This is a genomic window from Demequina iriomotensis (assembly GCF_000971395.1).
Classification (GTDB): domain Bacteria; phylum Actinomycetota; class Actinomycetes; order Actinomycetales; family Demequinaceae; genus Demequina; species Demequina iriomotensis.
This window is the reverse complement of record NZ_BBME01000011.1, coordinates 1-56,315: the sequence shown is the minus strand read 5'-3', so window position 1 is coordinate 56,315 and position 56,315 is coordinate 1. Positions and strand designations below refer to the sequence as shown.

51 protein-coding genes and 2 tRNA genes (1 of these 53 running past the window's edge) are annotated in these 56,315 nt (G+C 70.9%); 23 read left to right on the top strand and 30 right to left on the bottom strand.

Going from position 1 to position 56,315, the window contains the following annotated elements:
* On the bottom strand, positions 1-246 hold the beginning of the coding sequence (def, locus tag AOM09_RS05465) for a peptide deformylase (protein ID WP_062385412.1). It extends 255 nt beyond the left edge of the window; the window shows 246 of its 501 coding nt (coding positions 1-246); its start codon is at positions 244-246; the stop codon falls past the left edge of the window.
* A 45-nt stretch (positions 247-291) separates the two neighbouring features.
* On the opposite strand from def, the gene AOM09_RS05460 reads away from it, so the two are divergent.
* Both AOM09_RS05460 and AOM09_RS05455 read left to right on the top strand, forming a co-directional pair.
* Positions 292-849, top strand: coding sequence for a GNAT family N-acetyltransferase (locus AOM09_RS05460; RefSeq protein ID WP_062385409.1), 558 nt, complete (start codon positions 292-294; stop codon positions 847-849).
* 5 nt (positions 850-854) lie between these two features.
* Positions 855-1,700: an ADP-dependent NAD(P)H-hydrate dehydratase gene (locus AOM09_RS05455; protein WP_062385407.1), complete on the top strand. Its 846-nt coding sequence runs from the start codon at positions 855-857 to the stop codon at positions 1,698-1,700.
* A gap of 3 nt (positions 1,701-1,703) precedes the next feature.
* Here the strand turns inward: AOM09_RS05455 and AOM09_RS05450 are convergent, their stop codons facing one another.
* From AOM09_RS05450 to AOM09_RS05440, 3 genes are read right to left on the bottom strand one after another with little or no spacing between them, the layout of a single operon-like run.
* Positions 1,704-2,279, bottom strand: a complete 576-nt coding sequence (locus AOM09_RS05450) for a hypothetical protein (protein WP_062385405.1) — start codon at positions 2,277-2,279, stop codon at positions 1,704-1,706.
* Positions 2,280-2,305: 26 nt separating this feature from the next.
* Positions 2,306-2,605, bottom strand: a complete 300-nt coding sequence (locus AOM09_RS05445; protein WP_062385403.1) for a DUF1905 domain-containing protein — start codon at positions 2,603-2,605, stop codon at positions 2,306-2,308.
* Complete coding sequence (locus tag AOM09_RS05440; RefSeq protein ID WP_062385401.1) at positions 2,602-3,093, bottom strand: gluconokinase; 492 nt, start codon at positions 3,091-3,093, stop codon at positions 2,602-2,604. Before AOM09_RS05440 ends, AOM09_RS05445 begins: the two co-directional genes overlap by 4 nt.
* Before the next feature lie 174 nt (positions 3,094-3,267).
* Here AOM09_RS05440 and AOM09_RS05435 point away from each other — a divergent pair, with 174 nt between their 5' ends.
* The 5 genes from AOM09_RS05435 to AOM09_RS05415 all read left to right on the top strand — a co-directional run bounded on the left by AOM09_RS05435 (position 3,268) and on the right by AOM09_RS05415 (position 9,529).
* Positions 3,268-4,968: a hypothetical protein gene (locus AOM09_RS05435; RefSeq protein ID WP_062385398.1), complete on the top strand. Its 1,701-nt coding sequence runs from the start codon at positions 3,268-3,270 to the stop codon at positions 4,966-4,968.
* 119 nt (positions 4,969-5,087) lie between these two features.
* On the top strand, positions 5,088-5,675 hold the full coding sequence (locus AOM09_RS05430; protein ID WP_062385396.1) for a 2-oxoacid:acceptor oxidoreductase family protein: 588 nt from the start codon (positions 5,088-5,090) through the stop codon (positions 5,673-5,675).
* Positions 5,668-6,897: a pyruvate ferredoxin oxidoreductase gene (locus AOM09_RS05425; protein ID WP_062385394.1), complete on the top strand. Its 1,230-nt coding sequence runs from the start codon at positions 5,668-5,670 to the stop codon at positions 6,895-6,897. The genes AOM09_RS05430 and AOM09_RS05425 overlap by 8 nt, the downstream gene beginning before the upstream one ends.
* Positions 6,894-7,886: a thiamine pyrophosphate-dependent enzyme gene (locus AOM09_RS05420; protein ID WP_062385392.1), complete on the top strand. Its 993-nt coding sequence runs from the start codon at positions 6,894-6,896 to the stop codon at positions 7,884-7,886. Before AOM09_RS05425 ends, AOM09_RS05420 begins: the two co-directional genes overlap by 4 nt.
* Entirely contained in the window at positions 7,886-9,529 is a 1,644-nt protein-coding gene (locus AOM09_RS05415; RefSeq protein WP_062385389.1) for an NAD(P)-binding protein, read from the top strand. The genes AOM09_RS05420 and AOM09_RS05415 overlap by 1 nt, the downstream gene beginning before the upstream one ends.
* A 101-nt stretch (positions 9,530-9,630) precedes the next feature.
* Here AOM09_RS05415 and AOM09_RS05410 read toward each other — a convergent pair whose 3' ends face one another.
* Positions 9,631-9,834 (bottom strand): cold-shock protein, encoded by a 204-nt coding sequence (locus AOM09_RS05410; RefSeq protein WP_062385387.1) that lies wholly within the window; start codon positions 9,832-9,834, stop codon positions 9,631-9,633.
* Between the two features lie 316 nt (positions 9,835-10,150).
* Positions 10,151-10,987, bottom strand: a complete 837-nt coding sequence (locus AOM09_RS05405; protein ID WP_062385385.1) for a helix-turn-helix transcriptional regulator — start codon at positions 10,985-10,987, stop codon at positions 10,151-10,153.
* Between the two features lie 122 nt (positions 10,988-11,109).
* On the opposite strand from AOM09_RS05405, the gene AOM09_RS05400 reads away from it, so the two are divergent.
* A complete protein-coding gene (locus AOM09_RS05400; RefSeq protein WP_062385383.1) occupies positions 11,110-11,892 on the top strand; it encodes an SDR family NAD(P)-dependent oxidoreductase in 783 nt (260 codons plus the stop codon).
* 52 nt (positions 11,893-11,944) lie between these two features.
* Here AOM09_RS05400 and dinB read toward each other — a convergent pair whose 3' ends face one another.
* From dinB to AOM09_RS15340, 3 genes are all read right to left on the bottom strand, one after another.
* A complete protein-coding gene (gene dinB, locus AOM09_RS05395; protein WP_062385381.1) occupies positions 11,945-13,153 on the bottom strand; it encodes a DNA polymerase IV in 1,209 nt (402 codons plus the stop codon).
* A gap of 176 nt (positions 13,154-13,329) precedes the next feature.
* Positions 13,330-13,923 (bottom strand): GDSL-type esterase/lipase family protein, encoded by a 594-nt coding sequence (locus AOM09_RS05390; protein ID WP_062385379.1) that lies wholly within the window; start codon positions 13,921-13,923, stop codon positions 13,330-13,332.
* 18 nt (positions 13,924-13,941) lie between these two features.
* Positions 13,942-14,301 (bottom strand): ACT domain-containing protein, encoded by a 360-nt coding sequence (locus AOM09_RS15340; protein ID WP_062385376.1) that lies wholly within the window; start codon positions 14,299-14,301, stop codon positions 13,942-13,944.
* Between the two features lie 720 nt (positions 14,302-15,021).
* Here AOM09_RS15340 and AOM09_RS05380 point away from each other — a divergent pair.
* The 3 genes from AOM09_RS05380 to AOM09_RS05370 all read left to right on the top strand — a co-directional run bounded on the left by AOM09_RS05380 (position 15,022) and on the right by AOM09_RS05370 (position 20,041).
* Positions 15,022-16,338, top strand: a complete 1,317-nt coding sequence (locus AOM09_RS05380) for an MFS transporter (protein ID WP_062385374.1) — start codon at positions 15,022-15,024, stop codon at positions 16,336-16,338.
* 192 nt (positions 16,339-16,530) lie between these two features.
* On the top strand, positions 16,531-19,188 hold the full coding sequence (locus tag AOM09_RS05375) for a family 78 glycoside hydrolase catalytic domain (protein ID WP_062385371.1): 2,658 nt from the start codon (positions 16,531-16,533) through the stop codon (positions 19,186-19,188).
* Positions 19,189-19,195: 7 nt separating this feature from the next.
* On the top strand, positions 19,196-20,041 hold the full coding sequence (locus tag AOM09_RS05370) for an SDR family NAD(P)-dependent oxidoreductase (protein ID WP_082098876.1): 846 nt from the start codon (positions 19,196-19,198) through the stop codon (positions 20,039-20,041).
* A gap of 108 nt (positions 20,042-20,149) precedes the next feature.
* On the opposite strand, the gene AOM09_RS05365 is transcribed toward AOM09_RS05370, so the two are convergent.
* On the bottom strand, positions 20,150-22,390 hold the full coding sequence (locus tag AOM09_RS05365) for a glycoside hydrolase family 2 protein (RefSeq protein WP_082098875.1): 2,241 nt from the start codon (positions 22,388-22,390) through the stop codon (positions 20,150-20,152).
* Between the two features lie 138 nt (positions 22,391-22,528).
* Between AOM09_RS05365 and AOM09_RS05360 the strand changes: the two genes are divergently transcribed.
* On the top strand, positions 22,529-23,746 hold the full coding sequence (locus AOM09_RS05360) for a helix-turn-helix domain-containing protein (protein ID WP_062385366.1): 1,218 nt from the start codon (positions 22,529-22,531) through the stop codon (positions 23,744-23,746).
* Between the two features lie 42 nt (positions 23,747-23,788).
* Here AOM09_RS05360 and AOM09_RS05355 read toward each other — a convergent pair whose 3' ends face one another.
* The 14 genes from AOM09_RS05355 to eda form a co-directional block, all read right to left on the bottom strand.
* Positions 23,789-25,570 (bottom strand): family 43 glycosylhydrolase, encoded by a 1,782-nt coding sequence (locus AOM09_RS05355; RefSeq protein ID WP_062385363.1) that lies wholly within the window; start codon positions 25,568-25,570, stop codon positions 23,789-23,791.
* Positions 25,571-25,584: 14 nt separating this feature from the next.
* Positions 25,585-26,616 carry a Gfo/Idh/MocA family protein gene (locus tag AOM09_RS05350; protein WP_156162251.1) on the bottom strand — a complete coding sequence of 344 codons (1,032 nt, stop codon included), beginning with the start codon at positions 26,614-26,616 and terminating at the stop codon, positions 25,585-25,587.
* Positions 26,556-28,367, bottom strand: coding sequence for a beta-glucuronidase (gene uidA / locus AOM09_RS05345; protein ID WP_062385356.1), 1,812 nt, complete (start codon positions 28,365-28,367; stop codon positions 26,556-26,558). Before uidA ends, AOM09_RS05350 begins: the two co-directional genes overlap by 61 nt.
* Positions 28,368-28,489: 122 nt before the next feature.
* Positions 28,490-30,733 carry a glycoside hydrolase family 3 C-terminal domain-containing protein gene (locus AOM09_RS05340; RefSeq protein ID WP_062385354.1) on the bottom strand — a complete coding sequence of 748 codons (2,244 nt, stop codon included), beginning with the start codon at positions 30,731-30,733 and terminating at the stop codon, positions 28,490-28,492.
* Between the two features lie 34 nt (positions 30,734-30,767).
* Entirely contained in the window at positions 30,768-31,580 is an 813-nt protein-coding gene (locus AOM09_RS05335) for an SDR family NAD(P)-dependent oxidoreductase (protein ID WP_062385352.1), read from the bottom strand.
* 94 nt (positions 31,581-31,674) lie between these two features.
* Positions 31,675-32,895 (bottom strand): glycoside hydrolase family 1 protein, encoded by a 1,221-nt coding sequence (locus tag AOM09_RS05330; RefSeq protein WP_174452914.1) that lies wholly within the window; start codon positions 32,893-32,895, stop codon positions 31,675-31,677.
* Positions 32,896-32,983: 88 nt separating this feature from the next.
* On the bottom strand, positions 32,984-33,850 hold the full coding sequence (locus tag AOM09_RS05325; RefSeq protein WP_062385346.1) for an ATP-binding cassette domain-containing protein: 867 nt from the start codon (positions 33,848-33,850) through the stop codon (positions 32,984-32,986).
* Positions 33,847-35,643 (bottom strand): dipeptide/oligopeptide/nickel ABC transporter permease/ATP-binding protein, encoded by a 1,797-nt coding sequence (locus AOM09_RS05320; RefSeq protein WP_082098873.1) that lies wholly within the window; start codon positions 35,641-35,643, stop codon positions 33,847-33,849. The genes AOM09_RS05325 and AOM09_RS05320 overlap by 4 nt, the downstream gene beginning before the upstream one ends.
* Positions 35,643-36,584, bottom strand: a complete 942-nt coding sequence (locus AOM09_RS05315) for an ABC transporter permease (protein ID WP_062385343.1) — start codon at positions 36,582-36,584, stop codon at positions 35,643-35,645. Before AOM09_RS05315 ends, AOM09_RS05320 begins: the two co-directional genes overlap by 1 nt.
* A gap of 224 nt (positions 36,585-36,808) precedes the next feature.
* A complete protein-coding gene (locus tag AOM09_RS05310; RefSeq protein WP_062385341.1) occupies positions 36,809-38,398 on the bottom strand; it encodes an ABC transporter substrate-binding protein in 1,590 nt (529 codons plus the stop codon).
* Between the two features lie 161 nt (positions 38,399-38,559).
* Positions 38,560-40,038: a glycoside hydrolase family 43 protein gene (locus tag AOM09_RS05305; protein WP_062385338.1), complete on the bottom strand. Its 1,479-nt coding sequence runs from the start codon at positions 40,036-40,038 to the stop codon at positions 38,560-38,562.
* Positions 40,039-40,047: 9 nt separating this feature from the next.
* Positions 40,048-41,232, bottom strand: coding sequence for a mannonate dehydratase (gene uxuA, locus AOM09_RS05300; protein ID WP_062385336.1), 1,185 nt, complete (start codon positions 41,230-41,232; stop codon positions 40,048-40,050).
* Between the two features lie 69 nt (positions 41,233-41,301).
* Positions 41,302-42,405 carry a sugar kinase gene (locus AOM09_RS05295; protein ID WP_062385334.1) on the bottom strand — a complete coding sequence of 368 codons (1,104 nt, stop codon included), beginning with the start codon at positions 42,403-42,405 and terminating at the stop codon, positions 41,302-41,304.
* Positions 42,402-43,052, bottom strand: a complete 651-nt coding sequence (eda, locus tag AOM09_RS05290) for a bifunctional 4-hydroxy-2-oxoglutarate aldolase/2-dehydro-3-deoxy-phosphogluconate aldolase (RefSeq protein ID WP_062385331.1) — start codon at positions 43,050-43,052, stop codon at positions 42,402-42,404. Before eda ends, AOM09_RS05295 begins: the two co-directional genes overlap by 4 nt.
* Positions 43,053-43,264: 212 nt before the next feature.
* Between eda and AOM09_RS05285 the strand changes: the two genes are divergently transcribed.
* The 4 genes from AOM09_RS05285 to AOM09_RS05270 all read left to right on the top strand — a co-directional run bounded on the left by AOM09_RS05285 (position 43,265) and on the right by AOM09_RS05270 (position 48,035).
* Positions 43,265-44,296: a LacI family DNA-binding transcriptional regulator gene (locus AOM09_RS05285; RefSeq protein WP_062385329.1), complete on the top strand. Its 1,032-nt coding sequence runs from the start codon at positions 43,265-43,267 to the stop codon at positions 44,294-44,296.
* An 84-nt stretch (positions 44,297-44,380) separates the two neighbouring features.
* The gene (uxaC, locus tag AOM09_RS05280; protein WP_062385326.1) at positions 44,381-45,778 is read left to right on the top strand and encodes a glucuronate isomerase; all 1,398 of its coding nucleotides are present in this window, start codon (positions 44,381-44,383) and stop codon (positions 45,776-45,778) included.
* 50 nt (positions 45,779-45,828) lie between these two features.
* Positions 45,829-47,172 (top strand): mannitol dehydrogenase family protein, encoded by a 1,344-nt coding sequence (locus AOM09_RS05275; RefSeq protein ID WP_062385324.1) that lies wholly within the window; start codon positions 45,829-45,831, stop codon positions 47,170-47,172.
* Positions 47,169-48,035 (top strand): sugar phosphate isomerase/epimerase family protein, encoded by an 867-nt coding sequence (locus AOM09_RS05270; RefSeq protein ID WP_062385321.1) that lies wholly within the window; start codon positions 47,169-47,171, stop codon positions 48,033-48,035. Before AOM09_RS05275 ends, AOM09_RS05270 begins: the two co-directional genes overlap by 4 nt.
* Positions 48,036-48,140: 105 nt before the next feature.
* On the opposite strand, the gene AOM09_RS05265 is transcribed toward AOM09_RS05270, so the two are convergent.
* A tRNA-Ile gene (locus AOM09_RS05265) sits at positions 48,141-48,214 on the bottom strand.
* 147 nt (positions 48,215-48,361) lie between these two features.
* Between AOM09_RS05265 and AOM09_RS05260 the strand changes: the two genes are divergently transcribed.
* The gene (locus AOM09_RS05260; RefSeq protein ID WP_062385319.1) at positions 48,362-48,562 is read left to right on the top strand and encodes a CsbD family protein; all 201 of its coding nucleotides are present in this window, start codon (positions 48,362-48,364) and stop codon (positions 48,560-48,562) included.
* Positions 48,563-48,639: 77 nt separating this feature from the next.
* Positions 48,640-48,715, top strand: a tRNA-Asn gene (locus AOM09_RS05255).
* 66 nt (positions 48,716-48,781) lie between these two features.
* Here the strand turns inward: AOM09_RS05255 and AOM09_RS05250 are convergent.
* From AOM09_RS05250 to dnaG, 3 genes are read right to left on the bottom strand one after another with little or no spacing between them, the layout of a single operon-like run.
* Positions 48,782-49,216 (bottom strand): hypothetical protein, encoded by a 435-nt coding sequence (locus AOM09_RS05250; protein WP_062385317.1) that lies wholly within the window; start codon positions 49,214-49,216, stop codon positions 48,782-48,784.
* A 40-nt stretch (positions 49,217-49,256) separates the two neighbouring features.
* On the bottom strand, positions 49,257-49,682 hold the full coding sequence (locus AOM09_RS05245; protein ID WP_062385315.1) for a VOC family protein: 426 nt from the start codon (positions 49,680-49,682) through the stop codon (positions 49,257-49,259).
* Position 49,683: 1 nt separating this feature from the next.
* Positions 49,684-51,654, bottom strand: coding sequence for a DNA primase (dnaG, locus tag AOM09_RS05240; RefSeq protein ID WP_062385935.1), 1,971 nt, complete (start codon positions 51,652-51,654; stop codon positions 49,684-49,686).
* Positions 51,655-51,768: 114 nt separating this feature from the next.
* Here dnaG and AOM09_RS05235 point away from each other — a divergent pair, with 114 nt between their 5' ends.
* The 4 genes from AOM09_RS05235 to AOM09_RS05220 are packed head-to-tail and all read left to right on the top strand — an operon-like array spanning position 51,769 to position 54,036.
* Positions 51,769-52,224, top strand: coding sequence for a DUF6941 family protein (locus AOM09_RS05235; RefSeq protein WP_156162250.1), 456 nt, complete (start codon positions 51,769-51,771; stop codon positions 52,222-52,224).
* Complete coding sequence (locus AOM09_RS05230) at positions 52,224-52,646, top strand: hypothetical protein (protein ID WP_062385311.1); 423 nt, start codon at positions 52,224-52,226, stop codon at positions 52,644-52,646. Before AOM09_RS05235 ends, AOM09_RS05230 begins: the two co-directional genes overlap by 1 nt.
* Positions 52,643-53,050 (top strand): hypothetical protein, encoded by a 408-nt coding sequence (locus AOM09_RS05225; RefSeq protein WP_062385308.1) that lies wholly within the window; start codon positions 52,643-52,645, stop codon positions 53,048-53,050. Before AOM09_RS05230 ends, AOM09_RS05225 begins: the two co-directional genes overlap by 4 nt.
* Positions 53,047-54,036: a DUF368 domain-containing protein gene (locus AOM09_RS05220; RefSeq protein ID WP_082098870.1), complete on the top strand. Its 990-nt coding sequence runs from the start codon at positions 53,047-53,049 to the stop codon at positions 54,034-54,036. Before AOM09_RS05225 ends, AOM09_RS05220 begins: the two co-directional genes overlap by 4 nt.
* A 9-nt stretch (positions 54,037-54,045) precedes the next feature.
* On the opposite strand, the gene AOM09_RS05215 is transcribed toward AOM09_RS05220, so the two are convergent.
* On the bottom strand, positions 54,046-55,311 hold the full coding sequence (locus AOM09_RS05215; RefSeq protein ID WP_062385306.1) for a deoxyguanosinetriphosphate triphosphohydrolase: 1,266 nt from the start codon (positions 55,309-55,311) through the stop codon (positions 54,046-54,048).
* 104 nt (positions 55,312-55,415) lie between these two features.
* Entirely contained in the window at positions 55,416-55,982 is a 567-nt protein-coding gene (locus AOM09_RS05210; protein WP_062385303.1) for a dihydrofolate reductase family protein, read from the bottom strand.
* A gap of 146 nt (positions 55,983-56,128) precedes the next feature.
* On the opposite strand from AOM09_RS05210, the gene AOM09_RS05205 reads away from it, so the two are divergent.
* The coding region (locus AOM09_RS05205; RefSeq protein ID WP_156162249.1) for a hypothetical protein at positions 56,129-56,315 on the top strand (187 nt) is incomplete at its 3' end.

The window sequence follows — 56,315 nt, the reverse complement described above, 5'->3', positions numbered from 1 at the left end:
GAAGTCCTCGCTGACCTCGACGATCTCGGGGTTGAGGATGTAGCCGATGTCCCCGTCGATGTTCCACGAGAACGCCCGCAGGCTCACGCCGATCTGGTTGGCGGCCAGCCCGGCCCGACCCTCGTAGTCGACGGTCTCAAGCAGGTCCTCGACCAGCTGGCGCACCCGGTCGTCGATCTCGGAGATCGGCTCGCAGGGGGTACGGAGGACGGGGTCGCCGATGACTCGGATGTCGCGCATTGCCATGGCGCCTATCCTCCCACGCCCCGGAGGCGGGCGTATCGTCGTGACATGACGCTCGAGACCGCGAGACTCCTGCTACGTCCGTTCAGCGCCGACGATGCCGCGGACGTCCACGTCTACGCGTCCGACCCGGCGGTGTGCCGCTTCACGGACTGGGGACCGAACTCCGAGGACGACACCCGCGCGTGGATCGCGGCCGCCGTCGAGGCCGGCGTCCCCGCGCATTGGGCGATCACCTTGAGGGACGATGCGGTGGGTTCCGGCGGGCGCATCCACGCCGGCACCGTGGTGGGCGGCGTGGGCGTCTACGGAGAGGACCGCGGTCCGCTCGACGCCACACCGGGCGTGCGCGAGCTGGGCTGGGTGGTCCGCCGCGACCTGTGGGGGCGCGGAATCGCAACCGAGGCGGTGCACGCCGTGATCGAGGCGCTGCGCGAGGACGCGACCCTCGAGCAGGTGCACGCACGCTGCCGCCCCGAGCACAAGGCGTCGGCGAAGGTGATGGCGCACCTGGGCCTCGCGCTCGCGCGCCGGGTCGAGAACGACGTCCAACGCGACGGCCGGTGGATGCACTCCGACCTGTACGTGCTCACCGTCGCCCGGTGAGGACGATGCGCGCCTGGGAGCGCGACGACGTCGCCGCCGCATGGCCCGAGCCGGGCGCGGCGGACGACAAGTACTCGCGCGGCGTCGTCGGCGTGGTCGCCGGCTCCGAGGCGTACCCGGGCGCCGCGGCGCTCGTCGTCTCGGGCGCCATCCGCGCGGGCGCGGGCATGGTCCGGTACGTCGGTCCCGAGCGCGCGCAGGACCTGGTCCTCGCGCATCGTCCCGAGGCCGTGGTCCACCACCCCGTCGACGCCGCCGAGCGGCTGCCGCGCGCGCAGGCGTGGATCGTGGGACCCGGCGTCGCGGACTTCCCCGAGCAGGACGCGGCGATCGGCGCGGTGATCGCGGAGTCCGCGCCGATGGTGGTCGACGCCGGCGCGCTCGAGACGGTCGCGCGGGCGCGCGCGGCGGGAGCGCGGGCGATCGGGGCGGAGCGCGTGCTCCTCACCCCGCACGCGGGCGAGCTGGTGAGGACGCTCGCCGCTCTGCGTCACGACGTCGCTCCCGCCGATGTCGAGCGAGACCGCGTGGGGCATGCGCGCCTGCTGGCCGAGGCCGCGCGAGCGACGGTGCTGCTCAAGGGCGCGGTGACGCTCGTGGTGTCGCCCGGCGGCGGCGCGATCGAGCTGCCGCTCGCACCTCCGTGGCTCGCGACCGCCGGGGCCGGCGACGTCCTTGCGGGGATCGCCGGCACGCTGCTCGCGGCGGGCCTCACGGCCGAGGCCGCGGGCGCCAGCGCGTCGTGGGTCCACGCCCGCGCCGCCGAGCTCGCCTCGCGGGGCGGGCCGGTGGCGGCGCTCGACGTCGCATCATCGGTGCCGGCCGTCATCGCCGGGCTGCTCGCGCCGTAGGCGTCAGTCGGCGATCGCGAGCTCCGGCAGGGCGATCCAGGTGATCGCGAGCACGGCGATCGCGAGCAGCACGCACAGCACGGCGACGATCGCGAGGCCCGTCACGGCCTTCTCCGAGCCCGCCACGCGCGGCAGCAGCATCCGGGTGAGCCCGGCGACCAGCGCGCACGGCACGACCAGCGCCACCGCGACGAACACCAGGGACGCGGGCTCGCCGCTGCGCGCGACGATCACGGCCGACGGGATGAGAGACAGCGCGCCGCCCATCGCGGCGAAGGCGGCCGCGGCGCGCCGGGGCGGCGCCTCCGCGGTGCGCTCATGCAGCCAGCGGCCGACCGTGTGCGCGACGACCGCGATCCCGAGCACCACGATGAACGCCCACGCCGTCACCACGGCCGACTCGGTGCGGTCGAGCGTGGTGCGGGTCGCCGGCGACGCGTCGGTGAGCACCTCCCAGACCTGCGCGCCGAGGAACGCCGCCGCGCCTCCGATCACGGTGAACAGCGGGAGGTCGACCACGATCGCGATCCACGCGGCGACGAAGGGGTCACGCGGGGCGGGAGCGGCGGCGCGGGTCACGCGATCAGCGTCCCACGGGCGCGCGCTCATGCGAGCGGACGCACCGCGAAGGCGGCGGTCATGTCCGGCGCGAGACCCTCGGCCGTCATGACCGCGCGCTTGACGGGCAGGATGAACGTGCGCCGGGCCTTCGACGGGAAGATGCTGGTGCGCCACGTGGTCGCCCCGCACGAGACCTCGACCCGGACCGCGCCGAACCCGCGCCGCGGCCCGTGCTGCGTGTCCTCGATCTCATCGGCGACGTCGAAGGGCAGGTCGACGAACACCCAGGTCGCCTGCGTCGCCTCCCAGAGGTAGAGGGTGGCCTCGAACTCGTAGCGCGTCACCCGAGCGACGCTAGCGCCGCCTTGACGATGTCCGCCACCGGCGCGGTCGCGTCGACCCGCAGTCCCGGCTCGTCGCGCGCGAGCGGCTCGAGCGTGGCGAACTGCGACGCGACCAGGCTCGCCGGCATGAAGTGGCCGTCGCGCGCCTCGCAGCGGCGCATCGCCTCCTGCTCGGTCAACGACAGCTCGAGGAACGAGGCGCGAGGCGCCGCCGCGCGGATGCGGTCCCGGTAGGCGCGCCGCAGCGCGCTGCAGGCGACCACCACCCCTCCGGTGCCCACCGCATCGTCCACCGTCGCGCCGACCACGTCGAGCCACGGCCACCGGTCGTCGTCCCCGAGCGGGATGCCGGCGGTCATCTTCGCGACGTTGGCCGCGGGGTGCAGGGAGTCGCCATCGACGAAGGGCAGGCCCAGCGCGGCCGCGAGCGCCGCCCCCACGGTCGACTTCCCCGTCGAGGTGGGACCCATGACGACGATGCCCGGCATCGCACCTCCCTGCGTTCTCGCGTCGACCCTAGCGGGACCGTCGTGTTTCCAACACGTAAATTCTTCGCATTTCCTACATACCGCCTACGCTTGCGGGCCTAGCATCCCCCCTAGGGGATCCCGGGCGTGCCGCGTCGCGGTCCGTACCCGTGGTCAGGGGGAAAGGGTCCGCGCATGGGCTCACGTGCGTGGTTCGGGGCGGCGCGCGTCGGCGCCCGCCGCCTGGTGGCGGTGCTGCTCGCCGGGTTCGCCGCCGTCGTCGTGGTCGTCGCCTCGGCGCTTCCTGGCGCCGCCGCCGTCATGGCGGGCAAGGACGATGCGCCCGAGGAGTACCCGGCGCCTCCCCCGCCGTCCGTGCGGATCCTCTGGGCCTTCCAGCTCTCCGGGCCCGGCGGGGGCGCGCTGCTCGGCGGCGAGCTGCACCGCGGCGACGCGATCACGCTGCACGCGACCGGGCTGCCACCCGGCGGGCGCATCGCGGTCGAGCTGCACTCGACGCCGCTGCCCATGGGGTCGGGCACGGTGGATGCCACGGGCGACCTCACGGTCGTCGCGGTGGTGCCCGAGGCCGCCGAGGCGGGCGCGCACCAGGTGGTCGCGACGCTCACGGCGGACGGCTTCGAGCCCTCCACGGCGACGGCCGCCGTGACCCTCGTCGACGCGGCGCCCGCAGTGGTGCCCGTGGTGCAGCCGCTGGCGCCGGATCCGGTCGAGGAGCCGGCTGCGGAGGAGCCGCCCGCCGAGGAGTCCGAGCCCGTTGCGACCCCCGAGCCCGCGGTCGCCGTCGCAGTCGAGCCCGCCCCCGACCCGACCGACCCTGTCGCGGAGGAGCCCGTCGACGACTACCCGTGGCTCGCACCGACGATCCCGACGCTCGGCGACCTCCACATGACGCCGCTGCGGATCGCGGGCGCCGCGGCGCTCGCCTCGGCCTTCCTGCTGCTCGCGGGCATCCCGGCGGAGCTGCTCCAGTCGACGCTCACGGAGAACTACTCGCGCGCGTTCGGCTGGCTCGCCCCGCACCGCCGCGGCCGGCGGCGCAGCCGGATCGCGCGGCTGGTGACGCGACCGTGGCTCGCGTGCGGCATCACCGTCGCGCTGGCCACGCTCATCCTCGGGCTCGGTCAGACCGAGTTCCGCTTCGGTGCCGACGAGGCGATCACGTATGTGAGCCTCTGGCTGTCGCTGTCGATCCTCAACCTCGGGCTCAACGCGGGGCGGCTCGCCGCGGCGCGCGGGCGCCTGCGCGTGCCGGGGCGGCTCATGCCGCTGCCGGGCGCGCTCATCGTGGTGACCATCTCGGTGGTGATCTCGGAGACGCTGCACATCGAGCCCGCGCTGCTGTTCGGCGTGGTGGTGAGCGTCCAGTACGGCCGCGCCGTCTCGACCAGGCATGAGGGCAGGCTCGCGCTCCTCGGCGTCTCCACCGCCTTCACGCTCGGCGTCGTCTCGTGGATCCTGCTGAGCGTGCTCGAGTCCACCTTCGCCGGCTCCGACGCCCTGCTGGTCACCCTGGCCGAGGAGACCCTCGCCGGCACGGTGCTCGAGACCCTCGCCGCGATGGTGGTGGGACTCCTCCCGTTCACCTACCTCGACGGCAAGGCGATCCACGACTGGAGCCGGCGCGTGTGGGCCGTCGCCTACTTCGTCGCCGCGATCGCCTTCGTGCTCATCGCGGTCCCGACCGGCGAGGACTGGAACTCGTCCCGGACGCCGCTGCTCACGTGGCTGCTCATCGTCGGCGGCTTCGGCGCGATCGCGCTCAGCGCGTGGGCGGCGTTCCGCTTCATCCCCGAGCGGCATGCGCCGCACCCGGCCGTCGAGGAGGCCGCCGGGGACGCCCCGGCGCCGGCGGCATCATCCACGGAGGCGTAGGACCTCGGTCCCGGGCGGCACACCCCTCCGGGCATAGCGTGAAGGGGTGGAGGTCGCCGGCGACGTCCCGTCCGGGCCGCGCATCCGCGCCGCCGCCGGCACCTCCGGGGAACGCGCGCATGAGGCAGATCAGGATCCACGGGCGCGGCGGCCAGGGCGTGGTCACCGCGGCGGAGATGCTCGCCCGCGCCGGCTTCCTCGCCGGCCATGAGGTCCAGGCGATCCCCTCGTTCGGCTCCGAGCGCACGGGCGCGCCCGTGGTGGCGTACTGCCGCTTCGCCGACGCGCCGCTGCGCACGCGCGAGCCCGTGCTCGCCCCCGACGTGGTGCTGGTCCAGGACCCGACGCTGCTCGCTGCGGGCAGGGTGTTCGCCGGGCTCGCCCCGGGTGGCCTCGTCATCGTCGACACCGCCGGCGATGAGAGAGAGGTGCGCGCCGCGGCGCATGCGCAGGACCTCGACGCGACCGTCCTCACCGTGCCCGCCACCGCGATCACGCTGCGCCTCCTGGGCAAGCCCAAGCCCGCCGCGGCGATGCTCGCGGCGTACGCCGCGAGCGCCGACGATGTGACGCTCGACGCGGTGCTGCAGGTGGTCCGCGAGCGCTTCCCCGGCGCGGTGGGCGAGGCCAATGCCGCGGCGGCCGAGGAGGCCTTCGCCTTCGTGCGCGAGGAGCGTGCCGCGGCCGCGGAGGTGCGCGATGCGTGAGGTGCTGGAGGGCTCGCAGGCGGTGGCACGGACCGTGGCGCGGTGCCGGCCCGGCGTGGTGTGCGCCTACCCGATCTCGCCGCAGACACACATCGTCGAGGCGCTCTCCGTGATGGCGCGCACCGGCGAGCTGGGCGCTTGCGAGTACGTCAACGTCGAGTCAGAGTTCTCAGCGATGTCGGTGGCTATCGGCGCGTCCGCGGCCGGGTCGCGGGCCTACACCGCGACCGCCTCGCAGGGGTTGCTGTACATGGCGGAGGCCGTGTTCAACGCGGCGGGCATGGGCCTGCCGATCGTCATGACGGTCGCGAACCGCGCGATCGGCGCGCCGATCAACATCTGGAACGACCACTCGGACGCGATGGCGCTGCGCGACTCCGGCTGGCTCCAGCTGTACGCCGCGGACAACCAGGAGGCGGCCGACCTGCACGTCATCGCGTTCGCGGTGGCCGAGGAGCTGGGGATTCCCGCGATGGTCTGCATGGACGGCTTCGTGCTCACCCACGCGACCGACGTGCTCGAGCTGCCCGACGCCGATGCGGTGGACGCCTTCCTGCCGCCGTACCTGCCGACGCAGGTGCTCGACGTCGAGTACCCCATCACGATCGGCACCATGGCCGGCCCCGAGTCCTTCACGGAGACCAAGTACCTCCAGCATCTGCGCTTCCTCGACGCGGCGGAGGTGATCGACGGGTGGTCGCGGCGCTTCCTCGAGGCTTTCGGGCGCGAGGCGGGAGGCCTGGTCGCGCGGTACGACCGCGACACGTGCGAGCGCTCGCGCGACGCCTCGGCCGCCCGCGCGGGCGACGTCACCGTCGTCGCGATGGGCTCGGTGCTCGGCACGCTGCAGGCCGCGCTTCCGGCGCTGCACGACGCGGGCGTGCCCGTGCGCCTGGTCGGCGTCTCCTCGTTCCGGCCGTTCCCGGCCGCCGCGCTGCGCGCCGCGCTCGGAGCCTCGCGTGACATCGTGGTGATCGACCGCGCGCTCGAGCTCGGCTCCGGCGGAGTGCTCACCGGGGACGTCGGACGGGCCTTGGCGGGCACGCGATCGCGCATCCACTCCGTGGTGGCGGGGCTGGGAGGACGCCCGATCCTCGAGGCATCCCTCCAGGACGTGGTGCGGCGCGCGCTCGACGGGACGCTCGGCGCGCTCGATTTCCTCGACCTCAAGACCGGCGGCATCCCGGTGCCCACCGCCGGGGCGACGGAAGTCCACCGATGACCACCGTGCACATCCCCTTCCTGCAGACGGGCTCGCTGGCCGTGGGCGGGCGCCTGCTGTCGGCGGACGAGCGCTCCGTGCAGTCGCACTCCGATCGCCCCTCCTCGCTCACCAAGGGCCACCGCGCATGCCAGGGCTGCGCCGAGGCGCTCGCGGCGCGCTGGGTGATGGACACCGCGGTCGACGCTGCCGGCGGTCGGCTGGTGGTGGCCAATGCCACCGGCTGCCTCGAGGTGTTCTCGACGCTGTACCCCGAGAGCGCGTGGAAGCCGCCGTGGATCCACTCGCTGTTCGCGAACGCCGCGGCGGTGGCGACCGGTATCGCCTCCTCGCTGCGCGCGCAGGGGCGGGACGACGTGCGCGTACTCGCGCAGGGCGGCGACGGCGGGACGGTCGACATCGGCCTCGCCGCGGTGTCCGGGATGTTCGAGCGCAACGACGACGTGCTCTACGTCTGCTACGACAACCAGGGCTACATGAACACGGGCGTGCAGCGGTCCTCGGCCACGCCCGCCTCGGCCCGCACCGCGACCACGCCGGCGGTGGGGTCCACGCCGGGCCAGGCCTTCGGGCAGGGGAAGTCGATGGTGAGGATCGCGATGGCGCACGAGGTCCCCTACGTCGCCAGCGCGACGCCGGCGGACCTGCGCGACCTCGAGGCGAAGGTGCGCACGGCGATGTCGATCCACGGCGCCCGGTACCTGCACGTGCTGGTGCCGTGCCCGGTGGGGTGGGGATCCGAGCCGTCGCAGTCGATCGCTCTCGCACGCTCCGCCGTGCAGTCCGGCATCTTCCCGGTGCTGGAGGCGCGCGCGGGCGAGCTCACGGACGTCCAGCGCATCCGCGAGCGCTGCGACGTGACCGAGTACCTGCGGCCCCAGGCGCGGTTCGCGCACCTGTTCCGGCCCGGCGGCGAGGATGCGCTCGACCGGTGGCGCGCGCTCGCCGAGGCGAACATCCGCCGCTACGACCTGCTCGGAGGTGCCTGATGAACGGCCACGACGCTCCCCCGACGGTGGGCCTGTCGACGGGCCCAGCGACCTCGCTCGCCTATCACACGGGGACGTGGCGCACCGAGCGGCCGGTCTACGTCGACCTGGCCCCGCCGTGCTCGCTCGCGTGCCCGTCGGGCGAGGACATCCGCGGGTGGCTGGGGGCGACCCAGGAGGGCGAGGCAGGGTTCGAGGCGGCGTGGCGACGGCTGGTGGCGGCGAACCCGCTTCCGGCCGTGATGGGCCGCATCTGCTATCACCCGTGCCAAGCGGACTGCAACCGCGGCGAGGTCGACGAGGAGGTCGGCATCAACGCGGTCGAGCGCTTCCTGGGCGACACCGCGCTCGAGCGCGGCTGGGCGCTGCCGGTGCCCGCCGCATCGTCCGGCCGTCGGGTCCTGGTGGTCGGCTCCGGGCCGGCGGGGCTGTCCGCCGCCTACCACCTGCGGCAGCTGGGGCACGAGGTCGTGGTGCGCGAGGCCGCCGCCGAGCCGGGCGGCATGCTGCGCTACGGCATCCCCGCCTACCGGCTGCCGCGCGACGTGCTCGCCGCGGAGATCCGCCGTATCGAGGACACAGGGGTGCGGATCGAGCGCTCGACGCCGGTGACGGACCTGCGGGCCGTCGAGGCGGAGTTCCACGCCGTGGTGCTGACGATGGGCGCGGGGGTCGCGCACCACGTCGACATCCCCGCGGGCGCCGCCTCGCACATCGTCGACGCGATCGACGTGCTGCGGGACGTCGCCGCCGGCAACGCTCCGCTGGTCGGGCGGAGGGTCGCGGTGTACGGCGGCGGCAACACCGCGATGGACGCGGCGCGCACGGCGCGGCGGCTCGGAGCGGCCGATGCGGTGGTGGTCTACCGGCGGACGCGCGAGCAGATGCCCGCGCACGCGACCGAGCTGGACGATGCGGTGGGCGAGGGGGTGCGGGTCCAGTGGCTGTCGACGATCGCGGCGGTGGACGGCCCGCGCGTCACCATCGAACGGATGACCCTCGACGACGAGGGGCGGCCGCAGGGCACCGGCGTGTTCGAGGAGCTCGACGCGGACACCGTGATGCTCGCCGTCGGCCAGGACGCCGACCTCACGCTGCTCAAGGGTGCCACCGACATCGCCGTCGACGGCGGCGTGATCGCGGTCGACCCGGTGACGCTGATGACCGGGCGCGAGGGGGTGTTCGCGGCGGGCGACGTCTCCCCCGGCTCGCGCACCGCGACGTACGCGGTCGGACGCGGGGCGCGGGCGGTGCGCGCGGTGGACGCCTACCTGAGGTCGCGGGTCCTTCCCGCGGAGCCTGTCGCGCGCTCGGCGTCGGCGGACCGCCTCAACACCTGGTACTACTCCGACGCTCCGAAGCAGCACCGGGCGGAGCTGGCGGCCGCGCGGCGCGTGACGGGCTTCGAAGAGGTGCTCTCCGGGCTCGACGCCGAGCACGCGGTGTTCGAGGCCCGCCGGTGCATGTCCTGCGGCTCGTGCTTCGAGTGCGACAACTGCTTCGGGATGTGCCCCGACGACGCGATCAGGAAACTCGGGCCGGGCATGCGGTACGAGGTCGACTACGACTACTGCAAGGGCTGCGGCATCTGTGCCGCCGAGTGCCCGTGCGGAGCGATCGACATGGTGCCGGAGGTGCGGTGACCTTGGCGGGACGCGACCACTGCGCATCGTCGCCGGACATGCGAACGGCCCGCCGCGACCGCCCCGAGGGGCGGCCACGACGGGCCGTCAGCGAGTAAGGGTTACAGCGGGCGGATGTTGGCCGCCTGCATGCCCTTCTGACCCTGCTCGGGGTCGAACTCGACGCGCTGGTTCTCCTCGAGCGTGCGGTAGCCCGAGGAGTTGATCGCGCTGAAGTGCGCGAAGACGTCGGCCGAGCCGTCGTCGGGAGCGATGAAGCCGAAGCCCTTCTCGGCGTTGAACCACTTGACGGTGCCAGTAGCCATGTTGCTGTCCTTCTGTGTTGCTGACCGCGAGGCGGTCGATCTTGCGTCGCCGGCGGCGCCGACGTGCGTGGTTTCCCGACGGCCGAGGCCGACGGAAGCTTGTGGTGGATCCGGTCCTCCCTGTCAGCGCGGTGACGCTGGTGCGGAGGGACTCGTGATCCCGGCGGAGATGTACACGCCTGGGCGTTAGCGGTGCTCGGAATCCGGGTCCGCCGGACTCGACGAGCATGCGAGCGGCTGCTCGCGATTCATCAGTGTACGGCATGGCGCGAAAATCGCACCTGTGGCGCGCCCGCGTTCGCGTCGACGTCAGCGGCTACGCCATTGCCTGCGCCCCGACCACCTGCAGAAGCGCGAGCCGCTCGAGGCTGTCCGAGCCCTCGCGTGCGGTGAACCACAGCAGATGCTGCGATCCGTCGTCGGTGTAGAGGTTGTGGCACAGCAGGTCCAGCGACCCGACCACCGGGTGCAGGAACGTCTTCGCGTCGACGCGCCGCAGCTTGACGGCCCGCGCCTCCCACAGCTGCGCGAACTCCTCCGACGCGTCGGTGCATCGTGCGACCAGCTCGGCGAGCCGTGCCTCGTCGGCGCGTCGGCGGCCCGCCGCCATGCGTAGGTCCGCCACCAGGGACTCCGAGAGCCGATCGTGATCGGGCCCGGGGTGCACGCCACGGCTCTCGGGCTCGACGAACCACCGGTAGACCTGGCTCGAGCGGGGCCACGGGAGCCCCTGCCGCTCGCCGAGCAAGGCCCGTGCCAGCCCGTTCGCCGCAAGCGTCTCCGCGAGGTCCGAGATGATCAGCGCCGGCGTGTCGTCGAGGCGGCCCAGCAGCGCGAGCATGGCCGGCTCGACGTGGGTGTCGCCACCGCGCGCGGGGACCGGCCGACCCGCAAGGCGGTAGAGGTGGTCGCGCTCGTCGGAGGTCAGGCGCAGCGCCCGCGCGAGCGCGCCCAGCATCTGAGCCGAGGGCTGCACCTTCGACCCCTGCTCGAGCTCGGTGTAGTACTCGACCGAGGCGCCCGCGAGCACCGCGACCTCGTCGCGCCGGAGCCCGGGAACGCGGCGGCGGGGACCGGGGACGATGCCCACCTCGGCGGGCGTGATCCGGTCGCGGCGGGAGCGCAGGAAGGCGCCGAGCTCGGGGAGGTCCATCGCCCCAGTATCCGCGCCGGGCCGATCCCAAGGGTAGGGACGCCGCCCCCAGGGTGAGCGTCCCCTTCTCCCCCTGTGCCGCGGCGCCGAGGCTGGTGCCGCAACGACCCGAAGGAGACCCCATGAACAACGCAGCACCCGCACCCCTCGCCCTCGTCACGGGCGCCAACCGTGGCATCGGCCGCGCCACCGCCGAGGAGCTCGCGCGCCGCGGGCACGATGTGGTGCTCACCTACCGCGGCCACGCTGACGAGGCCGCGCATGCGGTCGCGGCCATCGAGGCGCTCGGGCGGCGCGCCGCGGCCTTGAGGCTAGACATCGCCGACCCCGCGGACGTCGAGCGGTTCGTCGGCGAGCTCCGCACCACGCTGCGCTCGACGTGGGGCCGCGACGCGGTCGACGTCCTGGTGAACAACGCCGGCGCGGGCGCCGACACGCGCCTCGGCGCGACCACGGCCGAGGTCCTGGACACGCTCTACGCGACCCATGTGCGCGGCATTTACCTGCTCACGCAGGCCCTGGCGACCCCGACGGACGGCGTGGCCCTGCTCGCGGACGGCGGGAGCATCGTGAACCTGGGCACGGGCCTCACGCGGTTCGTGCACATCGGCCGCGACGCGTACGCCGCGATGAAGGGTGCCGTCGGCGTGCTCACCGGCTACTGGGCCCAGGAGCTCGGTCCGCGCGGGATCCGCGTCAACACCGTCGCACCCGGGCCGGTCGAGACGCATTTCTCGGGATGGGTAGGGAACGATGCGGTGCGCCAGGTGTTCGCCGACGGCACCGCGCTCGGCCGCTCCGCGGTGGCCACGGACATCGCGGGCGTGATCGCGTCGGTGGCCGATCCCGCGTCGGCGTGGGTCACCGCGCAGCGCATCGAGGCCTCGGGCGGGTACCGGTTGTAGCGGCGCGGCCCGCGCGTGGGGCGACGGCCCTGCCCGCGGGCCCTGCATGCGTCTACTCGTGCTCAGGCAGCCGCGGCGCCGACACACCAGGGTCGCGACCGATGAGAGCGGCGCGAGTGACGGCGGCGGAGCCGAAGCGATCGCGGACCGCGTCGAGGGCTGTGTCAAGCGCGCTGTCGATGCGCGCCCCGTCGTTCCAGTCGATCGGCAGCTCGGGCTGAACCGTGCCGGAGCTGGTCAGCTGCGCGAGAGAGACGCCGATGAGGGTGATGCCCCGGTCGGAGATGTCGGGACCCGCCGCAGCGAGCAGGCGCTGGGCGACGCCGAGCAGCACCTCGGTGCGATCGGTAGGCGTGGCGACCGTGCGCGACCGGGTCGCCTTCGTGAAGTCGCCGTAGCGAAGCCTCAGGACCACGGTGGCGCACGACGATCCGCGATCGCGCAGGCGCTTCGCGAGGCCGTCGACGATCTGGGTGAGGATCAGCCCGAGCTCACCGTCGGTGTACGACCGGTTGCCGAGCGCGCGCTGCGAGCCGATGGATCCGTGGCGCTTGGTCGTTTCGACCGGCCGCGGGTCCCGGAGCCGGGCGAGCGCGTGCAGATGCGCACCGGCCGCCCTCCCGAGCCATCGCTCGGCGGTCGCCGCTTCGAGCTCGGCCAGCTGCCCGACCGTGTAGACGCCGTTGCTGTGCAGCTTCTCCGCGGTCACCGCGCCCACACCCCAGAGCCGTTCGACGGGGAGCGGATGAAGGAACGCCTCCTCGCGGTCCGGCTCCACCACAAGGAGCCCGTCGGGCTTGCTGACCGCGCTCGCCACCTTCGCGAGGAACTTCGTCCTCGCCACACCGACCGAGATCGGGAGCCCGGCTTCGGCACGCACGCGTTCCCGCAGGCGCACGGCGATCTCCTCGGGTGTCCCGGCAATCCGGCGAAGCCCTCCGACCTCGAGGAATGCCTCGTCGATCGAGACGCCCTCCACGTACGGAGTGGTGTCGTGGAAGATCGCGAACACCGCACGGCTCGCCGCCGAGTAGGCCTCCATCCGGGGAGGGACGACGATGGCGTCGGGACACAGCGCCCGCGCCCGCTGCACCCCCATCGCGGTGCGCACGCCCCGGGCCTTCGCCTCATAGCTCGCGGCCGCCACCACGCCACCGCCCACGATCACGGGCCGTCCCCGCAGTGCGGGCTCGTCGCGCTGCTCGACCGAGGCGTAGAACGCGTCGAGGTCGGCGTGGAGCACCGTCGCCTCGCCGCGCATCTCACACCTCCCGTCGGCACACGTTCGTCAAGGAATGGTCTCACCGGCGCCCGACAGCAGGGTCCTGCCCCAGAGTTGGCTGACGTCGATCAGCACTGAGTTGGACCCGCCTCGTCACTCGGGAAGTGCCGCCGCGCTGATCTCCCCCGTTCGATCGACCGAGGCACGAGCGCAAGTCACGACGTTGACCGAAGCCAGCGAAGGATGTCAGGTGCCACGATCCTTGCGAGCAGGTCGTATCCGTCGGCGCCCGGGTGATAGCCGTCGCTCCCGACGACCTCGTGCCGCCAGAGCTGCGAATCGCTCGTGCGAGCGAAGAGGCCGACGTAGGGCACACCCCTTCGGATCGCGGCTCCGTGGAGTGCAGCATCGAGCTGCGCCAGCCGTTGGTTCTGCAGCAGGTCGCCTACTGCGGGCGGACCTACAACGAGCAAAGGGACGCTGATCGATCCGCGGATGCGTTCGAGCGCAGCGACGGAATCAGCGAGCGTGGTGCGCCGCCGACCGTCGACTTCGACCGTGTCATTCGCGCCGAACGAGACCACCAACCGCGGATCGCCGGCAGCGTCCAGTCGTGGCGGTACCTCCGTGAGGATGCGCGCCGCGATCTCCGGTCCGGTCTGCCCCCGGACCCCGAGGTTGTAGGAGGTCGTCGGCAGGCCGGCCGAGACGGCCGCGGCAGCCACCCGCCCCACCCATCCCAGCGCAGTCGGGTCACCGACGCCTGCGACGTACGAATCGCCCACAAAGCAGACTCGCTGGTCCGTCATGACCGTGACCTCAGCCCACTACTGCCGATCGATCGCGTGACCGGCCCTCAACAGCGCGGCGACGGCGTCGGCGTGGCGGTCGCTTGGAATGAGCAGAACGTCGCCGTCGAAAGTCGACGCGACGAACACCGGGCAGGCGATGGCAGCGAGTGGGTCCACCAGTCCCGCGACAACTCCGGTCAACCCGAAGGGGATGGGACCCCCCGCGTACAGCGCCCTCCACGGGCCGTCGATCTCGACGTCCTTGGGCGCAGCGCCGACTTCGCAGAGTATCGAGATTTCCTGGTCGGTCCGCGTGACGGACATCAAGGCCGTCGATCTCAGCAGATCAGCGAGGACCGGGGTGACGTCGACTGCGGCATCGAACCGCGCGATCACGTACTCACCAGGGAGGGCACGGAGGGAGACTGTAGGAGAAGGCATGGAGAAAGCCGTTCGGACTACGCGGAAGGCGACCCATCGGCGCCACTGCAATCGCGTTGCCCGAAGGATAGCCACGCCGAACCGAGCGGCGCCACTCGGTGGCGAAGACTCGGAATTGACTGACCAGGGGGTACGCCCAGGTGCGGCATTCCCTAGTCCTTGGCTGATCTGCGTACAGTCCATCCTAGCCCGAACCATTCTCGCGATTCGCTGACCTACCAGTGACGATGCATGTTGGCACGCGTCGAACCCCGCCACGACGCAGTAGCGAGATCACGGCCGAGTCCAGCAGCCTCGAACCGCACGCTCCCGCAGTGATGACCCGCGCGAACCATGACAAGGGCGCAGGCAGCGGCGCGGCCTTCGAGCGCGTCGAGCTGGTCGACCTTGGACGCCCCGCCTGTGCTGGCTTCTTCGACATCAACGCGACACCATGCCGGATCGGGCGCCGGCGCGGTAGGCAGTCTCCTTGCTCGACCGGAGCGTCGCGGCGGTCAGAGTCAGTGCACCCCTGGGGAGCCCCGCATCCCACCATCCGTGCAGATGCGTACAGATTCCGGTCCGACGCGACAGCCGTTGGCAACCGATTGACAAGTCGCGCGACGGGGTGCTCCAATAGGCGCTCGAGCCATTACCCTGGCCACCGCAACGACGCACACGAACGACGAGGTTCACATGACTCAGATCGAGTCCCACTCCGCCAGCGAAGCGCTGGCGGCCGAGGCATCGGGCACCACCCTCCCGGCCCCCAACACCACCGCGCCCGGCGAGAAGCGCTGGTCGAAGTCCTATATGGCCCTGATGTTCGTCGCGCAGTTCGCGATCCCGGTCGCAACCATCGCGCCGGGCACGTTCTCGCTCGCGATCAAGGTCGAAGACATCAACCCCGCCGCGAAGAACTCGCTCCTCGCGATCGTGATGACAACCGCCGCGGTCGCACTCGTGTTCGTCAACCCGGTCGTCGGCATCCTCAGCGACACCACACGTTCGCGCATGGGCCGTCGCCGTCCGTGGATGCTCGGCGGGCTCATCGCCGGGCTCATCGGCTACACCATGATCGGCGTCAGCTCAAGCTTCCCCGTGGTCCTCCTCGGGTGGCTGATCGGCTACCTCGGCCTCGTGACCACCGGCTCGATGATCCTCACCCACATGGGCGACAAGCTGCCCGAGTCGCAGCGCGGCAAGGTCGCGGGCATCAACGGCGCAGTTGGCCAGGTCGCATCGATCGCGGGCATCGTGCTCGCGGGCGCCCTGGTGTCGGCACCAGTCCTCATGTTCGTCGCGCCCGCCGTGATCGCGTGCGTGGGCTCGCTCATCTTCATGGCTCGCATGGACGACCCGTCGACCGTCGACGAGCCTCGCGTCAAGGTGAGCATCAAGGGCGTGTTCGCGCACATGGTGTTCGACCCGCGACAGCACCGCGACTTCGCGTGGGCGTGGATCAGCAAGCTGCTCGTGTTCGTGGCGCTCTACATGATGTCCATCTACTCGGTGTACTTCCTGGGGTCGCGCCTCGGGCTCGACTCCGCGGCGGTGGCCGCACTGACCGCCACCGCGGGCGGTGCGAGCATGATGTTCGCGATGCTCGGCGCGATCGGGTCCGGCGTGATCTCGGACAAGATCGGCCGCCGCAAGCCGCTGGTCATCGCCAGCGGCGTGATCATGGCGGTCGCGCTGCTCGTCATCGGGCTCATGACGTCGAACCTCATGTACATCATCGGCTCGGTCGCCTTCGGCTTCGCGAGCGGCGTGTTCGGCGCGATCGACCAGGCGCTCATGCTCGACGTGCTCCCAGACCGCTCCGCCGCGGGTCGCTGGGTCGCGATCATGCAGCTCGCGAACGAGATCCCCAAGGCCATCGCGCCGGCCGCCGCGGCCGGCATCGTCCTGCTCGCAGGCGGCGGGGACAACTACCAGGCCGTGTACTTCGCGGCCGGCGCGATGGCGCTGATCGGCGGCCTCCTGGTCCTGCCGATCCGCAGCGTCCGCTGACTCTCCCCGCCCCCGGCGCGGGCCCCGCCGACCCGGTGAGGCCCGCGTCGTCCCATCTGGCAGCTATCCGCCTGACAACCGATTGCCAAATAGGCCGGCTGGCGATTACGCTCGCGTGATACCCGGCTCCCGACGCGTGCACCCCGCCGTCGGCACCTCCGCATCCTCGTCCCCACGACGAAAGGCAGCACGATGACCCTCGCCCCGACGCACCTTCAGGTCGATGCCGGAGGCGACGCGTTCCCGGTGACCTCCGCCGCACCACGCCTGTCGTGGCGCCCCGCGCCGCTCGACACCGTCACAGCGGGCTACGTGCTCGAGGCGCGCATCGACGGCGCCGCGCTCGCCCCCCAGGACGTCGACGGCCACGTTCTTGCCGTCGAATGGCCATGGGCACCTCTGGCGAGCCGTCGTGCCGTGGAGTGGCGCGTGCGCCCCGCCAGAACCGAGGACTGGAGCGAGTGGCACACCTTCGAGTCCGGCCTGCTCGACCACGACTGGATCGCCGACTGGATCGCCTCGCCGGTGCCCGCGGACGCGCCTCGCGGGGCGCTGCCCGCCCACGTCTTCCGCGCGACGTTCGACGTCACGACGCCGGTGACCCGAGCACGCCTCTACGCGACCGCGCTCGGCGTGTACGAGGCGTCGATCAACGGCGCACGCGTGGGCACCACGGAGCTCGCGCCGGGAACCTCGTCCTACGACCTCACGCTCTACGCCCAGGCCTACGACGTCACCGATGCCGTGGTCCAGGGCGGCAACGCCATCGCCATCACTCTGTCGTCCGGCTGGTACCTCGGGCAGGTGGGCGCCTTCCGGATCCCCGCAGAATGGGGCGACACCCCGGGCGTGCGCGCCGAACTCCACCTCGACCTCGCGGACGGGTCGACGCAGGTGGTGACGACCGGGGCGGACTGGACCTGCGCATCGTCCCCCGTCATCGCCGCGGACCTCATGAACGGTCAGCGCACCGACTTGACCCTCGACGCGGGCGATGCCAGTCCCGTGCTCGTCGGGGAGGTCGACGCTCCGGCGATCGTCTGGTCGCCCGCACCCGCGGTGCGGGTGGTGGAGACGCGGGCAGCAACCGACGCCGTTCGACTCGACGACGAGACCTGGGTGCTCGACTTCGGCCAGAACGCCTCGGGATGGGTGGCGCTCGCCGACCTCGGCCCCGTCGGCGCGGTCACGCGCATCGACTACGGCGAGTTCGCCGAAGCGGGCGGCGACCTCGTCATGTCGCACCTCGACTCGCACCGACCGGGCGAACCGACCCGGAGCTTCGTCCAGTGCGACGCCGTGGTGTCCGACGGCTCGGGCGCCGGATTCGAGCCGCGGCACACGGTGCATGGCTTCCAGTTTGCGCGTGTCCACCGCTTGGGCGGGCCGCTCGACCCGTCGACGGTGACGATGCGCGTCGTCCAGACCGACCTCGCCCGCACCGGCGCGTTCGAGTGCAGCGACGCGGATCTCAATCGCCTCCACGAGATCGCCGAATGGAGCTTCCGCGGCAACGCCGTTGACGTCCCCACCGACTGCCCCACACGCGAGCGTCTCGCATGGACGGGCGACTACCAGGTGTTCGCTCCCACCGCGACGCGCCTCTACGACGTCGACGGCTTCACCCGCAAGTGGCTGCGGGCCGTCCGCGACGACCAGCTTCCCGACGGGCGGATCGCGAACTTCTCCCCCGATGGGCGTCGCATCAAGGTCAAACTCGACGACCAGTTCGCGATGATGACCGGCTCCGCCGGCTGGGGCGACGCCGTGGTGCTAGTGCCCTGGGAGATGTACGAGGCCTACGGCGACGTGACAGTGCTCGCCGAGAACTGGGACGCGATGGTCCGATGGGTGGAGTGGGCGCTCGGCAACGCCAGCAGCGCGCGCCACCATTCGCGCATGCAGCGCTCCCCCGAGGCCGCGCCCCACGAGCAGTACCTGTGGGACGGCTCGTTCCACTGGGGCGAGTGGACGGAGCCGATGCCCCGCAAGGAGGACGGCAGCCGCGCGAACCCGATCCAGGACAACCCGATGCAGTGGTTCATGGCCGACAAGGGAGAGGTGGGCACCGCCTACCTCTACCTGTCCACCTCGACGCTTGCGCGGATCGCGGCGGTGCTGGGGCATGGCGACGATGCGCGGCGTTACGAGGACCTTGCCGGCAAGGTCCTCGCAGCGTGGCGCACGGAGTTCCTTACCGTGGACGGGCGCACGGTCGGGGACACGCAGGCCGGCTACGTCCGCGCCCTCTCGTTCGGGCTGATCCCCGACGAGCTCGTGGACGCGGCCGCCGACCGACTGGTCGAGCTGGTCCACGCCGCCGACGATCACCTCACCACGGGATTCCTCGCCACAGGGCGCCTCCTGCCTGTGCTCGCCGACACGGGACACGCGGACATCGCGCGCACATTGCTCTACCAGCGCACCGAGCCGTCGTGGCTCAACATGGTCGAGCGCGGCGGCACCACCATCTGGGAGGACTGGGACGGGATCGATCAGGACGGCGTGCCGCACGAGTCGCTCAACCACTACAGCAAGGGCGCCGTGGTGCGGTTCTTCCACACGCACGTGCTCGGACTGCGGCAGGAGAACGGGTCGGCGGGCTGGGAGAGTTACGTTGTCGCCCCGGTGCCCCTCGACGGGCTCGAATGGGCACGGGGACACCACGACACCCCTCGCGGCCGGATCTCGGTCGAGTGGCGCATCGTCGACAGCGAGCTCGAGGTGACCGTCGACGCCCCCGCGGCCGCGCACGGCAGCGTGGTCATGCCGGACGGAAGCGTCACCACCCTGGCTCCCGGCACCACCGTGGTGCGCGGAGCCGTCGGCGCGACCGCACCAGCGATCTGATCCGCGCATGGCTCGCAGCGACCAAGGAGCACCCGTGTCCCCTGCCACTCGCCCCGGTATCGGCCCGGTCCTCACGCCCGGCCGATGGGCGCTCATCACCGGTGCGAGCTCCGGCCTAGGCTCAGAGTTCGCCACACAGCTCGCTTCCCGAGGCCTCCACGTGGCCCTCGTCGCGCGTCGCGCGGGCCGGCTCGAGGAACTCGCCGCGCGCCTGCGCGCCGACCACAAGGTCGACGCGCACGTCGTGGTGGAGGACCTGAGCCGGCGCGACGCCGCTGCAGCGGTCCATGCAGCGGTGAAGGACGCGGGCATCGCCGTCGACGTCCTCATCAACAACGCCGGGCTTGGCACCTCCGGCGACGTGATCGACACCGACCCGGCGCGCATCGACGAGCTGCTACAGGTGAACGTCACCGCGTTGACCGGCCTGTCCCGGCTCTTCGCGGCGGACATGGTGGCCGCCGGTGCGGGCGCCATCGTGAACATCGCGAGTGTCGCGGCGGCGATCCCCGCGCCTCACATGGCGGTCTACTCGGCCAGCAAGGCATTCGTAGCGAGCTTCAGCCAGGCCCTGGCCGTGGAGCTGGAAGGCACCGGCGTGCGTGTCGTGACCGCCCTACCGGGCGCCACCGCCACCGAGTTCGCGGAAGCCGGCGGACGCATCCCGGGACCCGCATCGATGCATGCGCGTGCGGAGGATGTAGTCGCCAGCTTCCTCACGGCGGTCGACCAGCTGCGCACGCCGTTGGTCGCGACGCACGGCCGCGCCGACGCCGCGATGGCAGCGCTGCTCCCCAAGCTTCCGCGCCGGCCCGCGCTTCGGCTCATCGAACGGGCGATGCGAGCACGCTGAGCCCGCCGCTTCTCGCCGGACGCCTCCACCTCCGTGACAGCTGCGCGGTGGCGCGCCCACAGCCGCGAACGGATCGGCGCCCCGCCGCGCGGGGCGCCGATCCTCGTGCTACTTCGCGATGAGGTTGAGCTGCGCGTTGAGGGCCGCGACCTGCTCGATCGGGACTCCCCCGGCCTGCTGTAGGAGCTTCTCGACGCTCATGCGGTCGACGATGGCCTGCATCGCCGGCGGGATCTCGACCCCGCGTCCCACCTCGCCGCGGCTCGTCGACACCGCCTCCATGACGGACCCCAGCAGTCGCGCGCCCGCATCCGACCTCTTGATGTCGGCGAGCGTGTCGTGGATCGAGAAGAAGCCCTCGGGGGTGGGGAGCTCCGCGTTCTCGAACCAGTTGGAGATGGTGGTGGTCGGCATGACCTCCGCATCGGGGGCGTGCTCGACCTTGCGGACCGTGATCGAGTCGGCCAGATCGCCGGCGCGCGCCGTGACCTGGTGCTCCCCGCTCAGCGGCACAGTGAAGCGGAACACTCGCTCGCCCGTCACCGTGCCGACCTCGGCGCCGTCCACCGCCAGGGTCACAGTGGGCTGGTTCGAGTAGACGACCACCTCGGTGGTGGGCTCGGCGCGATCGGGGCGGCGGCGTCCGGCGACGTGCACGAACGGCTCCGTCGACCACGCGGCCTTGTAGACGTAGAACGCGTCCTTCTTCAGTGAGCGGTCGAAGGAAACCAGGCCCTTCTGGTTGCGCCCGGTGACGCCGCCCTCGTCGCGCCCCGCCGAGCCGAAGTCCGCAAGGTTCCACACGTGGGTGGCCCACAGCCACGGCCGCTGGTCGATCATCTCCACCATGTGCTCGTGATAGAGCGCCTGGTAGGTCTCCGTGTAGTCACCCTTGGCCGGGGTTGCCGACTGGTAGCGCGGGTTCGCGTCGGCGCCGTACTCGGACAGGCCGATCGGGGTGGCGGGGTTAGCCGCGTGGAAGTCGTCGAGCCACGTGTCGTTGTCGGGTGCCTCGCCCACGTACCAACCGAAGTACAGGTTGTACGACATGGCGTCGGGCAGCGTGACCAGGGGGTGGTCCGTCTCGAGCAAGAACAGGTTCGCCATGACGGTGGGTCGCGTCGCGTCCAGCTCGTGAGCCAGGTCGTTGAGGTCGCGATGGGCGGCCTGCACGTCCTCGCCGGCACCAGCCAGCGTGATCTCATTCGACAGGCCCCAGCAGACGATGCTCGCGTGGTGCCGGTTCTGGACGATCAGCTCGGTGAGCTGGGAGCGGGCGTTGTCGACCGCGCCCGGCAGGAAGACGGTGATCTGCGGGATCTCCGCCCACACCACCAGGCCGACCTCGTCACAAAGGTCGTAGAACCGCTGGTCGTGCTGGTAGTGCGCGAGGCGCACGGTGGTGGCACCGATCTCCTGGATCAGCGCCATGTCCTCCTGCTTCATCGCCTCGGTGAGGACGTTGCCGACACCCTGGAAGTCCTGGTGGCGGGACACTCCGCGCAGCGGGTACTCCTCGCCATTCAGGATGAATCCACGCTGGGCGTCGATGGCGAACTCGCGGCACCCGAATCGAAGGGCGACGGCGTCGACCACCTGGTCGCCGACGATCACCTCGGCACGAGCGGTGTAGAGGTGCGGGTCGCGGAGGCCGTGCCAGCGACGCACCTGGTCGATCGTGAGCGGCGCCTCTGCGACGCCGTCGACCACCGGCACCGTCACGTCCGACTCGCCGTCGATGGCGAACCTGACCACGGCGCCCTCAGGCGCCCCGACCACCGCGGCAGTCAGCGCCACGTCGGCGCGCTCACCCGCGAGCGCGGGCGTGACGGTGAGCCCGGGCCCGCCGTCGGCGAGAGCAAGGTGGGTCGCGGGGACGCCGATGAGGCGCACGTCGCGGTAGATCCCGCCGTAGAACGTGAAGTCCGCCTGCTGCGGATACACGGTCTCGTTGGCGGCGTTGTCGACCACCACGACCAGCGTCCCCTCGCCGTCCACGAGAGCGTCGGTGAGGTTCACCCGGAAGGTCGAGTACCCCCCGTCGTGCTGACGGAGCAGTTGCCCACCCATGGAGACCAGGGCGGTGGAGTTCACGCCCTCGAACTCGACCCAGGTCTCGGCGGACTCGACGTCGGCAACGATGCGGCGAGCGTAGGTCGAGCGGCCGCGACGGTACTCACCACCCGCCTGGCCGTCGACGGCGTTCCACGTGTGCGGGAGCGCCACCTCGGCGCCTGCAGCGGCAACCTGCTCCCACGTCGAGTCGAGCGGCAGTTCGGTGGGGGCGAACGCCCAGCCCTCGAGGATGAGGGTCTCTCGTCGGAGAGAACGGATCGGATCGATTGTCATGGCGGGCTCCTTTGGTGCAACGGGCCGACACGGCTCGGCATGTGTACACGGTAGGAGTTCCGGGAGGTGGCGTGATAGAACGTTTCGCACAGATATAGCACTGCGTGTGCATGGGAGAGAGAGGGGTCGATGGGAGCGATGGGAGCACCCGGTCAGGCCGTCGCAGCGGGCCGCGCCGAGGCCGTGCTCGAGGCGATCGGAGAGGTCCTCGGCTGCACCGCCACACTGAGCTCAGACCTCGACGCCAACCTCTCCGCGTTCGAGCGTGACCATTGCCTCGACCCTCGGATCCAGCCCGCCTTCACGGCGCGCTCCCTGCTGCAGATGGTCCAAGCGATGCCTGCCGAGGTGATCCACGAGATCGAAGAGCCGCTCGGCATGGCGGCCGCGGTGGCCCGATCGAAGGACCGCCTGCTGCTCATCGGGCCGTACACGCACCACGCTATGTATCCCGAGACTGTGCCCGAGCTGGTGAGGGCGCAGGCGTTGCCCCGTTCGCATGCGGAGCTGTACCGGCTCTACCGGACCAGGTATCCCATCGTCGACGCGGAGTACATCTACCGTGGTGCCGCCGCGGCGCTTCGTGCGACCGGCGGCAGGGACGCGCTCGGCGCGCTCCGACAGGTCTCCGCACTCGGCGGGAGCATCGCGCCAGGCTCCGACGACGCGCCTCAGTCCGCGACGTTCGACGTGATCGCGGAGCGGTACCGGCTGGAGCAGGCCTTCATGGACGCGGTCGCGGACGGGTCGACGTCTGAGGCGCTCGAGACTCTCGAGCGCTTGTCCACCATCCCCAGCACCATCACGTACCTCACGACGCCCTTCTTGGGCACGACGATCCTTCGGATCATGGCGCGCGTGGCGGCCCAGCGCGGCGGAGTGCCGGGTGTCACCATCGACGCGATCTCCCAGGAGTACGCCCAACGACTCCACCGCGTGGGGCACAGCGCCGATCCACGCCGGTCGGCCTCCTTCAACTCGCAGATGGTCTCGGCGTTCTGCCGGGCGGTGCGGCGTCATCGTCGGCTTGGATACCCGCCCACCGTGCGCCAGGCGCACGACGAGATAGAGCTCCACCTGAGCAGCCCGGTCTCCACTTCGGCGCTGGCGGCGAGCATCGGCGTCTCCGAGTCGACGCTGACGCGGCGATTCAAGGAGGCCACGGGGATGTCGGTGACGCAGTACGTTGCCGAGCGTCGGTGCAGCCGGGCCGCACGGCTGCTCGCCACGACGTCGCGGAGCGTGCGGGACATCGCCGCCTTCGTCGGATACGAGGACGCGAACTACTTCGTCAAGGTCTTCCGTAAGGCCTACGGGACCACGCCCACCGAGTATCGCGCGCGACGGGCCACGTAAGGCGCACCCATTCGCGCAAGACGTGCGCGAGCAGGTGAATCCTCAGGCGGATTCGCCGCCTTTGACCCGCACCGCCGCACCACGCGTCACGCCGCATGTATTGAAAGAGTCCACCGCCACCCAGGTCTCGACGCCAGCGTTGAGCGCCGGGATCTCCAAGCGGGTCGAGCCGTAGACCATCCAGCTGCGGTACAGCTTGTCCTGAGCGTTGCCGAACCGCACGTTGTAGCCCTGAGCATGGTCGACCGCGTCCCACTCGACACATGCCGTGCGCGCCTCGACCAGCGCGGCTCGGGGCCTGACGGCGGCGGGCCTCTCCCCTTCCCCTCGACCGAAGATACGGAACCCGCTCACGGCGAACCGTCCCCCGAACGGAACCTGCATCGAGGTCACGCGTACGTGGCGTAACGCCTGCAGAGCGTCGAGCACGATGAATGCATGCGGCCGATCCTCGCCGTCGCGTGCGCCGTCGTGAAGCTCGATCCATGTCACGCCGTCGACGGAACCCTCCACACGGACGAGCGCCGCGTCGTGAGCGGCGTGAATGCTGCGCCAGGTGTGCCCCATGTCCGCGCCCTCGGCCAGCTCAGGCGCCACGGACGCCAGGTCGTGGTCGGCAAGATTGACCTGGAATGCGGCGACGCTCATGACCTCGCCGAGGTCGACCGCCAGCCACTCACCCGGCTCGTCCGAACCGGAGACCCACCACGTGCGCGCGTCCTCGTCGGTCGCGAGCGCCGCATCGTGCCCGCTCAGGGTGGACGATGCGGTGGCGGGCGCGCCGTACGACAGGAGCATCCACGGAGGCTCGGTCACGGCACGGGGGTCGACCTTGCCTTGCGGCACCGCGGTCGGGTAATCGGCGAACTCCTGGCGGCAGAACAGGACGCCGTCCTCGTCGAATCCCGCAGGGAAGACCCCGACACGGCGCTCGAAGACGTCGTTGACACTGATCCGCATGGTCGCGGCATGCCACCAGTTGCCGTGCTCGTCTTCGAAGGTGCTGCCATGGCCCGCCCCGGTCATGAAACCGCCCGGCTTGTACGAGAACGGGCTGTGCTCCGAGTAGGTGAAGGGCCCCAGCGGGGACTCACCCACGAAGTAGCCGTCCGCGTAGGTGTTCCATTGGGTGCCGGGTCCGGCGTACTGGAGGTAGTACCGGCCATCATGCTTGGTCATCCACGCACCCTCGAGGTACGGACCTGACGCGGAGAATGCCGCGATCTTGCGTTCGAGCTCGGTGGTCGGCTCGGGCACCACATGGTTCTCTCCCGGGCGTTCCCACCCGCGGCGCGGCACATCGGCGTGGATCAGCTCGACAGGCTCACCCAGAGGCTCGAGCTCCGCGTCGAGCTCCACCCCGTAGATCGGGAGCACGGCGTCGCAGCCCCAGTAGAGGAACACGCGCCCGTCATCGTCCTGGAACACCGCGGGGTCCCAGAAGGCAAAGGCCCCGGGGCTGACCTCGGTGAAGTCGTCCGCAAGGGGGTTCTCGCTGCGGAAGAAGGGGCATGCCCGGTCCTTGCGCGAGGCGCTGATGAGCAGCGCCCCGTTGACCACCCGCACGTCGGGCGCATAGTCGTAGGCAGGCAGCCTGTCGGTCGCCTGGTATGTCCATTCGATCAGATCGTCGGAGTGCCAGAACCCGCGGGACATCGACACGAACATGAAGTAGCGGCCGCGATATCGCACCACCGAGGGATCCGCTGCCTCCCTGTGCACGCTCCGCCGAGCCGGGCCGAGTTGCATGCCCTGGACCATGCCGGAGAAGCGCGTCTCCTGATACCGGTACGCAAGGTCGAGCGGGTTGCAGAAATAGGTCATCAGTAGGGCTCCAGTCACGGTGTGGGGCGCGCTGCCGCGCCGAGAATGAGGTCGAGAGTCCGTGCGACCGCGATGGTCGCGGGGGCGTCGTGTGCAGGGTGTTGGCGCATCCCGGCGGAGAGCGCATCCTCCACGGAGCGGAGCATGGGGCCGTAGCCATTGCCCACGCGCGGGTGGCTCACGGGGCCCGGAGCTTGGAAGATGCGCTCCATCGAGCCCGCGTGCACCTTGGCGGAGGTGCCTGCCCAGAACATCGGGTCGATCGAGATCCAGCCGTGCTCGCCTGCGACGGCCGCGGAGAGGTCGAGAAACTCCATGCTGGACCAGGCGATCTGCGTGAAGCCTCGTTCGTGCTCAAGCGTCGCGTGGCCGCGGACATCGACCCCGTCGACGAATGTGGCCTGCGCATGAACGGCCGTCGGCTCTCCAAGGAACCAATGCCCAAGCGTCACCGCATAGATACCACGGTCCAGCAACGAGCTCCCTCCCTGCTCGGGTCGCTGCACGCGAGGCCGGGGGAAGAACGGCGTGCCGAAGCTCGCGCGCACGCCGGTCGGGGTGCCGATCTCACCGGACTCGATCCGCCCGCGGATGTCGACGTGAAGCGGGTTGAAGCGCATCCACATGGCCTCCATCGCGAAGCGGTCCGCACGGGCCGCTGCGTCGAAGATGTCCTCCACGTCGCGCGCCGAGGTGGCCATCGGCTTCTCGACCAGCACGTGCTTGCCGGCCTCCAGCGCCTCGATGGCGATGGCGCGGTGCGTGTGCGCTGGCGTCGCGATGTAGACGATGTCCACGTCCTCGCGCGCGAGCAGCGCCGCTCGATCGAACGTGCTCGTCTCGATGCCGTGTGCGGCAGCGAACTCCTTGGTACGCAGCTCGTCGCGGCCCCAGACAGCGGTGACCGCGGTACCGGGTGTCGCGCGCAGGTCGGTGAGAAGGCGTGCGGAGATGTCGCCCGTGCCAACGATGGCCCAGCGTGCCATCAGCGTCCGCCTTGCTCGGTCGTGCCGGTGCCGGGCTTGCGGCCCTCGAGCCCCGTCCACCGCGCGCGCAGGTCGAAGGCGACCGACTTGGGCCGCCGGTCGCGGGTGAAGACTCCCTTCTTGTTGCCGCCGACGCGGTGGATCGCGTTGGTCGTGGCGAAGTCCGCGAAGTTCCAGATCTGCTCGCCCACGAACTCGGGGAAGCGGTCGAAAACGCGATGGTTCATCGCGAGATAGTCGCGCTGATACTCCTCGGTCCACACCTGGGTGTGGACCGAGTGGAGTCCCTCCATCGTGTCCGCGCCGTACTCGGTCATCATGATCGGCTTGCCCGTGCGCTCGATCCAGCCCCTGATGTCCCCGGTCAGGTACGCCTCGGCTGTCGCCAGGTCGCCCGAGGCGACATACCAGCCGTAGTAGCGGTTCATGCAGACCACGTCGAAGAGGTCGATGATCTGGTCGTTCTGGAATGTGGCGAACATGACGAGCGCGTAGGACAGTGGGCGGGTCGGGTCCAGCTCGCGCGCCAGCTGCACCAGCGGCTCGAAGTACTCGCGAGCGCCGTCCTCGTTGGAGGCGGGCTCGTTCGCGATGCACCACATCACCACGGACGGGTGGTTGCGGTCGCGCGTGACGAGCTCCCGCAGGTGCTGCGCATGCGCGGCCTGGGTGGCGGCGTTGGCGTACTGCTCGGAGAATGTCGGGAACGGCGGTGTGCCCGACATGCCGCCCACGACCCCCATGTTCAGCCCCACCGCAGCGGTCTCGTCGATGACGACCACGCCGTGGCGATCGGCGAACTCGAGCACCTCCTCCGCGTAGGGGTAGTGCGACGTGCGGAACGAGTTCGCGCCGATCCACTCCATGAGTTGGAAGTCGTGGACCAGGTAGGCGTCGTCGTGCCCCTTGCCCCGCACGGGCGCGTCCTCGTGCTTGCCGAAGCCGGTGAAGTAGAAGGGCTCCCCGTTGATGAGGAACTGCGTGCCCCGCACCTCGACGGTGCGGACGCCCACCGGCAGCGAATACGCGTCCACCACCCTGTCTGCGTCGTGGAGCTCGACGGCCAGGTCGTACAGGTACGCGGCGCCCGGCTTCCAGAGCGTGACGTCAGGAACGGTGAGCACGCCCGACGCACCCGAGGACGACGCCACGACCGCGCCCTCCTCGTCGCGCAGGACCACTCGCACGGCGCCCTCGCCCTCCACGTCGACGGCATAGGTCACGCTGCCCACGGTGCCGTCGAAATCCGTGCTGACCACCACGTCCTCGATGCGCGACCGCGGCGTGGTGCACATCCACACCGAGCGCGCTAGCCCGGCGTAGTTGTAGAAGTCGTGGAAGTAGGTCTGCACCCGCTTCCCCGTCATGCCCACCTCGATCTTGCCGGGCGGGATGGTCTCGTTGGTGAGGTCGCCCGACACGCCGATCGTGAGCCGGAACGCAGTGCCCGCCGAGACGTGCTCGGTGATGTCGACCGCGAACGGCGTGTAGCCGCCCACGTGCTCCCCCACCAGCGCATCGTCCACGTAAACGCGCGCCGCGTGGGTCGCGGCGTCGAACCGCAGCAGGATCCGTTCCTCCGACCAACCACGCGGCACCTGAACCCGCCGCTGGTAATAGACCCAGCCCACGTGGCTGCGTATCTCGTCGTCGACGAAGAGGTCGTTGTAGCTCGCCGGGACCGCCGCCTCCAGCGGGGTCCGCAACGCGCCGCGCCACGGTTCGTCGCCGAGGCGCGAGTCGATACCGAAGAGCCAGGTGCCATCGAGGTTGACCAGCTCGCGGGTGGGGGTCATCTTGGGCTTCAGCATGTCAAGCCTTCCTGAGCTCGTCGGCCGCGGTGCGCCGACGTCGATCGATCGGTGGTGCGGCTCCCCTGCCGGGTCGCCTATCGGGGACGATGCGGTTGACGCCTCTTGGCGCGGAACGCCGGCTACCGCGCCCCGACCGTGAGACCGGCGAGGATGCGCTCGACCTCGGCCTTGCCGTCACGGCCGGCGAGCTGGAACAGGCGGGAAAGCGAGAGCTGCTCGACCATGCGCAGACCGGGCCCCTCCGACAGCCCCGCGCCGCCCGAGTTCGCAGCCATCGCGCCCAGGATCCCTTGGACCACGACGCCGCCCTGCGGGTGGGCGAGCCATTCGGTGATGGTCGAGTCCACGGTGAGCGAAGCGAGCGACGCGGGCAGGTCGAGCGCGATCGAGCGTTCGGCCCGGATGTCCCTGCTTGACATCCCGACCCGGACCACGAACTCGCCAGCCTCGGCGAGCCAGCCATGGCGGGACCAGAACTGGAAGGCCCGCTCGTCGAGCTCGAAGGTGAGACGTCGCGACTCCCCCGCGGCGAGCGTGACCTTCGCGAAGCCCTTGAGCTCCGATGCGGGCCGGTCGAGCGTCGCCACGGGGTCCGAGACGTAGAGCTGCACCACCGTGGAGCCTGGCCGGTCGCCGGTGTTGGTCACGGTCACGCGCACGGTCGCGCGCGTTGCGGTCGGGTCGGGGACCTCGACCTCCAGGCCGTCAAGCTCGAAAATCGTGTAGGACAGCCCATGCCCGAAGGGCGCGAGCACGGCACGCTCGACGGTGTCGTACCAGCGGTAGCCCACGTAGACGCGCTCGCCGTAGAGCACGCCGTCGCGGTCGCCCGGGAAGTTGAGGAACGCCGGGGTGTCCTCGAGCCGCAGCGGCAGGGTCTCGGCGAGCCGCCCTCCGGGCTCTGCCACGCCGAGCAGCAGATCGGCGGCGGCACCGCCGGAGGCCTGTCCACCGAGCCACATCTCCACGACGGCGTCGGCGTGCTGGATCACAGGGCCGAGCGCAAGGGCGCCGCCGTTGCTGAGCACCACGATCACCGTGTCGCAGTCCGCCGCGACGCGCTCGAGCAGCGCCAGCTGCGCCGGCGGCAGGTCCAGGTGCGCCCGGTCGAAGCCCTCGGACTCGTCCTCCTCCGGTAGGCCCAGGAACAGTACGGTGGCGTCGGCCCGAGCGGCGAGCGCGACTGCCTCGTCCGCGAGCGCTTCCCCGTCGGCGGCATCGTGAGAGAAACCTGCCGCGTGCTCGACCGGTCGGGCGGTGAGGCGGCGGATCTCGTCCAGGGCGACGTCGACGCGGGTCGGGTTGACATGGGAGCTGCCGCCACCTTGGAACCGGGGCGCGGTCGCGAACCCACCGATCACGGCGATAAGCCCGCCGTCGATCGGGTCGAGCGGCAGCGCGCCGTCCCGGTTCGACAGCAGCACCGCGCCTGCCGCCGCGGCGCGTCGCGCGAGCGCGTGGTGGGCGTCAAGGTCGGGCACCTCGGCCTCGCCGCATTGCGTGTCGAGCCGATCGTGCGTTGCCAGGATGCGTGCGACGGCGCGGTCGACGACGGCTTCGTCGAGCTCGCCTGCCTGGACCGCCGCGACGATGGCTGCGGGGCTTGCCTCCCCGGTCGACGGCATCTCCAGGTCCAGGCCAGCGCGCAGTGCCGCGACGGGATCATGGACTGCGCCCCAGTCGGACACCACGTAGCCGTCGAAGCCCCACTCGTCACGCAGCACCTCGCTGAGCAGCCAGTGGTGCTCGGAGGCGAAGGTTCCGTTGACCTTGTTGTAGGAGCACATCACGGTCGCGGGCGCGGCCTCGGTGACGGCGCGCTCGAACGCCGGAAGGTAGATCTCGCGGAGCGTGCGTTCGTCCACCTCGGCGCTCACGCGCAGGCGCTCGGTCTCCTGGTTGTTCGCGGCGTAGTGCTTGAGCGACGCACCGACACCCTGCGACTGGACGCCCCGGACCCACGAGGCACCGAGGACGCCGGCGTGGAACGGGTCCTCGCTCAGGTACTCGAAGTTGCGCCCGCATAGCGGCGAGCGCTTGATGTTGATACCCGGGCCGAGGAGCACGTCGACGCCGAGCGCCCGCGCCTCGCGGCCGAGCGCGACGCCCACCTCCTCGACCAGGTCGGGGTCCCAGGTCGACCCGAGCGCCGCACCGGTCGGGAACGCGGTGGCGGGAGCGCTGGCGTAGATGCCGAGGTGGTCCTGCGACGCGTCCTGGAGCCGCACGCCGTGCGGGCCGTCCGCGAGCGTGCGTGTCGGCACGTCGGCCTCGGGGATCGCGCGCGTGTGCCACAGGTCGGCACCCGACAGCAGCGCGGCCTTCTGCTCGAGCGTGAGCGGGGCGGGTGCGGGGTGCGTCATGCGGATCCTCCAGGTGCGATGGTCGTGCGGTCGCCTAGGCGTGCGCCCCGGCGTCGGCGAGCAGGGTGCTGCCGGTCATGAAGGCGGACATATCGCTGGCGCAGAACAGCACGATGCGCGCAACGTCGTCGGGAGTTCCCATGCGACCGGCGAGCGACTTCGGCTGAGGCATGTTCACGCCCGGCGCGGCCCCTCCGGACGCAGCCATCGCTGCCGCGATGTTGCCCTCGGTGGGGACGAAGGTGGGGGCGACGCCGAGCACACGGATGCCCTGCGGCGCGAGCTCGAGTGCGAGCTGACGGGTGAGCCCGCGCACCGCATGCTTCGAAGCCACGTACGCGCCGAGGCCCGGCGCGGTGCCCTCGAAGGCGGCGAGCGAGGCGATGTTGACGATGGCGCCGCCGCCCGCGCCCATGAGGCGTGCGGCAGCGCGCGACCCGTTGCGGACCCCGCGCACGTTGACGGCGAAAACCTGGTCCCATGCCTCGTCCGTCATGGTCGCGAGCAGGGCGGACGGGAACACGCCCGCGTTGTTGACCCAGATGTCCACGCGTCCGAGCTCGCTCGCGAGCTCTTCGGCGGCGCGGTCGACGTCCGCCGCGCTCGCCACGTCCATGGCGACGCCGAGCGCGCGCACCCGGTGCCGCTCCGCCACCTGCTCCGCTGCCGCCGCCGCGCGTGCCGCGTCGAGGTCGGCGATGACGACGGTCGCGCCCGCCTCCGCGAGCCGCTCGGCGATCGCACGTCCGAGGCCCTGGACACCGCCGGTGACCACTCCGACGCGCCCCGCCAAGGAGGTCAGCTCGGCGAGAGGGCGGGCGGAGACGTCGGGGAAGGATGCGGTCATGGCAGGGGCTCCTTGCTGCAGGTGGGACGACGGGCGCGCGGCGGGGCTGGGACGTGGGTCTGCCCCGCCGCGTGGTAGTGCTGGAAAGGCGCGGTCAGCCGAGGGCGTTGGCCTTCGCGACCGAGCCGAGCCAGCCGAGGCTCGGCTTGGGCGTGCGTGCAAACGTGTCGCGGTCCACCGAGATGAGGCCGAAGGTCGGCTCCCAGTGACCCCACTCGAAGTTGTCGAGCAGGCTCCAGTGCAGGTAGCCGCGCACATCGATGCCGTCCTCCATCGCGCCGTGGAGGCCCTCGAGCGCCTCGCGCGTGTACTGGACGCGCTGCTCGTCCCGCGTGGTCGCGATCCCGTTCTCGGTGATCATGATCGGTGTGTGCTCGCTGACCTCCCATGCGTGGCGCACGGCCATCGCGAGCGAGTCCGGACGGTACGACGTGCCGACGAGGGTGTTGTCAGTGTGCGGCGGGTGCGGGACGAGGCCGTTCGCATCGACCTCCTGGCTGGAGTACGCCTGGACGCCGACGAAGTCGTCGCCGCGGCTGCCCTCCCAGTACACGTCCTCCTTGCCGTAGCGGATCTGCCGGAGCTTCTCCTCGCCGCCGGGAGCCGCGGTGAGCGCACCGGCCGCGATGGTCCATCCGACCTTGGCACCGGTGCGTGCGCGCACGATGCCACGGGCGGCGTGGTGGATGCGCGTGAACAGCCGGCCGATCTCGGGGTCGGCGTAGGTGAGGAAGTCGCTGTGCGACTGCTTCTTCTCCTGGTCGCCGTCCGCCTCGACCGTGGGGCTGGTCCACTCGCCTCCCCCGGCACCGAGGTGGCGCATCATCGTCATGATGGCCGCCTGCATGTTGGGCTCGTTCATGGTGACCACCCACTCGACACCGTCGAGGATCGTGCACGCCTGCTCGACGTACGCGCCGAAAAGCTCGAGCGCCTCGGGCCCGTCCCAGCCACCGAGCGCCGCGAACCACTGCGGAGTGGTGAAGTGCTGCAGGGTGACCACCGGGGTCACGCCGAGCTCGAGGCAGAAGTCGATCATACGGCGGTAGTGCGCGAGCTCCGCCTTCGAGAAGTGTCCGCGCACCGGCTCGATACGCGACCACTCGAGGCTGAAGCGGTAAGAGGTGAGTCCTGCGTCGGCGAGCAGCTGGATGTCCTCGCGGTAGCGGTGGTAGCTGTCGACTGCGTCGCCGGACAGGTCCATGCCCGGCATCATCTGCTCACGGGCCCACCAGTCGCTGTTGACGTTGTTGCCTTCGATCTGGTGGCCGGCGGTCGCGGCGCCCCAGAGGAAACCGTCGGGGAACTGGATCATGCTCAGGTCCTACTCTCTCGATGCCGCGCGATGCGGCGGTGGTCGGGGTGTGTCGCCGGACCGACGAGGTCGCGACGCGGTGGGGACGTCAGGCAGGAACGCCCGTCGCCTGCAGGTCCTGCTCGGCCTGCACGGCACGCAGGCGCGCTCGGTCCGCGCGCCGCTGCTGCTGGGCCGTCGGATCGGCGATGGGCGCTGCCAGAAGCAGGCGCTGCGTGTACGGGTGCTCGGGATCCTTGGTGACCTGGCGGGTCGGGCCCTGCTCGACGATCTCGCCGCGATACACGACGCCGACCCTGTGGCTGATGTGCCGGACCACGGCAAGGTCATGCGACACGAAGAGGTAGGCCACGCCGGTCTCGCGCTGGATGTCGATGAAGAGGTCCATCACGGTTGCCTGGGTCGACAGGTCAAGCGCGGAGACGGGCTCGTCGCAGACGATGAGGCGAGGTCCGGGCGCGAGCGCGCGGGCGATCGCGACGCGCTGGCGCTGGCCGCCGCTGAACTCGCGGGGCAGCCGCGCCGCGGCGTTCTTCGGCAGGCCCACGTGGTCGAGCAGGTCCAGCACGCGTCGCGTCGCCTTGGCCTTGTCCCACCCCTGGACGATGAGCGGCTCGGCCAACGTCGCCCCGATCGTCAGGGACGGGTTGAGCGAGCTGTACGGGTCCTGGAACACCACCTGGATCTCGCGCGAGAGCGCGCGCCGCTCGCGCGCCGACAGCGCGGTGATGTCGCGGCCGTCGTACTCGACGGTGCCTCCCGAGATCGGGGCGAGGCCCAAGATGGCTCGACCGATCGTGGTCTTGCCCGAGCCGGACTCCCCCACGATGCCGAGCGTCTCGCCGGCGCCGATCTCGAAGTCGACACCATGAACGATCTCGACCGGCGGCTTGCGGAAGCCCTTGACCGGATAGGCGACCTTGAGGCCCTGGGCCCTGAGCAGCGGTGCGGTCATCGCGGGTCCTTCCCATCCGCGACGAGCACCATCGCGGAGTCGTCGCGGATCGTGTCCTCGTCGAGGATCGATCCGAGCAGCATGGAGGTATAGGGGTGCTGAGGTTGGGCGAACACATCGATGGTGGCGCCGGTCTCGACGACCTCGCCGCCCTGCATCACCGCGAGAGACGTGCAGCTGTCCGCCACCACACCGAAGTTGTGAGTGACAAGCACGATGCCCATTCCCATCTCCGCCTGCAGGTCGCGGAGGAGGTCGAGGATGTCCGCCTGCACCGTGACGTCGAGCGCCGTGGTCGGCTCATCGGCGATGAGCAGCTTGGGCTTGGGGGCGACGGCACCGGCGATGAGCACGCGCTGCGCCATGCCACCCGAGATCTCGTGCGGGTAGGACCGGAAGGTGCGCTGCGGGTCAGGGATGCCGACACGCTCGAGGAGCTCGAGCGCACGTTCCTTGGCCTTCGCCTTCGACAGGCCGGTCGACACCCGGATTCCCTCGACGAGCTGGCTCCCGATCGTGTACACGGGGTCGAGGTTCGACATCGGCTCCTGGGGGATGTAGGCGATCTCGCTTCCGCGCAGCTTGTTGAGCTCGGCTTGGGGCGCCCCGAGAATCTGGCGGCCGGCGAGGACCACCGAGCCGCGGGTCACCACCGCCTCGGTCGGCAGCACGCCGAGCACGCCGAACGCGGTCTGAGTCTTGCCCGATCCCGACTCGCCTACGAGACCCAACGTCTCGCCCATCCTCACGGTCAGGCTCACGCCCCGCACCACCTCGTTGAGCTCCCCGGAAGGAGAGCGGTAGGCGATCCCGAGGTCGCGGACCTCGAGCAGCGCGCCGGTCCCGTCGGCGGTCTCGGCCTCGAAGTCGTCGGCGACGGCGGTGGCGGTGATCTTCTCCGCCTTGGGTTGAGACCCCTCGAAGGTGTCGCGCAGCGCGTTGCCGAACAGCACGAACGCGCCGTTCAACACGCCCAGGGCGACGGCCGGCCAGATGTACTGCCCCGGCGCGATGTAGATGTTCCTGAAGCCGTCGCTGATCATCGCGCCGAACGACGGGATCTCCTTCGAGCCGACGCCCAGATAGGCGAGCCCGGACTGCACACCGATCGCAGAACCGAACAGGAACGTCGTGGCGACGATGACAGGTCCGCGGACCACCGACAGGATGTGCCGACCGAGGATACGCATGTCGGTCACGCCCGACACGCGGGCGGCGTCGACATAGAGCTCACGGCTGACGCCGACCGTCTGATTGCGGACGATGCGGTAGATGCCCGGCGTGAGGAGGAAGCCGAAGATGGCCATGGTCCAGCGGAAGTCGCCGCCCGTGAGAGGCATGAGCACGATCAGCAGCAGCATGCCCGGGAAGGTCTGGAGGATGGTGGCGCCCCACTCCACCGGGGTCCGGAACCTGTTGAAGTAACCTCCGACGAGGCCGAGCGTGGTGCCGACGACCAGCGCGATCGAGGCGCCGATCAGGCCGGACACCATCGCGGTGTTGATCGAGTGCAGCAGTCGCGCGAGGATGTCGCGCCCGGCGTAGTCGCCTCCGAGCGGATAGTCGGGCGATCCGATGGGAAGGTTGATGGCCTCGAACCGCGCCTCATTGGGACCGTGCTGGGGGATCACGTTCGCGAGGAGTCCGAGGACAACGAACGTCAGGATGATGAGGCCCGTGATCACGGCCTGCGGGTCGCGAACGAGTCGCTGGAGCGCGCCGCGCCGGACCTCAGCGGGCTCGTCCTCGAGCGCGAGCGCAGGCACAGCGACCGGAGCGGTGGGGGTCGACATCAGTACTGCCTCGCCTTCGGGTTGAGCCAGCCGTTGGCCAGGTCGATCAGGAGGTTGACGCCGATGGTCAGACCGACGCCGAACGCGGTCAGTCCCATGAGCACAGGGAAGTCGCCCTGGAGCGCGACATTGAAGCTGTAGGTGCCGAATCCCGGAAGCGCGAACACCTGCTCGATGAACAGCGCGGACCCGAACAACGTGATGAAGGTGAGGCCGAACACGGTGAGCGCGGGCCCGGCGGAGTTTCGCAGTGCGTGCCGGATGACGATCGCCCGCGCGGAGACACCACGCGTGCGGAGGGTGCGGACGTAGTCCTTGCGCAGCTCGTCGATCATCGTGCCGCGGACCTGATTGGCCATGCTCGCGGCACCGCCGAACGCCATCGTGATCACCGGGAGCGTGATCGACCTCGCCCACTCGGCAGGGTCTTCGGCGAAGGACGTGAACCCCGTCGCGGGGAACCACCCGAGGTTGACCGCGAACACCACCACCAGGACGATCGCGATGAGCAGGTTGGGAACCAGGTAGCCGGTCAGCATCATCCCCTGAGCCGTCTTGTCCACCCATCCACCGCGTGTCGCGGCGAGCACGCCCAGGAAGAGCGCGATGAGCGCGGAGATGATCATCGCCGGCCCGACGACGGAGAGCGTCACTGCGAGGCGGCTCGGCAGCGCCTCCGTCACGGGCTCGCCGGTGAAGAACGAGGCTCCGAGGTCGCCGTGGAGGACGCCGCGAAACCATTCGGCGTACAGCACCGGTACGGACCGATCGAGACCCAGATCCGCCTTCATCGCGGCGATGGAATCGACGTTGGCGGCCGACCCGAGCTTGCTGCCGATGATGCTGTCGAAGGAGAAGCTGAGGAGGAACATCGTCGTGAAGGACACGATGACGAACAGCACGAGTCCGAAGGCGACTCTGCGTAGCGCGAAAAGCAACATTGCTCTGCCTTTGTGTGGTCGTTCGTTGACCCCGAGGTGGCCGCGGGAACCGCCCGCTGGCAGGTGCTGCATCGCGGGCCTGGCATGCATTGAATCACATTTGACAACCGCTTGCCAAATTGGGCTTCGTCGGCTCTCGAGAGCCCCGTCACCGCGGTCCGGGAACGCCTGTGGGGCCCCGTCCGAAGGCGGGGCCCCACAGGCGTGCGTGCCTACGGCGTGCGTCAGCCGGCGACGCCGTAGCTCTCGATGCGGACCGACTGCTGCGCCGATGTGCCCACGTACTTGTATCCCTCCGCCTCGGCGAACGTCTGGCCGGTGAACATCAGCGGTGCGTACCACGCGTTGTTCACGCCGAACGCGTTGATCTGCTTGTAGATGTCCGCTCCAGCCGCCGGGTCCGTGATCTTCGACGCCTGCTCGAGCAGTGCGTCGAGCTCGGGGTCCGTGGTGTGCATCGGATTGAGGAGCGCGGCGGGTGCGTAGAAGTCCTGCACCTGGTTCGCGTCGGGAAGCGTGGAGGCGAACCAGAGGATCACCGGGTACTTCCCCGACAGGAGCGCCTGGACGGTGTCCTGCGGCGGGATCGAGTCCCAGTTCACCGTGATGCCGATGTCCGCCAACGCCTGCGTGATCGCCGGCTCCATGCTGGTCGTGTAGACGAGGCTCGGCATGTCGATGCTGAAGCCCTCCGCGTAGCCTGCCTCGGCGAGGAGCGACTTCGCCTTCTCGACGTCGTAGGTGTAGACCGAATCGAGTGCCGGGTCGTATCCGGAGGTGCTCGGGAAGTCCATCTGGTAGGCAGGCTGGCCCACGCCGCCGCCCGCCTGGACGAAGCCGTCGCGATTCAGCGCGAAGTTGATCGCCTGGCGCACCCGCAGGTCCGCGAACGCCGGCTCGATGGCCCCGTCGCGATCGGCGATGTCGAGGAACAGGGACGACTGAGCCTCGAGCTGGGTGGTGGTGAAGTCACCCGAGGATTCGAACTGGGGTGCGGTCTGCGCCTGCACACCCGCGATGTCGAGCTCGCCCGCACGCAGCGAGTTCTCGATCGCCGTGGCATCCGCGATCACCCGGACGGTGACCTCCTCGAAGGGGTAGGCGTCCGCGTTCCAGTAGTCGTCACGCTTGATCAGGACGTACTGCGTACCCGACTGCGTCTTCTCCGCGTCGAGCATGTACGGTCCAGCCCCGATGGGGTCGAGCCCATAGGACTCATCCGCCATCTTGTCCGGCTGCGCGATGATCCCGACGCGGCTGGTGAGGTCGAAGAGGAAGCCCGGGTCGTTCGCGGAGAACGTGATGACGACCGTCGTCGCGTCCGCCGCCTCGACGGACGCGACCGTGTCGGCCATCGCCTGGCCCGCACCGGCGGTGTCCCGGATGTGCTCGAGGGTCGCCTTGTACTCGGCGGCGGTCGCGGGCGTTCCGTCGGAGAAGGTGAGGTCATCGCGCAGGGTGACGGTGAGCTCGAGACCGTCGTCGCTGTAGCTGTAGCCGGTGGCCAGGTGCGGGACGAGCTCGCCGTCCGGACCGATCACGAAGAGCGTGTCGTAGATCGAGCCCCAGATGAGGGCGTCGTTGCCCGTAGCAAGGCCCACGGGGTCGAACGTCGACGGCGCGCGGTTGGTCGCGATCGCCAAGGTGGTCGGAGCGTCGGCGGCAGGCGCGCCGCTCTCGCTCGTGCCCGTCGTCGGCGACGCCGCGGGGTCGCTCGCCCCAGAACAGGCGCCGAGGGTGAACACCGCGCCGGCGGCGATGGCGGCGGCCACCGAGCGGCGGACTTGGCGCCGCAAGGGCGTGTTGACCTGCATAAGAACTCCTTTGTCGTGAATGCAGCGTTTCCGGGGAAATGAGCCAGCTCGCAATGCGGAATGGCCTGGCGTGCCTAGTGAATCACCAAGGCAATCGGTTGCGCAACCGATTGCCGAATCGTGTTACTGAATCGTTGCAAGGGCGCGGGCATACGGGGCCTTCAGGCCCAGGGCATCGGCCGCGGCGCCGGCTCCTCGAGCTCCGTGAGGGCGACGCTCCGCACCGCTGCCGGACCTCCGAGCGCCTCAAGCGCCAGCATCCGTCCAGTGAAGCCTCCGGCCACCTCCGTGGAGAGGTGACGCCCGTCGACCCGGGCGAGCGAGATCCGCTCCCCCGCACGCTCGAGGGCAAGCTCGATCGTGTCGGGGCCCGGCCCACCCTGGCGTCCGACGGTCGGGGTCGCCTCGATCACCAGCCTGTCGCCAGGCTCCGCGCGCACCGCGCCGAGCGTCGCGTCAAGGTGCGCGCTGACCTGCCTCGCGCGCATCGCGCCCCCGACCCTCTCGAGCCCGAGCCAGTGGTCCGCGGCGAGGCGCACCGAGACGCACAGATCTCCGTCGCCCGGCTCCACCACCGCCCTCCACGCGAACGAACGCAGGCGTGTGCACAGCGGGAGGTTCTGCTCGGACGACTCGGCGTCGCGGCTCGGCTCAAGTCGGAGACCCGCTGACGCGGCCGCAAAATCGGTCGGTGCAACCCCGGGTGCCACCCAGCGGGCGTCGAGCGAGGTGCCCTCGAACGTATCGTCGAACGACGAGTCCGCGCCCGGCGCCTCGTAGCGCCCCTCGACCACCACGGGCCACCCCTCCGCCCAGTCGACGCCCGCGAGGAAGGTCTCGCGGCCCAGCACGTGGAATCGGGGGAACGCGCCTCGCTGCCGGATGCCCAGGTGAACCAGGGCCCAGAGCCCGTCCGCGGTCTCGACAAGGTCCGCGTGGCCTGTGGCCTGAACCGAATGAGCCGTCGAGCGGTGGGAGAGGATCGGGTTCGCCGGGTTGCTCTCGAAGGGCCCCTCAGGGGCGCGCGACCGCGCGACCGAGACGGCGTGACCTGTGTGGGTGCCGCCCTCTGCGACCACGAGGTACCACCAGTCACCGCGACGGAACAGATGGGGGCCCTCGCTCTCGCCCAGGCCGCTCCCGTGCCAGATCACACGATCCTCGCCGAGCCGCTCGCCCGTGGCGGGATCGATCCTCACCTGATGGATCCCCGGCGGCGCGAAGCCGCGGTAGGTGAGGTAGCAGGCGCCCTCGTCGTCCCACGCGAGATCGGGATCGATGCCGAACGTCTGATCGACGCGCACGGGTTCGGACCAGGGACCCGCCGGGTCGTCCGCGTGGGTGATGAGCTGTCCGCGCATGACGTCGGCGATGCTCGTGGTGACCATCCAGAAGCGGCCGCCGTGGTGGCGCAGTGTGGGGGCGTAAACGCCCTGGCTCGCGCCCGCACGTCCGGTCGCGGCGTGGACCACCGCGGCATCCGGCAAGGCGTGGCCCACCAGCTCCCAGGTGAGCATGTCGCGCGAACGGTGGATCGGGACGCCGGGTACGTACTCGAACGACGAGTTCGCCAGGTAGTACCAGTCCCCCGCTCGGCAGATCGACGGGTCGGGGTGGAACCCCGCGATGATGGGCTGCATGGTGTCTCCTTACGCGAGGTCGCCGTCGAGCCCGCGGTTGACGGCGAGCTCCACGCCGCGCACCTCCGCGAGGCCCTTCATGCGGCCGATGAGCGGGTAGCCGGGGGCGCTGTCGCGCGTGAGGTCGTCGAGGATCCGGTGACCGTGGTCCGAGCGGATGGAGATCCGGGGCCCCTCCTCGCCGCGACGGCGCTCCTCGCGCACGAGCTCGCGCACCACCCCGACGATGTCGATGTCACCGTCGATGTGGACGGCCTCGTGGAAGCTGTCAGGATCCTCTTCGCGGCGTGTCGAGCGGAGGTGCGAGAAGTAGATGCGGTCCGCGAAGCGACGTGCCATCTCGACCACGTCGTTGTCGGCGCGTACGCCGTACGAGCCGACGCACAGCGTGAGCCCGTTCGCGGGGCTCGACACGGCCTCGAGCAGCCACTGCGCATCGGCCATGGTCGAGACCACGCGCGGGATGCCGAACAGGTCGAACGGCGGGTCGTCCGGGTGGATGGCCATCCGTACGCCGACCTCCTCCGCGACCGGGATGACGCGCTCGAGGAAGTACTTGAGGTTGCCTCGCATCGACTCGTGCGTCTGGCCGTCGTACGCGGCGAGCGCCACGCGGAACTCCTCCACGGTGTAGGACTCCTCCGATCCGGGGAGACCGGCGAGCAGGGTCCTGGTGACGCGGTCGATCTCCTCCGGTGCCGCGGCGTCGAACCATGCGCGGGCGCTCGCCACGCGCTCGGGGCTGTGATCCGCCTCGGCGCCAGGGCGCTCGAGCACCCACATGTCGAAGGCGGCGACCGCGTCGGCGTCGTAGCGGAGCGCCGTGCCGCCGTTGGGGAGCGGCCAGTCGAGGTCGGTGCGGGTCCAGTCGAGCGCCGGCATGAAGTTGTAGCAGATCATGTCGACTCCGCAGTCGGCGAGGTTGCGCACGGTCGCGCAGTACTTGTCGATCCACTCGTCGCGCGTGTCGAGGCCGCGCCGAATGTCCTCGTGCACGGGCACGGACTCGACGATCGACCAGTACAGTCCCGCCGCCTCGCATTCGGCCTGGCGCTTCTGGATCTCCGCCACGGACCACACCTCGCCGTTGGGCACGTGGTGGAGTGCGGTGACCACGCCGGTGGCGTCGGTCTGCCGCACCTCGGGCAGGGTCACGATGTCGGCGGGTCCGTACCAGCGCCAGGTCTTCTCCATGGGGCTTCCTTCCAGCGGCCGCGACGATGCGGCGGGATCGCGTGTCGTATCTGGGGACGATGCAGGGTGTCAGCGGTCGACGCGGGCGCCTCCGCCGGCGGCGAGCTTGTAGACCTCGGCCTTGGTGGCCATGGTCGTGTCGCCGGGGGTGGTCATGGCCAGGGCGCCGTGGGCGGCGCCGTAATCCACCGCGGTCTGCAGGTCGACGCCCTCGACCAGGCCGTGGATCAGCCCGGACGCGAAGGAGTCGCCGCCGCCGACGCGGTCGAGGATCTCGAGGCCGTCGCGCTGGGTCGCGCGCACCAGTCCGGCGCCCTTCGACCAGGCGAGCGCGCCCCAGTCGTTGACGGTCGCGGAGCGCACGGTGCGCATGGTCGTGGCGATGGCCTGGAAGTTCGGGTACGCCTGCGAGACCTCGTCGATCATCGCGGCGAAGCCGGTGACGTCGAGCTCCGCGAGCGACTCGTCGACGCCGGGGACCTCGAAGCCGAGCGACGCGGTGAAGTCCTCCTCGTTGCCGATCATGACATCGACGTGCGGGGCGATGGCTCGGTTGACCTCCTGCGCCTTCGCGATCCCGCCGATCGCCTTCCACAGGCTCGGCCGGTAGTTGAGGTCGTAGCTCACGACGGTGCCGTGACGATGCGCGGCTTCGACGGCCGCGATCACGGTTTCCGCGGCCGTCTCCGACAGCGCGGCGTAGATGCCGCCGGTGTGGAGCCAGCGCACGCCGAGGGTGCCGAACAGGTGGTCCCAGTCGACGTCCTCGGGTGCGAGCTGTGAGGCGGCGGTGTGGCCGCGGTCGGACACCCCGATCGCGCCGCGCACGCCGAAGCCGCGCTCGGTGAAGTTCAGTCCGTTGCGCACGCCCCGGCCGATGCCGTCGTAGGCCTTCCACACCAGGTGCGACGCGTCGACGCCGCCGGCGAGGATGAGACCCTCGATCAAGCGTCCGACCTCGTTGTCCGCGAGGGCCGTGACGACGGCCGTGCGGTAGCCGAATGCGCGCGAGAGGCCGCGCGCCACGTTGTACTCGCCGCCGCCCTCCCACGCCGTGAACGACCGCGCCGTGCGGATGCGGCCCTCGCCCGGATCGAGGCGCAGCATCACCTCGCCCAGGGAGACCGCGTCGAAACGGCATTCCGTCGCGGGACGCACCTGCAGAACACTCATACCAGGACCTCCTTGCCAGCCGTCAGCGCCACGGCCTCGGCCACCAGCGCTGCCACCTTGTCGAACTCCCCCGCCGACACCAGGTCGCGGGGCACCATCCACGAGCCTCCGACCGCGTGCACGCACGGCAACGCGAGGTACTCGTGCAGGTTCGCCGGCCCGATCCCGCCCGTCGGCACGAACCTCACTCCTCCGAACGGGGCCGCGAGAGCGGCGATCGCCTTCGCGCCGCCCGAGGTGCCCGCCGGGAAGAACTTCACCGTCGACACGCCCAGCTCAAGCGCGGCCTGCACCTCGGTGGCGGTCACCGCGCCGGGCAGGACTGCCACACCATGCTCGAGGCACCGCTCGACCACGTCGCGCGAGAGGCCCGGCGATACGACATAGGAGGCGCCCGCCGCGACCGCGCGATCCACTTGATCGACCGTGAGCACGGTGCCCGCGCCCACCAGCACGTCGCCACGCGCGGCCATGACCCGGATCGACGCCTCGGCGGCCGCCGTGCGGAACGTCACCTCGGCCACGGGAAGCCCGCCGGCGACCAGGGCGCCGGCAAGGCCGTCGGCGGCCCCCGCATCGTCGACCACCACCACCGGTACCAATCGGTGCGCGCCGAGAGCCGCATGCACGTTCATCGCAGTCTCCATCGTTCCTCCACTCGCGGGCCCAGGACCGTCCCGATGGCTCCCATTGAGTTGGCAACCGAATGCCAAGATGGTGCCCATGCTAGGCGATCCTGGCGCAAGCAGCGACCACCACGCCCGGGAGGCCGTGCGCCAGTGCGCGCGAAGCCCTGGCGCGGCAACCGCCTGCCAGCATGGTGACCGTCCGCTACGATGCACGTAGCAAGGAGGACCCGATGACCGATGCCGCTCCGACTGGGGAGATCACAGGACGCCGACGCCGTTCTGGCGCCGCGACCATCTACGACATCGCGGAGCTCGCCGGGGTGAACCCGTCGACGGTCTCGCGCGCCCTCAACCAGCCCGGGCGCGTCAGCGCCAAGACGGAGGAGAAGATCCGCAAGGCCGCGGCGGACCTCAACTTCCACGCGAACCCGATGGCGCGCGCCCTGCCCACCGGACGCACCCACACGCTTGCGGTGGTCGTCGCCGACATCACCAACCCGATGGTGTTCGGCGTGATCCGCGGCGCCGAGCGCGCCGCGAGCCAGGCGGGATTCACCCTCGTGATCGCCGAGTCGCAGGAGTCAGGGTCACTCGAAGCCGGGACCATCGACAACATCGCGCCGTCCGTGGACGGCATCGTGCTCGCCACCTCCCGCCTGCCCGACGAAGAGATCCTGCGCCTGGCGCAGCGGAAGACCATCGTCACGCTCAACCGCGAGGTCGACGGCATCCCCTCCGTCATCAGCGACCCGGCGCCTGGAGTGTCCGCCCTGGTCGCGCACCTCGCAGACCTGGGCCACCGCGCGATCGCGTACCTGGGAGGCCCCAGCCGCTCGTGGATCAGCGGACGCCGTTGGGAGGCGCTGATGCACGCAGCCCGCGAGCGAGGTGTCGCAGTCTTCGAGATCGGCCCCAACAGCCCCACGCTCACCGGGGGCGAAGCTGCGTTCGAGCGCGCACACGCCTCGGGGGCCACCGCCGTCGTCGCGTACAACGACCTCATGGCGATCGGCCTCATGCGAGCGGCGAAGGCGGCAGGCGTGAGCGTGCCTGATGACCTGTCGGTCGTCGGCTTCGACGACGTCCTCGGCGACCTCCTCTCCCCCTCGCTCACGAGCGTTCATGCCGATCTGACGGGCATGGGCACACGCTCCGTGGCCCGACTGCTCGCGCAGCTCGGCGCGAACGGATCGCACGAGGACGCCGGCCCGATCACCACCGAGCTGGTCATCCGCGAGTCGACCGGCCCCAGCCCGCGCTGACGCTGGCGCGCCCAAGGAGCGTCGTCCGTTCGCTCGTTTGGCAACCGATTGACAAGCGAAGCGTTCCTGCCGCACAATCGACACATGCCAACGACGTCCTTGCGGGCCCCCGACCGCCTGCTCCCCGCGGATCCGGAGACTCGCGCGATCGCGCGGGACCTGCTGGCCCGCGTCTCGGATGCGCCGATCATCTCGCCCCACGGTCATGTGCCGGCCTCGTGGCTGGCTCACGACGTGGAGTTCAGCGATCCTGCCGATCTGCTGGTGGTGCACGACCACTACATCACGCGGCTGCTCCACGCCGACGGCGTGCCCCTCGAGCGGCTCCGTCCGGGCGACGGCGCCGATCCGCGTGCGATCTGGCGCGAACTCTGCGACCGCTGGCACCTCTTCGCCGGGACGGCGTCCGCATACTGGCTCGAGGAGGAGCTCGCCGAGGTCTTCGGCATCGGGTGGGCACCGGGTCCCGACACCGCGGACGCACTCTACGACCGCATCGACGCAGCCCTGCGGACCCCCGACCTGCGCCCGCGAGCGCTGTTCGACAGGTTCCGCATCGAGGTCCTCGCCACCACCGACGACCCGCTCGACGATCTCTCCGACCACGCACTCCTCGCGGCAGACAGGTCCTTCGGCGGCCGCGTGCTGCCCACCTTCCGCCCCGACGCCTACCTCGATCCGGCGTCCGCCGGCTTCGCGGAGCGAATCGAGCGTCTCGCGGCTGCCACGGCGACTCCCCTGACCTTCGCCGGATACCTCGACGCGCTCCGCATGCGGCGCCGACACTTCATCGACCACGGCGCGATCTCCGCCGATCACGGCGTCTACGAGCCGTTCACATGCGAACTCGACGCGAGCGAAGGCGAGCATCTCTTCCAGTCAGCGGTGAGCGGCCGCCTCAGCGACGCAGACCTCCACAGGTTCCGCGGACACATGCTGTGGCAGATGGCGGCCATGAGCGTCGACGACGGCCTCGTCATGACGATCCATGCGGGCGTGCGCAGGAACCACCACAGCACCACCTTCGAGAGGTTCGGACCCGACACGGGGCACGACATCCCGGTGCGCACCGAGTTCACCGACAACCTGCGACCGTTGCTCCAGAGCTTCGGCACCGCACGTGGATTCCACCTGGTGCTGTTCGCCATCGACGAGACCGTCTACTCGCGCGAGCTCGCCCCGCTCGCCGGCTTCTATCCGAGCGTCTTCGTCGGCGCCCCGTGGTGGTTCCTCGACGCCCCGGACGCGATGGCGCGGTACCGAGCAGCGGTGACAGAGACCGCGGGGTTCTACCGGACCTCGGGCTTCATCGACGACACACGCGCCTACCTGTCGATCCCCGCACGCCACGGCGTCGCCCGACGAGCCGACGCATCGTTCCTTGCGCGCCTGGTCGCGGAGGGCCGGATCGGCGCGCACGCGGCGGAACGCATGATCGACGACTCCGTCGATGCCATCCCCCGAAAGGTCTTCAAGCTGTGACACCTGTAGCTCCGCTCTCCCGCACCGCGCACGCACGGCCGGCCGCGCCCGTGCGCATCGTGCATCTCGGCCTCGGCGCATTCCACCGGGCGCACCAGGCCTGGTACACCGCGCACGCGGACGATGCGGCCAACTGGGGCATCGCCGCGTTCACCGGGCGCGCGGGCGAGCAGGGCGATGCGATGATCGCGACGCTGAGGGCACAGGATCAGCTGTACACGCTGACGCTGCGAGGCCGTGCCGGGGACCATGTCGAGGTGATCGACAGCATCGTGGCGGTCCACTCCGCCGATGACACGGCGGCGTTCGAGCGCTACATCGCCGACCCGCTGGTCGCGATCATCTCGACCACGGTCACGGAGGCGGGCTACCGGCTCGACGCGTCCGGGAACCCGGAGCAGTCCGATCCCGTGGTCGCGGCAGACCTGGACGCCCTCGCCGCCGGCGCAGGTGCGGTGAGGTCGCCGCTCGCGCTGATCGCGCGCGCTCTCGACGGCCGTCGGCGTGCGGGGGCAGGCCCGATCACGGTGATGCCCTGCGACAACATGCCTGCAAACGGGCGGATGGTCAGGACCGGCCTTCGCGCTTTCGCGAGCGCGATCGACGCCGCACTGGTGTCCTGGATCGAATGCAACGTCACCTTCGTGTCCACCTCGGTCGACAGGATCACTCCTCGCTTCTCACGAGGCGACGACGATTTCGCCCGCGCCGCCGGGTTGATCGATCGCGTGCCGGTGGTCGCGGAGGAGTTCGCCGACTGGGTCCTGGAGGGCGAGTTCGTGGCGGGGCGACCCCTGTGGGAGTCCGCAGGCGCCCGATTCGTCACCGACATCGATCCGTTCGAGAACCGGAAGCTCTGGCTGCTCAACGGGGCGCACACCGCCATGGCGAACCTGGGCCGAGGGCTCGGGCTGGAGACCGTCGCGGCGGCCTCGGGCGATGCGGCGTGCCGAGCGCTCGTCACCGATTACTGGCGCGAAGCGTGCCGGCATCTCCCGGTCGAGGTGGAGGCCGAACGCTACTGCGCCGACCTCTGGATCCGATTCGAGAACCCGCGCATCGCGCACCGGCTCGACCAGATCGCGGAGGACTCGCTGACCAAGCTTCGCGTGCGCATCGTGCCGGTCGCACTGGCGGAGCTCGGGGCCGGGCGCCCCGCCAGCGGGTGCGCGCGGGCGATCGCGGCATGGATCTCGAGCATTCTCGCGGACGGAGGCCGCCGCGACAGTCTCGACGGCGACATCGTCGCCGCCGCCGGATCGGCAGAGCCGACGCACGCTCTCCTGGCGCTCGTGTCCGAGGCGTTGGCGGCCGACGTCGCGTTCGCCGAGCTCGTCGCAACCGCGGTCGCCGAGGGCGTGCTGACGCGACGGGGCGCAGGGTTGCCCGCATGACCCGCCCTCTCATCGCGATCCAGCAGATTCAGATCGGCACGGTCTCCTCGACGGAGGCGCAGGCCAGAGAGACCCTCGGCGCGCTCGTGGCGGCAGGTTTCGCCGGCATCGAGCTGAACTCGTTCCAGACGCAGGCGACGCCGTGGTTGGTCCGCGCGCTCACCAAGGCGGCGGGCATGCCGGCGGGCCGCGGTGGAAAGTTGGACTGGCACGCGATGCTCGCCGACTTCCCGCTCCGCGTGGTGGCGATCCACGAGGCGCTCGGCACCATCGAGGCGGACACGACCGCGGTGATCTCGCGAGCGCGGCGATTCGGCACCATGCACGTCGTCGTCACCGGCATGTACCGGTTCGACTACTCCGGTCTGCATGAGGTGGAGTCGCTCGTCCAGCGACTGAACGCCGCGGGCCGACGCCTCGCGGACGCGGGGCTGCGCCTGCTGTATCACAACCACAGCGTGGAATTCAGGAAGGTCGCGCCCGGCATCAACGCCTTCGACGTCCTGATCGAAGGAACCGATCCCGCGTTCGTCAACTTCGAGGTCGACTGCTTCTGGGCGGCCACGGCGGGCGTGGATCCGCTCGCGTTGATGCATCGGCTCGGCGGGCGCGTGGAGCTGTGCCACCTCACCGACCGTGGCAGCCGACGAACCGGGTCGAGCATGACGCCGATCGACAAGATCGGCAGCGTGGAGCTCGGGCTTGGCAACATGGACATCCCCGCTCTCATCGAGCAAGCGTCGGAGGCGGGTGCCGCGGCGGTGGTCCTCGAGACGCACAAGAATTGGATCGACGGTTCACCCGTCCGCAGTGCCGAGGTGAGCGCCGAGGTGCTGCGGCGCCACCTCGCGCACGCTCGTTGAAACGACGAGTGTGCTAGCTCACGTGACCGCCGTCAACGCCAGCGCACGGGGGATCCGCCCGGCGCGGCCCGGCGGGCGTGGGCGCTTTCGAGGGGTCATGATCGGTGGGCCAGGCGGGGCTCGAACCCGCGACCGATGGATTATGAGTCCACTGCTCTAACCGGCTGAGCTACTGGCCCGAGGCCTCGGGGAGGCCGCCGCACAGTCTAGCGACGCACCGTGCCCGACCGGCGCTCCCCCGCACGTGGGGAATGCGACGCCCTCGGATCGACTTGCACCAGAGGTGGCCGCAACCGCGGCCCTCGACGATTCGACGAGGAGGAGTCATGAGCATGTCCGACCGTGCGAGCAACGCCGCTGAGGATCTCAAGGGCAAGGCCAAGGAGGGTGCCGGCAAGGCGACCGGCGACGAGCAGCTCGAGGCCGAAGGCAAGATCGACCAGCTCAAGGCCGGGGCCAAGGACAAGGTCGAGGACGTGAAGGACGCCGTTGCGTCCACGTTCAACGAGTCCACCGACAAGGGCTGACAGGCGACGCGAGGCGACGCTCGACGCCCGGATTGGTCATCGGACCCCACCGGCATCCGGTAGAGTATTCCTCGCCTTCCTCCGTAGCTCAATTGGCAGAGCAGCCGACTGTTAATCGGCAGGTTACTGGTTCGAGTCCAGTCGGGGGAGCCACCCAGGGCCGGTCCTCAGCGAGGACCGGCCCTTCTGCGTCTCCCACGGGCGCAGCCCCCGCCGCCTTCACATGCTCAGGCCGTAGCCCTCGCCCCACTCCCACTGGCGCCTGTCCGCCCGCGCGTCCAGCGCATCGGCCGCCGCGTTGCGATACGCGCGCATGAGCCGGTGGAACTCGCGACGCTCGCCGCGGTTGAGCCGCGGCTCCGAGACCAGCGCCCACACGAGGAGCACCCCTCCGAGGAACAGCACCATCACGTCGGCGAACAGCCCGCCCCACGCCAGCGCGAGCGGCACTGCGAGGATGAGCAGCGGCGACCGCTCCCACCAAGGCCGCAGCGCTCCCTCCTCGCGCATCTCGTGGCGGACGATGCGCCCGGCACGGCGCACGAGGGAAGCCAGCCTGACGTCGCGCAGGTCGCGGATGCTGGGCACGTCGACGGGGTCGAGCGCGGCGACGTCGCGTCGCGCCCGCTCCTGCACCGCGAGAAGCGCGTCCACCCTTCGGACGCTAGCAGGGCGATCCGACAGCGGCCAGGGGTCAGCCCCCGAGCACCACCGAGCCGTCGGGACCGGGAGGCGAGAACGGGTTCATCGCGAGCTCCCACACGTGGCCGTCGGGGTCGGCGACATAGCCGCTGTAGCCGCCCCAGTCGGTCGGCTCGGGGCGCTTGAGCTCGCTCGCGCCGGCGGTCAGGGCGGCCTCGAACACCGCGTCGACCTCGGCCTCGGTCGGGTAGTTCTGCGCGAGCGTCATCGCGCCCATGCCGAGCACCGCGTCGGGGCGCCCCTGATCCACGGCCAGGTCGGCGAGCCCGAACAGGCCGATCACCAGGCCGTTCGCCTGGAAGAACACGATCTCCTCGGAGACCTGCGCCGGCGTCCATCCCCACGCCACGTAGAACTCGCGCGACCGCACCAGGTCCGCGACGCCCAGCGTCACGAACGACACCCTCGGTCCAGGCATGTCAGCCCTCCCTCAGCTCCCGCCGGCGCTGCTCGAGCCGGATCATCTCGGCGAACGCCTCCTGCGCCGCCTCCGTTCCCGCACCCGCGCGCTGCATGCGTCCCCGCAGGTCCGCGACCTTGCGCGTGAGCGAGTTGTCGAGGAGCCGCGCGAGCACGGACCGTGCGTAGATGCCCGCCTCCGCGGGCTTGTCGTGCGGCAGCGGCGTCACGGCGAGCTGCGACACGAGCGCGGTGAGGTCCGGGCCTGCCTGCTCGACGACGGCACCCACCCAGTCCGCGGGCGCCTCGGCCGGACCGCCCGCCGCGACCACCGCGTCGAACACCTGCGCATACTGCGGCGTCACGAACGCATCGCGCGCGAGCTCGCCGTAGATCCCCCACGCCTTGGCGTCCTCGACGATCGCCTTCGGCGCCTGCAGCAGCACCCCCAGGCTCAGCGCCTCCGCACGCACCACCGGATCACGCGGGTTGGGACGCGACGCGACCACGGTCGCGATCTGCCCCGTCTCCGGGTCCATCGGCGGCGGGCCGTCGTCGTAGGGCGTCGGAGGCGCCTGCTGCGGGCCGGCCGCACCGCCCCCCGCACCTGTGGGACGACGGGAGGACGATGCGCCGCTCCCCCGCTGCGCCGACTGGGACACAGCGCGGAGCACGTCCGCAGGCTCCATCCCCAGCCAGCCCGCGAGGCGTCGCGCGTACTCGGGACGGATCGCCCGGTCCCGGATCTGGGCGACGATGGGCGCCGCCGAGCGCAGCGCGGCCACCCTGCCCTCCGGCGTCTCGAGGTCGTAGATCGACAGCGACGCCTTGATGACGAACTCGAACAGCGGGACGCGACGCTCCATGAGGCGCTTCACCGCATCGTCCCCGTCGCGCTGGCGGATGTCGCACGGGTCCATCCCCTCGGGGTCGACCGCGACGAACGTCTGCGCGAGGAACTGCTGGTCGAGCGCGAAGGACTTCAGGGCGGCGTTCTGACCGGCCTCGTCGCCGTCGAACGTGAACACCACCTTCGCGCCGTGCGACCCGACCTTGAGCTGCGTCTGCCCCGTGTCGCCCATGAGCCGGCGCACCACCTTGACGTGGTCCTCGCCGAAGGCGGTGCCGCACGTCGCGACCGCGTTGCTCACGCCCGCGAGGTGGCAGGCCATGACATCGGTGTAGCCCTCGACCACCACCGTGGTGCGCTCCGAGCGGATCGTGCTCTTCGCGAGGTCCAGCCCGTAGAGCACGTGGCTCTTCTTGTAGATCTGCGTCTCGGGGGTGTTGAGGTACTTGGGTCCCTGGTCGTCGTCGTGGAGGCGCCGCGCGCCGAAGCCGATGACGTCGCCGGTGACCTCGCGGATGGGCCACACGAGCCGCCCGCGGAAGCGGTCGTACACCCCGCGCTGGCCCTCCGACACCAGGCCGGACGCCTTGAGCTCGGGCTCCGTGAACCCGTTCTTGCGCAGGTGATCGGTGAGGTGCGACCAGCCCTGCGGCGCGTAGCCGCAGCCGAACATCGCGGCGGCCTCCTTGTCGAAGCCGCGCTCGCGCAGGAAGTCGCGCGCGATGCGCGCCTCAGGGCCCGCCAGCTGCGCGCGGAAGAACTCGTCGGCCACCCGATGCGCCTCGAGCAGGCGCCGCCGCATGCTCGATCCCGACTCGGAACCGCGCCGGCCGCCGGCCTCGTAGCGGAGCGTGACGCCCGCGCGGTCGGCGAGGTACTCGACCGCCTCGGCGAAGGGCATGCCGTCCATGCGCATGACGAACTCGATGACGTCGCCGCCCTCGCCACAGCCGAAGCAGTGCCAGCGGCCCGCGCCGGGACGCACGTGGAACGAGGGCGAACGCTCGTCGTGGAACGGGCACAGGCCCTTGAGCGAGCCGACGCCCGCCGACTTGAGGGCGACGTGCTGGCCGATGATCTCCTCGATCGGCGCGCGCTCGCGGACCGCCGCGATGTCGTCCCTGTTGATCGTGCCGGCCACGCGCACAGACTACTCGGGGACGCCGACGGGACCGCGCATCGTCCCCGGCCCGGTCATCGGCCTGTCACCGGGTGGCGCTAGGCTTGACGGAGCACCCCACGAAAGGACGCTGTTGTGAGAGTGGACGCATTCCTCGCCGACTCGGCTGAGGTCGTGCAGAACAAGATCTACGCGCTCGGCGCGGGGTGGAACATCATCTTCGTGAACGGCTTCCCGGCCGTGCACCGCCGCCTCTCGGTCGGCGCGATCGTGCACGTCCCCTTCACCGAGACCAACCGCTCGCACCAGTTCGAGCTCAAGCTCCTCACCGAGGACGGCGTCGAGTACCCGATCGGGATCCGCCCGGACGCCGACGGCAAGCCGGCCCCGGTGCGCGCCATGGGTGGCGAGTTCACCGTCGGCCGCCCGACCCACCTGGTCGACGGCGACGAGCAGGTCGCGAGCTTCGCCTTCACCATCGACGGACTGCGCTTCGACAAGCCTCGCCTCTTCTCGTGGGTCATCAGCGTGGACGGCGAGGAGATGACCCGGCTGCCGATGCGCGTGCAGCAGGCGGCCGCGCGCGCCTAGTGGACGCCTACACCGGGGTCGTCTACCCCCTGGTGCTGGTCGCATGCGCCGTGCTGGCGGTCGTCGGGCTGCTCACGCTCGCCCTTCCGCGCCTGCACCGCGTGCTGAAGCTAACCGCGCCGGTCGCGTACGTCGCGGCCGGCGCGCAGGTCGTCGCGGTCCTGCTGCTCCTCTTCTCGGGCATCGAGGCGGACATGATCCTCGCGATCGGCTACCTCATCGCCTCCGTCGCGCTTCTCGCGCTGCTCGGGATCGGGCGGCTCGGCACGCCGGAGGCCGCGGCCGGGGACCCCGACCCGAACCGTCCGGTGCTGTCGACCGAGCAGGTCGCGCGCGTCGACGCGGCGGCCGCGGTGATCGTCGCGATCGCGCTCGCCGTCGTATCGTGGCGCATCCTCATCATCCTGGAGAACGCCGCATGAACCCCGTCGCCCGCATCTCGCTCATCGTCGCGTACGCGGTCCTCGCGCTCGCCGCGCTCGGCCGTTCGAGCTACCAGATCTCGACCAAGCTGTCCGAGGCGCCGGTGCCGTACCTCATCTCGGGCGTCTCCGCCGCGCTGTACCTGGTCATCGCGATCGCTCTGTGGCGTCGCTGGGCCGGCACCGCGCTGGTGGGCACCGCGGTCGAGCTGCTCGGCGTGCTGACCGTGGGCACGCTGGGGTACATCGAGTCCTCGTGGTGGCCCGACGAGACGGTGTGGACCGGCTACGGCTCGGCCTACGGCTGGGTGCCGCTGCTGCTGCCGGTGGTCGCCCTGGTCCTGCTGGTGCGCGAGCGCACCGCCCGCGCCGCCGCATCGTCCACCCCGGAGGTGGCGCGATGACCGCCGCGAAGGACGCGACCGACACCCCACCTGCGGCGCCGCGGCGCGGCCCGCTCGCCCTCGCGCTCAACCTGGTGCGCGGCGCCATGATCGGCACCGCCGAGACGGTCCCCGGCGTGAGCGGCGGCACGGTCGCGCTCATGACCGGCGTCTACGAGACGCTGCTGACCTCGGCCGGCCACCTCATCGGCGGCATCCGCCACACCGTCACCGACGGCGTGCGCGGGCGCGGCCTCGCCCGAGCGCGCGACGAGTTCTCGCGCGTGGTGTGGCCCGTGGTCCTGCCCATCGGGATCGGGATGGTCGTCGCGCTCGTGGGCATGGCGCATGTGATGGAGGGCCTGCTCGAGGACCAACCGGAGACGATGCGCGGCCTGTTCCTGGGCCTGGTGCTCGCCTCGCTCGCGGTGCCCTTCCGCCACTCGCGCGCGTCCGTGACCCGCTACGGCGCGACCGGCGCGTGGGGTGCGCGTGAGTGGCTGCTCGCCGCGGTCGCGGCGGTCGCGGTCGCCCTCATCGTGTCCCTGCCGGGCGGGAACCTCTCCCCCGAGCCGTACATCCTGGTGCCCGCGGGCGCGCTCGCGGTGTCGGCGCTGGTGCTGCCGGGGCTGTCGGGCTCGTTCCTGCTGCTCACCATGGGTCTGTACGAGCCCACCATCGCGGCGCTCAACGACCGCGACCTCGGCTATCTCGCGCTGTTCGCGACCGGCTGCGCGATCGGGCTCGTCACGGTGGTCAAGCTGCTGCAGTGGCTGCTCGAGCACCACCGCCGCGTCACGCTCGTCGCGCTCACGGGCGTGATGGCGGGCTCGCTGGTCGCGCTGTGGCCGTGGCAGGACGCGGACGGCGGCAAGGTCGCGCCGTACGGATCGATCGCCGGGCCGGTGATCGCCGCAACCGTCGGTGCGCTCGCGGTCGTGGCGACCCTCGTGATCGAGCACCGGCTGGGCGCCCGTTCCGCAGACCCGGCGGTCGCGGAGTCTTGACGCGGTCCGCTACCGGCGCCGCGCCACGAACCGGTGGTGCCAGTCGTACGCCGACTTGTCGGTGAGCGACGCCACCTGGTCGATGACCACCCGCGTGCGCGCCGCATCGTCCGCCGCCTCGCGGTGCATCACCGCGAAGTGCGGCTCGAGCGCATCGGCGCCCAGCTCCACGAGCGCTCCCACCAGGTCCGCGAGGCGCTGCCGCTGCTGACGGTAGGCCGCCTTCTTCTCGCGCGGCGCCATGAGGAAGTGGACGGCGATGCCCTTGAGCATGAGGATCTCGTCCGCGAGGTGCTCGGGGATCACCAGATCCGCATGATGGCGGGTGTGGGGGCCGTCGCCGTACGCCGCCCCCGTCGCCTCGGCGACCGTCCCGACCACGCGACCGATGAGCTGGCTGGTCATGTCCTTGAGCGCGGCGAGGGAACGATGCGAGCCGTCGTACTCCTCCATCCACCACGGCTCCGCGCGCAGGCGGTCGAGCGCCTCGATGAGCGCGTCGGGCTCGCCGCGGCCGTACCACTCGCGCGCGTGGTCGGCGATCTCGCGGGCGCGCGCGGGGTCGCGCAGCACGCCGAGCGAGACGGTGTGGTGGACCACCGAGTCCTCGACATCGTGGACCGAGTAGGCGATGTCGTCGGCGAGGTCCATCACCTGGGCCTCGAAGCTCTGGCCGCGGTCCGGAGCGCCCTCGCGGAGCCACCTGAAGACCGGCAGGTCGTCGTCGTAGACGCCGAACTTGCGCGTCGGGCTGCCGTCCGGGCGCGTGGGGGTCTCGGGCTCGCGCCACGGGTACTTCACGCTCGCATCCAGCACGGCGCGCGTGAGGTTGAGGCCCACGCTCTCCCCCGTGTCGGGGTCGAAGGACTTGGGCTCGAGACGCACCAGGAGGCGCAGGGTCTGGGCGTTGCCCTCGAATCCGCCGATGTCGCGGGACACCTCGTCGAGGGCGCGCTCGCCGTTGTGACCGAAGGGCGGGTGGCCCAGGTCGTGCGCGAGGCACGCGGCATCGACCACGTCCGGGTCGCAGCCGAGGACCTTGCCCAGGCTGCGGCCGACCTGCGCGACCTCGAGCGTGTGGGTGAGGCGCGTGCGGACGAAGTCGCCGGTGCCCGCGCCCAGCACCTGGGTCTTCGCGCCCAGGCGCCGAAGCGCGCTCGAGTGGACGATGCGCGCGCGGTCACGCTCGAACGGGGTGCGCTGGGCCTGCTTGGGCGGCTCCTGGACGTAGCGCTGCACGTCCGCTGCGGCGTAGCCGTCGGGAAAGGCGCTCACGTGCCGACTCTAGCGGGCACGATGCGGTGGGCCTGTCCGCGCGGCCGTGCTGGGTGGGTGGTGGGTGGCCGTGCTGGGTGCGTGCGCCCGGTCGGCTCGCCCGGTCAGCGCCGGCAGTCGAGGTGCAGCTGGACGAGGCCCTCGCCGTAGCGGGTCACGCGGAGGACCGTCAGCTCCGCGGCGCGGGCCATCCCGGCGAACAGCGGCACGCCGCGGCCCAGCACGGTGGGCACGAGCGTCACGATGATCTCGTCGAGCAGGCCCTGGTCCAACGCGTCCCGGACCATGGTGCCGCCGTCGACGTAGACGTCCTTGGCTCCCGCGACCTCCTTCGCGTGGCCGAGGATCTCCTTGAGCGCGCCCCGGGCTGCCGTGACCGTCGGCTTCGCCGTGGTGAGGGGGCGGTGGGTGGCGATGATCATCGGGGTCTCGCCGTAGGGCCAGTCGTCGAAGCCCTCGACGATGTCGTACGTCCGCCTCCCCATGACGATCGCGCCGACCTGGGCGAGGAAGTCCGCGAACACCAGCGCGTCCTCCGGCACCTCGCTCCAGGGGGAGGCGGCGACGGGAGCCGCTCCTCGTGGACGGGGCTCGAGCCAGTCGAGGCTGTCGCCCTCGCCGGCGACGAAGCCGTCGAGGGACATCGCGAGGTAGGCGCGCACCTTGGTCATGGGGTCACGCTAGCGCGGGGGTGCGACGGTTGCCGGGCCGGTGCTGGTGGGGTGTGGTCCACAGGCCCGGGCTGGGTTGAGTTTTCCACATCTACCTGGGGGGATGGTCGGGGCTTACTGTCGGTGGGTGGTGTTTGACTGGTCTCATGAGCTTCTCCACCGCCTCGGCCGATGCGGCTCGGCGTGCACTCGTACCGTTCGAGGAGCGTGACCTGTCGCAGCTGTCCGAGGTCGAGCTGGCACGGGTCCAGGAGCTGGCCTGCACGTATGCACGGCTGGCTGCGGTCCCGCAGGCACGGATCGCTGCGGAGGTGGCGCGGCGCGCGGACGCGG

Bases quoted from the DNA above. Each gene is read 5' to 3' on its own strand.
- AOM09_RS05460 (WP_062385409.1), top strand. From the start codon at position 292: ATGACGCTCGAGACCGCGAGACTCCTGCTACGTCCGTTCAGCGCCGAC.
- AOM09_RS05455 (WP_062385407.1), top strand. From the start codon at position 855: ATGCGCGCCTGGGAGCGCGACGACGTCGCCGCCGCATGGCCCGAGCCG.
- AOM09_RS05440 (WP_062385401.1), bottom strand. From the start codon at position 3,093: ATGCCGGGCATCGTCGTCATGGGTCCCACCTCGACGGGGAAGTCGACC.
- AOM09_RS05435 (WP_062385398.1), top strand. From the start codon at position 3,268: ATGGGCTCACGTGCGTGGTTCGGGGCGGCGCGCGTCGGCGCCCGCCGC.
- AOM09_RS05430 (WP_062385396.1), top strand. From the start codon at position 5,088: ATGAGGCAGATCAGGATCCACGGGCGCGGCGGCCAGGGCGTGGTCACC.
- AOM09_RS05425 (WP_062385394.1), top strand. From the start codon at position 5,668: ATGCGTGAGGTGCTGGAGGGCTCGCAGGCGGTGGCACGGACCGTGGCG.
- AOM09_RS05420 (WP_062385392.1), top strand. From the start codon at position 6,894: ATGACCACCGTGCACATCCCCTTCCTGCAGACGGGCTCGCTGGCCGTG.
- AOM09_RS05415 (WP_062385389.1), top strand. From the start codon at position 7,886: ATGAACGGCCACGACGCTCCCCCGACGGTGGGCCTGTCGACGGGCCCA.
- AOM09_RS05410 (WP_062385387.1), bottom strand. From the start codon at position 9,834: ATGGCTACTGGCACCGTCAAGTGGTTCAACGCCGAGAAGGGCTTCGGC.
- AOM09_RS05405 (WP_062385385.1), bottom strand. From the start codon at position 10,987: ATGGACCTCCCCGAGCTCGGCGCCTTCCTGCGCTCCCGCCGCGACCGG.
- AOM09_RS05400 (WP_062385383.1), top strand. From the start codon at position 11,110: ATGAACAACGCAGCACCCGCACCCCTCGCCCTCGTCACGGGCGCCAAC.
- dinB (WP_062385381.1), bottom strand. From the start codon at position 13,153: ATGCGCGGCGAGGCGACGGTGCTCCACGCCGACCTCGACGCGTTCTAC.
- AOM09_RS05390 (WP_062385379.1), bottom strand. From the start codon at position 13,923: ATGACGGACCAGCGAGTCTGCTTTGTGGGCGATTCGTACGTCGCAGGC.
- AOM09_RS05380 (WP_062385374.1), top strand. From the start codon at position 15,022: ATGACTCAGATCGAGTCCCACTCCGCCAGCGAAGCGCTGGCGGCCGAG.
- AOM09_RS05375 (WP_062385371.1), top strand. From the start codon at position 16,531: ATGACCCTCGCCCCGACGCACCTTCAGGTCGATGCCGGAGGCGACGCG.
- AOM09_RS05370 (WP_082098876.1), top strand. From the start codon at position 19,196: ATGGCTCGCAGCGACCAAGGAGCACCCGTGTCCCCTGCCACTCGCCCC.
- AOM09_RS05365 (WP_082098875.1), bottom strand. From the start codon at position 22,390: ATGACAATCGATCCGATCCGTTCTCTCCGACGAGAGACCCTCATCCTC.
- AOM09_RS05360 (WP_062385366.1), top strand. From the start codon at position 22,529: ATGGGAGCACCCGGTCAGGCCGTCGCAGCGGGCCGCGCCGAGGCCGTG.
- AOM09_RS05355 (WP_062385363.1), bottom strand. From the start codon at position 25,570: ATGACCTATTTCTGCAACCCGCTCGACCTTGCGTACCGGTATCAGGAG.
- uidA (WP_062385356.1), bottom strand. From the start codon at position 28,367: ATGCTGAAGCCCAAGATGACCCCCACCCGCGAGCTGGTCAACCTCGAT.
- AOM09_RS05340 (WP_062385354.1), bottom strand. From the start codon at position 30,733: ATGACGCACCCCGCACCCGCCCCGCTCACGCTCGAGCAGAAGGCCGCG.
- AOM09_RS05335 (WP_062385352.1), bottom strand. From the start codon at position 31,580: ATGACCGCATCCTTCCCCGACGTCTCCGCCCGCCCTCTCGCCGAGCTG.
- AOM09_RS05330 (WP_174452914.1), bottom strand. From the start codon at position 32,895: ATGATCCAGTTCCCCGACGGTTTCCTCTGGGGCGCCGCGACCGCCGGC.
- AOM09_RS05325 (WP_062385346.1), bottom strand. From the start codon at position 33,850: ATGACCGCACCGCTGCTCAGGGCCCAGGGCCTCAAGGTCGCCTATCCG.
- AOM09_RS05320 (WP_082098873.1), bottom strand. From the start codon at position 35,643: ATGTCGACCCCCACCGCTCCGGTCGCTGTGCCTGCGCTCGCGCTCGAG.
- AOM09_RS05315 (WP_062385343.1), bottom strand. From the start codon at position 36,584: ATGTTGCTTTTCGCGCTACGCAGAGTCGCCTTCGGACTCGTGCTGTTC.
- AOM09_RS05310 (WP_062385341.1), bottom strand. From the start codon at position 38,398: ATGCAGGTCAACACGCCCTTGCGGCGCCAAGTCCGCCGCTCGGTGGCC.
- AOM09_RS05305 (WP_062385338.1), bottom strand. From the start codon at position 40,038: ATGCAGCCCATCATCGCGGGGTTCCACCCCGACCCGTCGATCTGCCGA.
- uxuA (WP_062385336.1), bottom strand. From the start codon at position 41,232: ATGGAGAAGACCTGGCGCTGGTACGGACCCGCCGACATCGTGACCCTG.
- AOM09_RS05295 (WP_062385334.1), bottom strand. From the start codon at position 42,405: ATGAGTGTTCTGCAGGTGCGTCCCGCGACGGAATGCCGTTTCGACGCG.
- eda (WP_062385331.1), bottom strand. From the start codon at position 43,052: ATGGAGACTGCGATGAACGTGCATGCGGCTCTCGGCGCGCACCGATTG.
- AOM09_RS05285 (WP_062385329.1), top strand. From the start codon at position 43,265: ATGACCGATGCCGCTCCGACTGGGGAGATCACAGGACGCCGACGCCGT.
- uxaC (WP_062385326.1), top strand. From the start codon at position 44,381: ATGCCAACGACGTCCTTGCGGGCCCCCGACCGCCTGCTCCCCGCGGAT.
- AOM09_RS05270 (WP_062385321.1), top strand. From the start codon at position 47,169: ATGACCCGCCCTCTCATCGCGATCCAGCAGATTCAGATCGGCACGGTC.
- AOM09_RS05260 (WP_062385319.1), top strand. From the start codon at position 48,362: ATGAGCATGTCCGACCGTGCGAGCAACGCCGCTGAGGATCTCAAGGGC.
- AOM09_RS05245 (WP_062385315.1), bottom strand. From the start codon at position 49,682: ATGCCTGGACCGAGGGTGTCGTTCGTGACGCTGGGCGTCGCGGACCTG.
- AOM09_RS05225 (WP_062385308.1), top strand. From the start codon at position 52,643: ATGAACCCCGTCGCCCGCATCTCGCTCATCGTCGCGTACGCGGTCCTC.
- AOM09_RS05220 (WP_082098870.1), top strand. From the start codon at position 53,047: ATGACCGCCGCGAAGGACGCGACCGACACCCCACCTGCGGCGCCGCGG.
- AOM09_RS05210 (WP_062385303.1), bottom strand. From the start codon at position 55,982: ATGACCAAGGTGCGCGCCTACCTCGCGATGTCCCTCGACGGCTTCGTC.